We start from the raw sequence: 57,671 nt of genomic DNA, 5'->3' as shown, positions 1-57,671 counted from the left end.
GCACGACCGACGCGAAGATATATGGCCACGCGGCAGGCGCGGGCATCGGCAGGACGATCACGCCGACCGCGCTCACGGCGAGGTAGGGAATCGCCATCATGCCGAGCAGCCAGATGCGGTCTTCCGACAGATGCAGGAACGCATTCCACGTCGCGTGGAGCAGCGCCGACAGCAGGACCAGCAGGACGACGACGGTTTCCATGGAAGGCGAGAACGGGCCAAGGGTTAGCTGGCCCGACTCCGGCCGCAAGCCCGTGATTATTCCAGCAGAACGCGCGACGCGATGAGTGGGCGACTAAAGCAAAGGGGCTTTATGGGGCGAAAATCGCAAATTTGTGGCGCCGAAAAATGACGGGCAAATGACGGCCAAATGACGTGCGTGTGACGGCGTTTCACATCTGCTCAGCCGTCATGCTGGCTGACTTGCAGCCAGGCTATATTGCGTCATTCGCCGTGCCGTCCCTGACATCCCGCACTCCTCGCGACGCCCACATGCAGCCTTTGAGCTTCCTTCCCGACACCTTTGCGGAGTACGAAGATCTCAAGACGATCCTCGATCAGGGCAGCGCGAGCTTCGCGATTCGCACGGTCTGCGAGACGACGGTGCGCGGCCGGCGCTTCGGCGTGCATACCGCGAGCATCGGCTCTACCGATCCGCAGGCGCCGGCCATCGGCTTCTTCGGCGGCATTCATGGGCTCGAGCGAATCGGCTCGCAACTCGTGCTCGACTACATGCGCGCGCTGCTTGCGCGGCTCGAATGGGACGAACTGCTCGTCCGCCAACTGCAGTCCATCCGTCTCGTCTTCATGCCGATCGTCAATCCTGGCGGGATGTGGGCGGCCACGCGCGCTAATCCGAACGGCGTCGACCTGATGCGCAATGCGCCGCAAAACGCCGACGAACGCGTGCCGCTGCTCGCCGGCGGCCAGCGCGTCGGTGCATGGCTGCCGTGGTATCGCGGACGCCGCGGCGGTCCTATGGAAGCCGAGGCCGCGGCGCTGCTTCAGGTGGTCGAAACGGAACTGGCGGCACGGCCGTTGAGCATGGCGCTCGATTGCCATTCGGGCTACGGCTGGAGCGACAGCATCTGGTTTCCGTACGCACGCACTCGCAAGCTGATGCCGCATTTGCCGGAAATGTACGTGCTGAAAACGATGTTCGAGCGCTCGCATCCGCATCATGGGTACACGTTCGAGCCGCAAAGCCATCAATATCTGCTGCACGGCGATCTTTGGGACTTCGCGTACGACCGCGCGCCCGCACCCAACGTCTTTCTGCCGATGACGCTAGAACTCGGCTCATGGCTGTGGATCAAGAAGAACCCGCGCCAATTGTTTTCGCGCCAGGGCTTCTTCAATCCGGTGAAGGCGCATCGCACGGCGCGCGTGTTGCGGCGTCACGCGAACCTGCTGGATTTTCTGGCGCGCGCGGCTTTCTCGTCGCAGCGCTGGCTGCCGCAAGGCAATCGCCGCGAGCAATTGCTGCAAAGCGCGATCGATCACTGGTACGAGGCGCACACGGCATGAGCACGTGGATTTTGCTGCGCGGCCTGACACGCGAGACGCGTCATTGGGGACGCCTGCCCGACGTGTTGCGCGAAGCCACTGGCGGTGCGGCGCGCCTACTGCTGCTCGATCTGCCCGGCAACGGCGAGTTCGCGCACTTGCGTGCGCCGGCGACGGTCGCCGCGATGGTCGAATTCGTGCGCGCGGCTGCCCGGCAACGAGGCGCGGCCGGCCCCTTCAACATACTGGCGATGTCGCTCGGCGGCATGGTCGCGACCGCCTGGGCGCAGCGGCATTCCGATGACATCGAGCGGCTTGTGCTGATCAACACGAGCATGCGTCCGTTCAGCCGCGCGCATCAGCGGCTGCGTCCGTCGGCATGGCCGGGTCTTGTCACAGTCGCCATGCATTGGCACGACGCGACGCGTGCCGAGACTGTTATTCATCGGTTGACGTGCAATAACGCCGACACGCTCCAGGCCGATCTTGAATCATGGGCCACGATTCGCCGCAGCGCACCGGTGAGCCGCGGCAATGGATGGCGGCAACTGTGGGCGGCGGCGCGCTTTACCGCCGGCACGGCAAAACCGGCTTGCCCGCTGCTGCTTCTGTCGTCGCGCGACGACCGGCTCGTTGATCCCGCATGTTCGGCAAGGCTCGCGGCGGCGTGGGGCGCGCCGCATCGCGAGCATGCATGGGCCGGTCACGATCTGCCGCACGACGATCCCGCGTGGGTCGCCGAGCAAATTCGCGCATGGCTTGCCCACGAAACCGTCGAGAGCACGGCCACGCGTTAAGCCGCGATAGGCCAGCCGCGTTAAGCGCGCAATTGCGCGCTTGCAGCATAAGACGAGGCAGCGGGTATAACCTAAGTCGCGGCGCCGGTTGCCCTGCTGCATGCAGGTGCATAATCGTTCCTCAGACGATGCATCCGATCCGGGCAATTCCCACATTGCCGCCAACCGGGGGAGTTCATCATGCAAGCAAAGAACGAAGAAGCCGTCACGCACTTGCTGAACGATGTCGTCGAGTTTGCACGAGCGCGCTTGCCCGAGCCGGCGTTTGACATCGTCGAACCGTTTTTGCGGCACTACTACGATTTCGTCGACGCCGACGATCTGCAAAGCCGCTCCATCCCCGATCTGTACGGCGCCGCGCTCGCGCACTGGCAGACCGCGCAGCGCTTCGTGCCGGGCAAGGAAAGGCTGCGCGTCTATAACCCGATTCTCGAACAGCATGGCTGGCATTCCGATCACACGGTGATCGAGATCGTCAACGACGACATGCCGTTCCTGGTCGACTCCGTTTCGATGGCGGTCAATCGCCAGGGACTCGCGCTGCATTCGGTCGTGCATCCGGTGTTTCGCATCTGGCGCGGCGCCGATGGCGACATCGCGCGCGTGACGCAAGGCGCCGAAGAAGCCGCCGACACGCGCTCGCAACTGGCCTCGTTCATTCACTTCGAAGTGGACCGTTGCGGCGACGCGGCAAAGCTCGATGCGCTGCGCGACGACATCGCGAAAGTGCTGCGCGACGTGCGCGCCGCGGTGGAAGACTGGCCGAAGATAGTCGAACTCGCGCGCGTCACGATCAAAGGCATGAAGGTCGGCGAGAGCGGACCGGATGCGATGGAAGCGCGTGCGTTCCTCGAATGGATGGTCGCCGATCATTTCACGTTTCTCGGCCAGCGCGACTATGAACTGGTGCAACAGGGCACAGACTACGGCTTGCGCGCGGTGCCCGGCTCGGGCCTCGGCATCATGCGCGACGAATTGCGCGCAAGCGCTGACGGCGCGGCGGCCGCATCGGAAGTGACCGTATTGCCTCCGGCCGCTGCCGAAATCATTTCCAGCGCGTCGCCGATCTTTCTCACCAAGGCCAACTCGCGCGCGACCGTGCATCGGCCAGGCTACCTCGATTATGTCGGCATCAAGCTGACCGGCGCGGACGGCAAGGTGATCGGCGAGCGGCGTTTCATCGGACTCTATACATCCACCGCGTATTTTTTGTCGGCGGCGGAGATTCCTATCGTGCGGCGCAAATGCGCAAATATCGTGAGACGGGCCGGATTCTTGCCAAAAGGTCATCTCGCGAAATCGCTCGTGACGGTGCTCGAAACCTATCCGCGCGACGAACTCTTCCAGGCCGACGAAAACCAGCTCTACGATACCGCGCTCGGTGTACTGCGTTTGCAGGAACATCAGCGCACGCGTCTTTTCGTGCGGCGCGATCGCTTCGACCGCTTCGTGTCGTGCCTCGTGTTCGTGCCGCGCGACAAGTACAACACCGATTTGCGGCAACGTATCGCCAATCTGCTCGCCGACGCCTTCAACGGAGCCAGCGTCGAATTCACGCCGCTGCTTTCCGAATCGACACTCGCGCGCATTCACTTCGTGGTTCACGCAAAGCCGGGCGGCATGCCGCGTGTCGACACACGCGAACTCGAAGCGCGCCTCGTGCAGGTCGCGCGCCGCTGGCAGGACGATCTTGCCGATGCGCTGCTCGACGCATTCGGCGAAGAGCAGGGCAACCGTCTGTTGCAACACTACGCGGATTCATTTCCGCCGGGCTATCGCGACGACTATGCCGCGCGCACGGCAGTACGCGACATCGAGTTGATCGAACGCGTGCAGGGCAGCGAGCGGCTCGCGATGAACCTCTATCGTCCGATCGAAGCCGGGCCGCGCGCGTTCCGCTTCAAGGTGTATCGCGCGGGCATGCCGATCGCGCTGTCGCGCAGTTTGCCGATGCTCGAACATCTCGGCGTGCGCGTCGATGAAGAGCGGCCGTATCTGATCGAGGCGCTTGGCTCGACGCCAGCATGGATTCACGACTTCGGCCTTGAACTCGCCGACGACGCGGAGTTCGACATCGAGCGCGTGAAGGACCTTTTCGAAGACGCGTTCGAGCAGGTATGGACCGGCGCGATAGAAAGCGACGACTTCAACCGCCTCGTTCTGCGTGCGCAATTGAGCGCGCGCGAAGTGACGATACTGCGCGCGTATGCGAAGTATCTGCGCCAGGTCGGCTCCACGTTCAGCGACGCGTATATCGAGCGCGCGGTGACCGGCAATCCCGCGATCGCGCGAATGCTCGTCGAATTGTTTGTCGCGCGTTTCGATCCGGCGCATGGCGGCACACGCGAAGCGCGCATCGAGAACTTGATGAAAACGATCGACGGCGCGCTCGATCAGGTTCCCAATCTCGACGAAGACCGCATCTTGCGGCAGTTTCTCGGCGTCATCAAGGCGACGCAGCGCACCAACTATTACGTGTTCGATACGGATGGCAAGCCCAAGCCGTATCTGTCGTTCAAGTTCAATCCCGCGCAAGTGCCCGGCTTGCCCGAGCCCAAGCCGATGTTCGAAATATGGGTCTATTCGCCGCGAGTTGAAGGCGTGCATTTGCGTGGCGGACGTGTCGCGCGTGGCGGCTTGCGCTGGTCCGATCGTCGCGAGGATTTCCGCACGGAAGTGCTCGGCCTGATGAAGGCGCAGATGGTGAAGAACGTCGTGATCGTGCCGGTCGGCTCGAAGGGTGGCTTCGTCGTGAAGAACCCGCCGCCGCAAAGCGAGCGCGATGCCTGGATGCGCGAAGGCATTGCCTGCTATCAAACGTTTCTGCGCGGCCTGCTCGATCTGACCGACAACCTTGCGGGCACAACCGTCGTGCCGCCGCGTGACGTGGTGCGGCACGATCCCGACGACCCGTATCTGGTCGTTGCCGCCGACAAAGGCACGGCCACGTTCTCCGACTACGCGAACGCGATCTCGCAGGAATATGGCTTCTGGCTCGACGACGCATTCGCGTCCGGCGGCTCGGTCGGCTACGACCACAAGAAGATGGCGATTACCGCGCGTGGCGCGTGGGAGTCGGTGAAGCGGCACTTCCGCGAAATGGGCGTCGATACTCAAACGATGGACTTCACGGTGGTCGGCATCGGCGATATGTCGGGCGACGTGTTCGGCAACGGCATGCTGCTGTCGCCGCATATCAGGCTCGTGGCCGCGTTCGATCATCGGCATATTTTCCTCGACCCGAATCCCGATCCGGCGACGAGTCTTGCCGAGCGCGGGCGGCTCTTTCTTCTCGACCGTTCGAGTTGGGCCGACTACGATCCTTCGCTGATTTCAGCGGGCGGCGGCATATTTCCGCGCACCGCCAAGACGATTCCGTTGTCGCCCGCGGTGCAGTCGGTGCTCGGTATCAGTGCGCCGGCGTTGTCGCCCGCCGAACTGATGCGCGCGATTTTGCAGGCGCCCGTCGATCTGCTTTACAACGGCGGCATCGGCACCTACGTGAAGGCGACGCGCGAAACGCATCTGCAAGTGGGCGACCGCGCGAACGATGCGATCCGCGTGAACGGCGCCGAATTGCGCTGCAAAGTCGTGGCTGAAGGCGGCAATCTCGGACTCACGCAACTCGGCCGCATTGAATTCGCGCAGCGCGGCGGGCGCATCAATACGGATGCAATCGACAACTCCGCTGGTGTCGACTGCTCGGACCACGAGGTCAACATCAAGATCCTGCTCGGACTGGTCGTGGCCGACGGCGAGATGACCGACAAGCAGCGCAATGCGCTGCTCGCCGAAATGACCGACGAAGTCGGCCTGCTCGTGCTGAAGGACAACTATTACCAGACGCAGGCGCTGTCGATTGCAGGCCGTTTCGGCGTCGAACTGCTGGATGCCGAAGCGCGCCTCATGCGCTTTCTCGAGCGCGCGGGCCGCCTGAATCGCGGGATCGAGTTTCTTCCTAGCGACGAAGACGTGGCCGAGCGGCAAGCCGCGAAACAAGGACTCACCACGCCGGAGCGCGCAGTGCTGCTCGCGTACAGCAAGATGTGGCTGTACGACGCGCTGCTCGATTCGCCGGTGCCGGAAGATCCGCTCGTCAGCGACATGCTGATCGAATACTTTCCGAAGCCCTTGCGTCAGCGTTTCAGCGAGCCGATGCAGCGGCACCCGCTGCGCCGCGAGATTCTCGCGACGCATCTCACGAACGCACTGGTGAACCGCGTCGGCTGCGAGTTCGTGCACCGGCTGATGGAGGAGACCGACGCGCGGCCCGGCGACATCGTGCGGGCCTGCATCATGGCGCGCGATGTGTTCGACCTCGATCACGTCTGGCACAGCATCGACGCGCTCGATAACCGCGTCGCCGACGACGTGCAGGCACGCATGTTCGTCGAAGTCGCGCGGCTCGTCGAACGCTCGGCGTTGTGGTTCTTGCGGCATCTGTCGTCGCCGGCAGTGAATGGCGACGACGTGACGGATCTGCTCGCGCGTTGCCGCGACGCCGCGCAGCGTCTCGCGCCGCAATGGCCCGCGCTGTTGCCGGCCGCGGATCTCGAAGCGCTGTCCGAACGACAACGCGTGCTGGTGGATGCGGGCGTGGACAGCGACCTCGCGGTACGCATCGCCAGTGGCGAAATCTCGGCTGCGCTGCTCGACATTGCGGAAGTCGCATCGACGTGCGAGCGCAAACTCGAACTCGTGGCGGGCGTTTATTTCGCGCTCGGCACGCTGCTGAATTACCACTGGATCAGCGAACGCGCGGCCGCGCTGCCCGCGCCGTCGCACTGGGACATGCTCGCGCGCGCATCGGCATTGGCGGAACTCGCGCGCCTCAAACGCGCGCTCACCACGAGCGCGCTCGCCGGCGCAGACGACTCAGCCGCGCCCGACACGCTGGTTCATGCCTGGCGCGACAGGCGCGGCGCACAACTGGAACGCTATGCGCGTTTGCTTGCCGATCTGCGCGCCACGGGGGGCGCGAGTCTGTCGATGCTGCTGGTGATCGTGCGCGAGATGGCCGCGCTCGAGAGGGCATGAGGGTTGCGTGGAGAGTGCGTTGACGGCGCGGCGCAACACATGGCGCGCCGCTGTTGGACATGCTGTGCGGCATGGCCATAATACGCATTCCCGGAAGCCGAAAGCCTTTCGCAAATTGAACAACGCCCTCGATAACGATGAAAGAAGAATCGCCGAAAGCCATTATTTATGCGCTGGCCGCCAACTTTGGTATTGCCGTTTGCAAGTTCGCTGCCGCTTCATTCACCGGTTCCGGCTCGATGTTCGCCGAAGCCATTCACTCGACCGCCGACTGCGGTAATCAATTGCTGCTGCTGTTCGGCCTGCGTCAGGCACGCCGGCCGGCGAGTCCCTTGCATCCAATGGGCGGCGGCCGCGAGATCAACTTTTATTCGCTGCTCGTCGCGTTACTGCTGTTCTTCGTGGGCGGCGCGTTCTCGGTCTATGAAGGCGTGCATCGGCTGATGGCGCGCGAGCCATTGCAGTACGCGTATGTCGCGCTCGTGGTGCTGGGCGTGTCGGTGGTGCTCGAGGCGTTTTCACTGTGGGGCGCGCTGAGGGAAATCCGCCGCGTGCATCCTGAGAAAAACATCTGGCGATGGTTCAGGGAAACGCGCGAGTCGGAACTACTGGTAGTCGCTGGCGAAGATATTGCCGCGCTGGTGGGCCTCGCGATCGCGTTTGCCGCGGTGCTGCTCACGCTCGTGACCGGCAATCCTGTCTATGACGCGTTTGGCTCCATCGCCGTCGGCTTGCTGCTGATGGTGATCGCGGGACTGGTGGCGCGCGAGGTGAAGTCGATGATCGTCGGCGAATCGGCGAGCCCCGAAGTGCGCCGCGCCATCGAGGCGCATTTGCGCGCGCGCAGCGAAATTCGCGGCATCATCAATATGATCACGCTGCAATGGGGACGTCACGTGGTGGTCGCGGTGCAGGCCGAGATGATCGACTACGCGAGCGGCCGCGCGATGGTCGATGCGATCAACATCATCGAGGCCGATTTGCAGGCCGCTTTTCCGCAAGTACGCTGGGTGTTTTTCGAACCGGATGTACCGCGCGCGTGATTTTCCTTTTTCTGGTGCACGCGACTGGCGACTCGCCACTCGCGGAGAGCTTCGTGCGATTAACGTGATCGACGTGTCGTGTAGTGGACAATAATTTCGTCGCATCTATACTTCTTCCGGCTTGAAGCGGCACTCTCCCCAACTGCATCACAAGCAAAAAGGAAGATCACGATGCTGACTCGCACATTGGGCGCGCTATCCGTCATTGCACTCGCGGCATGCGCAGCCTTTACTTCCGGACCCGCAAGCGCGGACGACAGCGACGCTTTCTCGCATGGCGACGGCGGCTCGCGCGGGCGGCCGGTCAAGGTGATGATCATCTCGATGTTCGGTCCCGAGGGCCAGGTGTGGCTCGACAAGCTCGGACCGTGGCGCGATATTCCGGTGGACGGCTTGTCGCCGGATTATCCGGCAGTGCATTGCAACCGCCAGGACGTCTGCGTGATGACGACCGGCATGGGCCACACGAATGCCGCGGCGTCCATCATGGCGCTGACGTTCTCGCCGCGTTTCGATTTGCGGCATACGTATTTCATGGTCGCGGGGATTGCCGGCATCGATCCTCAGCAGGGCACGGTGGGCTCGGCGGCGTGGGCGAAATATCTCGTCGACTTCGGCATTCAATGGGAAATTGACGGGCGCGAAATTCCGGCCGGCTGGAACACCGGCTATCTTGGGATCAATACAAAGAGCCCCTCGGAAAAGCCGCCGCTCGATTACCGCACCGAAGTATTCCAGCTCAATATGCAGCTTGCCGATACGGCATTCGCTTTATCGCGCAACGTTGTGCTTTCGGACAATGCGCAGGCGCAGGCTGCGCGCGCCAAGTATTCGTACGCGCCGGCTAATCGTCCGCCGACGGTCATTCAATGCGATACGCTCGCCGGCGACACATGGTGGTCCGGCACATTGCTCGGGCAACGCGCTCGCGACTGGACCAAAATATTGACCGATGGAAAGGGCACGTATTGCACGACGCAGCAGGAAGACAATGCGACGTATGAAGCACTGAAACGCGCGGCTTCGGTGCATAAGGTCGATTTGAACCGCGTGGCTGTAGTGCGTGCGGGCTCGGATTTCGACCGCCCTTATGACGGACAGACGAGCGCCGATAACTTGCTCAACTACTCAGCGCAAGGCGGCTTTACGATTGCGCTGGAAAACCTGTATCGCTCGGGCAATCCGCTTGTGCAGGACATTGTCACGCACTGGGGCGAATGGCGCGAAGGCGTGCCGAAGCGCTAATCCAATGATTGCAACAAGGGCCGCCCGATGTGAACCGCGGCCCTTGTTGCAATGGCGCGGCGCATTAGCGTTGCGGCGCGCGATACGGCGTCCATACTGCGGAGTCGGTGTTCCAGTGGTCGAGTTCCGATGGTGTCATGGTGTGCTCCTTTATAAAGTGCTGAGATCTGTTCGGCTCGCCGTCATCGGCATTTAATCCGGATGGCTAACTATTGCGGCGAGGTTCTTGTTGCATTGCTGAGAATTTACTGACCGTTTGCCACGCGCGTGACATCGCCATTCGCGCCTTCCTGCAGCGCGATACGCGCGGCTTGCGTCTGGCCGATCAAGCCTTTGTTCGGATACGTCGTGCGATTGAGCGAAGGCAGCGAGCCGTCGCGATAGGCGGCGACCAGTTCGGCCTGCACTTCGGCGCGCGTCTTGCCGCCCGTCGCCGTCGTCGAGGCGGTGGGTTGAGTCTGATAGCTGCCTGCGTGGCCGATGCCGTTGCTCTGTGCGAATACCGGCGCGCTCACGAGCAGCGAGAGAGTAAGACCTGCGAGAAGATTGCGTTTCATGATTCACTCCTGTCGATTCATTTGCAGCACGACGGGTGCTGCGACAGGGTGAAATGTAGACTTCGAGCGAGCGCCGATAAATTGCGCTTTCGCGAAATGAATTGTCGCGATTCCAGAACAATCGAACGACAAGCCTTATAAACACAGGCCGAAACAACAACCGCGGCATTAGCGCCGCGGTTGGAATTCACTGTTTCACTATCTGCACTTCAATTGAGTTGAGTCACGCGACCCATTCGGATATAACCGGTGTGTCGAGTGCCGGAGCGGACTCGCGTTCTTCGAGCGTGCGCTTCGAGCAGGTTGCGTCGAGCGTGCCGCGGCCACTCAGTAGTGGGCAACGGTCGAACACTTCCGCAATCCAGTCTACGAAAACACGGACTTTAGGCGACAGATGCCGACTGTGCGGATAGACTGCCGAAATAGGCATCGGCAAAGGCTTCATCTCGGGCAGTACTTCTACGAGTTGGCCCGCACGCAAATGCGGCAGCACCATGAAGAGCGCCGGCTGAATCAGGCCAAAACCTTCCAGCCCGCAGGTCACGTAGGCATCGGCGTCGTTCACCGACACAATGCTCTTCATTTTTACTTCAACCTCTTTACCATCAACCAGGAATGCCCAATCGAGCGTGCGTCCCGTGCGGCTCGAGAAGTAATTGACTGCTTTGTGATTTTCCAGGTCCTCGAGCGAAGTCGGCATGCCGGCCCGTTCGATGTACTCCGGCGACGCACACGACACGCCCTCGAAGAGGCCGATCCGTCGCGCCACCAGCGAGGAATCCTGCAGCGCGCCGACGCGCACCACGCAATCCACGCCTTCCTGCAGCAAGTCGACCGGCCGGTCCGACAAGCCGAGTTGCAGATCGATGTCCGGGTAGCGCTTGTGGAATTCACATAGTTGCGGAATCACCAGCAGGCGGCCAATCGAACCCGGCATGTCGATGCGCAGCTTGCCGTGCGGCTTTTTATTGCCGCTCTGAAAACTGGCCTCGGTCTCTTCCACGTCCGCGAGGATGCGCACGCAGCGTTCGTAGTACGCCGCGCCGTCCGGCGTGAGCGACAGGCGCCGCGTCGTGCGGTGCATGAGCCGTGTGCCGAGGAACGCTTCGAGGTTCTGAATGATCGTGGTAACCGATGCGCGCGGCAGGTCGAGCGTTTCAGCCGCGCGAGTAAAGCTGTTTGTGTCGACGACACGCGTGAACACTTGCATGGCCTGAAGCCGGTCCATTGCAAACCTCCAGAAGGGGCAGGCGTACTGAGCAGGATTCGAATCCGCCGAGCAATCGGTTCGATTGTTCAGAGGGGCCGAATTGTGTTGCCGGATTATAGGCATTTATTTACGAGTCTGCCGAACCCACAATTCGCACCATTGAAGTTCTTTGCGCATTGCGCGGCTCGACATGGAAGCATTCAAACCGCCGTACTCATTTGTGCCCGCCGGCATTGCGCCGGCCGGGGCCGACAGCACGGCACTCGAAGTCACTGACGTACAGATAGAAGGACACGCGCAGGACATCACGTTGCGTTTGTACCGGCAGCCGAAGAAAACCGCACTGCCGGTACTGCTTTATTTTCACGGCGGCGGTTTTACGAAGGGGTCGATCGATCAGGCCGACTTTGCGTCGCGCTATTTCGCAGAACATTTACCTGCATTGGTGGTGTCGGTCGGTTATTCGCTCGCGCCGCAGTTTCCATTTCCCGCTGCGCCCGAAGACGCACATCGCGCGGCATTGTGGGTGCAGACGCGGGCGCGTGCATTTGGCGGCAATAGCAGGAAGGTTGGCGTGGCCGGCCATGACGCGGGCGGCCAATTGGCTAATTGCCTCGCGTTCATCGCGCGCGATCGCGGCGACGTGCAAATTTCCGCGCAGGCTTTGTTCGGGCCGATGCTGGACCCGAGTCTCACGCGCCTTGGCGATGAAAAGCGCCTCGGCTCGGACATCACGGCAAGAGAATGCGCGGCCTGTTATCGCGCGTACTTGCCGCAGGCGTCGCAACGCATGCATCCGTATGCGGCGCCGCTGGAATCGTCGCGGCTCGCCGGTTTGCCGGCCACGCTGATCGCGACGGCGCAAAACGACGTGCTGCATGTCGAGGCGGAGAAATACGCGAGCAGTCTGATCGACGCCGGTGTGCTGACCCAGGTGGTCCGCTATCCGGCCGTCTCGCATGCGGCGCTCGCCGATCATCCGCCCGCCTTGCAGGAGGCAGTGCGATTTTTTCAGTGGCGCTTCGATGCGCGCGCCCATCGCTGAAACAGAAACAAGCAGAACTTTAATCAACGATACCGGGAGCTACACATGACCATCCTTCCTCTTTCCCGCCGCCGCGTGGCGGTTGCCACACTAGCGGTACTCGTGCTGGCCGGACTCGGCACATTCGGCGCAATTCGCGTGGACGCGAGTTCGCCTGCCGCCCCGACCATCGTGCCGGAAGTCGATGTCGCCACCGTGGTGCAAAAAACGATCACCGACTGGCAGAGCTATTCGGGCCGTCTAGAAGCGGTAGAAAAAGTGGACGTGCGTTCGCAGGTGCCAGGCACCATCGTGTCCGTTAACTTCAAGGACGGCGCGCTCGTGAAGAAAGGCGACACGCTGTTCGTGATCGACCCGCGCCCGTACGCGGCTGAAGTCGCGCGCGCGGAAGCGCAGCTCGCGGCCGCGCAGGCGCGCACGGGCTACACGCAAAGCGATTGGGAACGCGCGCAACGCCTGATCACCGACAACGCGATCGCCAAGCGCGATTACGACGAGAAGCAGAACGCCGCGCGCGAAGCGAGTGCGAACCTGAAGGCCGCGCAAGCCGCGCTCGAAACCGCACGCATCAATCTCGGCTATACGAAGATCACGGCGCCGGTATCGGGCCGCGTATCGCGCGCGGAAATCACGGTGGGCAACGTGGTGTCGGCAGGTGCGGGCTCGGCGCCGCTCACCACGCTCGTGTCGGTGTCGCCGATCTACGCATCGTTCGACGCGGACGAACAAACGTATCTGCAATACCTGCGTCGCGCGAAAGACGGCGGCAAGGTGCCGGTGGAACTCGGTCTCGCGGATGAAAGCGGCTACTCGCGCAGCGGCACGATCGAGTCGGTGGACAACCGTCTGGATACGTCGTCGGGCACCATCCGCGTGCGCGCGCGTTTCGATAACCAGGACGGCACGCTGATTCCGGGCCTGTATGCGCGCGTGAAAGTGGGCGGCAGCGAACCGCATCCGGCGGTGCTGATCGACGACGCCGCCGTCGGCACCGACCAGGACAAGAAGTTCGTGCTGGTGGTCGACCAGAACAATCACGTCGTGTATCGCGAGATTTCGCTCGGCGATATGCAGGGCAATCTGCGTGTCGTGAAGGGCGGCCTGAAACCAGGCGACCGGATTGTGGTGAACGGCGTTCAGCGCGTGCGGCCCGGCGACGCGGTGCGCGCGCACATGGTGCCGATGACGACCGACCAGGACCCGAACAGCGCGCCGCTCGCGCAGCAGCGCGCCAAAGCGGACAAGAACTCGTGAGCGTTCGCGCCGCGGCATTGAACGCGCGGCGCGTGCTCCAACCGCTTGCTCCAAACATCAAGAGCTTCCAATGAACATATCCAAATTCTTCATCGATAGGCCGATTTTCGCGGGCGTGCTATCGGTATTGGTTCTGCTGGCGGGCGTGATTTCGCTCTTCAAGCTGCCGATTTCCGAGTACCCGGAAGTGGTGCCGCCGTCGGTCGTGGTCCACGCGCAGTATCCGGGCGCCAATCCGAAAGTGATCGCGGAAGCCGTCGCTTCGCCGCTCGAAGAGCAGATCAATGGCGTCGAGAACATGCTGTACATGCAGTCGCAAGCAAATAGCGACGGCAATCTCACGCTGACGGTCACCTTCAAGCTCGGCACGAACCCGGACCTCGCGACCCAGCTCGTGCAGAACCGCGTGAACCAGGCGTTGCCGCGTCTGCCGGAAGACGTGCAGCGGCTCGGCGTGACGACCATCAAGAGCTCGCCTACGCTCACCATGGTCGTGCACCTGATCTCGCCGAACGACCGCTACGACATGACGTATCTGCGCAATTACGCGGTTCTGAACGTGAAGGATCGTCTTGCGCGGATTCAGGGCGTGGGCCAGGTCCAGTTGTGGGGTTCGGGCGACTACGCAATGCGCGTGTGGCTCGATCCGCAGAAGGTCGCGCAGCGCGGTTTGACCGCGACCGAAGTGGCTAATGCGATTCGCGAGCAGAACATTCAGGTGGCGGCCGGTGTGATCGGCGCGTCGCCTTCGGTGCCGGGCACGCAATTGCAGTTGTCGGTGAATGCGCGCGGCCGTCTGAAGACCGAGGACGAATTCGGCAACATCATCGTGAAGACCACGCCCGATGGCGGCGTGACCTATCTGCGCGACATTGCGCGCGTCGAACTCGCGGCGTCGGAATACGGCCTGCGTTCGCTGCTCGACAATAAGCCGGCCGTTGCGCTCGCAATCAATCAGGCGCCGGGTGCGAATTCGCTCGCGATTTCCGATGAAGTGCGCGCCGCGATGAAGGATCTCGCGCAGGACATGCCCGCGGGCGTCGAATACAAGATCGTCTATGACCCGACGCAGTTCGTGCGTTCGAGTATCGAGGCGGTCGTGCATACGCTGCTCGAAGCCATCGCGCTGGTGGTGATCGTCGTGATCGTGTTCCTGCAGACGTGGCGTGCGTCGATCATTCCGTTGATCGCCGTGCCCGTGTCGATTGTCGGCACGTTCTCACTGCTGCTGGCATTCGGCTTCTCGATCAATGCGCTGTCGCTGTTCGGCATGGTGCTCGCAATCGGCATTGTGGTGGACGATGCGATCGTCGTGGTGGAGAACGTCGAGCGGAACATTGAAAACGGACTCAGTGCGCGCGATGCGACGTACAAGGCGATGCAGGAAGTGAGCGGGCCGATTATCGCCATTGCGCTGACGCTCGTCGCCGTGTTCGTGCCGCTCGCGTTCATGACGGGTCTCACGGGCCAGTTTTACAAGCAGTTCGCGATGACCATCGCGATCTCCACGGTGATCTCGGCGTTCAATTCACTGACGCTGTCGCCGGCGTTGTCCGCGATGCTGCTGCGCAGTCATGGCGCGAAGGAAGACTTCCTCACGCGCATCATGAACCGCCTGCTGGGCCGCTTCTTCAAGGGCTTCAACAAGGTGTTCCATCGCGGCTCCGAAGGTTATGGCCGCGGCGTGACGGGCGTGCTGCGCCGCAAGGGCGCGATGCTCGCGGTGTACGCGATCCTGGTCGGTGCAACGGTGCTGATCGCGCGTATCGTGCCGGGCGGTTTCGTGCCCGCGCAGGACAAGGAGTATCTGATCGCGTTCGCGCAACTGCCGAACGGCGCGTCGCTCGATCGCACGGAAAAAGTGATCCGCGATATGAGCGCGATCGCGCTCAAGCAAAAGGGCGTGGAAAGCGCGGTGGCGTTCCCCGGTTTGTCGGTGAACGGCTTCACGAACAGTTCGAGCGCGGGCATCGTGTTCGTCACGCTCAAGCCGTTCAAGGACCGTGGCGACAAGAAGCTCTCGGCAGGTGCGATTGCGGGCTCGTTGAATCAGCAGTACGGCGCGATCAAGGATTCGTTCGTTGCAGTGTTTCCGCCGCCACCTGTGCTCGGTCTCGGCACGCTCGGCGGTTTCAAGATGCAACTGGAGGATCACGGCGCGCTCGGCTACGCGGAGTTGAACAAGGCAGCGGAGGCATTCGTGAAGAAGGCGGCGCAAACGCCTGAGCTTGGCCCGACCTTCTCGAGCTATCAGATCAACGTGCCGCAACTGAACGTGGATCTGGATCGTGTGAAGGCGAAGCAGCTCGGCGTGCCGGTCACTGATGTGTTCAACACGATGCAGATCTATCTCGGCTCGCTGTATGTGAACGACTTCAACCGCTTTGGCCGCGTGTATCAGGTGCGGGTGCAGGCGGACGCACCGTTCCGTCAACGCGCCGACGACATCCTGCAACTGAAGACGCGCAACAGCGCGGGCGACATGGTGCCGTTGTCGTCGCTCGTCACGGTCACGCCGACGTATGGTCCGGAAATGGTGGTGCGTTACAACGGCTATACGGCTGCGGACATCAACGGTGGACCGGCGCCGGGCTTCTCGTCGGGTCAGGCACAGGCCGCGGCTGAGCGCGTGGCGGCGGAAGTTCTGCCGCATGGCGTGAAGCTCGAATGGACCGATCTGACGTATCAGCAGATTCTCGCCGGCAATGCGGGCTTGTGGGTGTTCCCGATCAGCGTGCTGCTCGTGTTCCTCGTGCTGGCCGCGCTGTACGAGAGCCTGACGCTGCCGCTCGCGGTGATCCTGATCGTGCCGATGAGCGTGCTGTCCGCGTTGACCGGCGTATGGCTCACGGGCGGCGACAACAACATCTTCACGCAGATCGGCTTGATGGTGCTGGTGGGCTTGTCGGCGAAGAACGCGATTCTGATCGTGGAGTTCGCCCGCGAACTGGAACACGACGGACACACGCCGCTGTCGGCGGCAATTGAAGCGAGCCGCTTGCGTCTGCGGCCGATTCTGATGACGTCGATCGCGTTCATCATGGGTGTGGTGCCGCTGGTGCTGTCGACCGGAGCCGGTTCGGAAATGCGTCATGCAATGGGGATTGCGGTGTTCTTCGGCATGCTCGGCGTGACGCTGTTCGGGCTGATGCTGACGCCGGTGTTCTATGTGGTGCTGCGTACGTTGGCCGGCGGGACGATTCATGTCGCGCAGAAGGATTCGCCGCGCATCGGCGCGCCGGTCACGGACGCCTGAGGAGAGAACAACAATGAAACGCTTTGAGATTTTGAGTGGATGGGGCCGTGCGGCAGCGAGCGGTTTGCTGCTCGCGCTGCTCGCCGCCTGCTCGGTTGAGCCCACGTACAAGCGTCCCGAAGTGGACACGCCGACCGCGTTCAAGGAAGCGCCGGTCGCGGCTTCGGGCGCGTCGGCTGCATCGGCTGCGTCGGGTGCGTCGGGTGCGTCGGCTCAGGACACCGGTACGTGGAAAACCGCGCAACCCGCGGACGACGCGCATCGCGGCGAATGGTGGAAGATTTTCGGCGACCCGCAACTCGACGCGCTCGAAGAGCAGGCGGCTGCCGCGAATCAGGACCTGAAAGCGGCGGCGGCGCGTGTGCAGCAGGCGCGTGCGGTCACGCGTGCGGCGAAGTCCGACTGGTTCCCGAAGTTCGACGCGGGCTTCGGCCCGACGCGCGAACGGGCGTCGGCGGCCTCGCAATTCCAGCCGGATAGCGTGGGCGGCACGACCGGCACCATTTGGCGCGCGCAGGTCGGCGCGTCGTATGAGGCGGATCTGTTCGGGCGTGTCGGTTCGAATGTGAACGCCTCGCGTGCGGACGAGCAGCAAAGCGAAGCGCTGTTCCGTTCGGTGCAGTTGTCGCTGCAGGCCGACGTCGCGCAAAACTATTTCCAGTTGCGCGAGCTCGATACCGACCAGGACCTGTATCGCCGTACAGTGGCGTTGCGTGAAGATACGCTGAAGCTCGTCGAGCGCCGCTTCAAGGAAGGCGACATTAGCGAACTGGATGTGTCGCGTGCCCGCAATGAACTCGCGAGCGCACGCGCCGACGCAGTAGGCGTCGCACGTCAGCGCGCGGCGTCCGAGCATAGTCTCGCGATTCTGCTCGGCAAGCCGCCGGCAGACTTCTCGTTCGCCGAAGCGCCGCTCGTGCCGGTCGGAGTGCGCGTGCCGCCGGGGTTGCCTTCGGCGCTGCTCGAACGCAGGCCCGATGTGTCGGCGGCCGAGCGCGCGATGGCGGCGGCAAATGCGCGCGTCGGTCTCGCGAAGTCGGCGTTCTTCCCGAAGCTCGACATTACCGGCGCATTCGGCTATGAGTCGGCCACGCTGGGCGATCTCTTCATGTGGTCGAGCCGCGCGTTCATTCTCGGGCCGTTTGCCGGCACTGCATTGACGTTGCCGCTGTTCGACGGCGGCCGGCGTAAGGCGAATCTCGCGCAGGCTCGTGCGAAATACGACGAGGACGTCGCGCAGTATCGTCAGCAAGTTCTCGTCGCGTTCCGCGAAGTCGAGGACAACCTGGCCGATCTGCGTCTGCTCGACGATCAGATGCGCGAGCAAAACAATGCCGTGCAGGCGTCGCAACGCGCGGCGCGTCTGTCGCGTACGCAGTACACCGAGGGCGCGGTCAGCTATCTGGACGTGATCGACGGCGAGCGGCAGGTGTTGAGCACGCAACTGCAAGCGAGCCATTTGCAGGGCACGCAAGCGGTCGCGACCGTCAACCTGATTCGCGCGCTCGGCGGCGGTTGGGGCGATGTGCCGGCGTCGGATACGGCCGTGGGTTCGGCTACAACGCCGGCTGCACCTTCCGACCAACAGGTGGCAAAGCGCTAAACGCTTCGGTCTATTATTGACTGCTGTTGTAGAACCGGACCGCGCCGCAAGCGCGCTCCGGTTTTTTTTCGCAAATCTTTTTTCGCGCTTTCCTTTCGAAAATCCGTTCGTAGACCCGCAGGCATCGTGGCCTCTATGATGATTCGCACCTTGGCGCAGGCCGTCGATCTGACTCGCCGCGAATACATCACATCTTCATCAAGAGTCCACCATGCGCACTTTTCTTTCCAACGCGCGGCGCTTTTTCCGTGCGCCGACGCTCGCGCTTCTGAGCGCATTCGGCTTTGCACTTGCTTTGCCCGCGGCGCCCGCGTTCGCGGCGGATGCGCCGACGCTGAAGATCGGCACGGCGACGAGCCCGCAAATCGAAGCACTCAAAATCGCGGTGCGCGAGGCGAAAGAGCAGGGACTCGATGTAAAGGTGATCGAATTCACCGACTGGAATACGCCGAACGCCGCGCTCGCGAACAAGGACATCGACGTCAATTACTTCCAGCACATTCCGTTTCTCGAGAATGCAAAGAAGCAGGGCGGCTATAACTTTGTCGCGATTGCGCCGGGCACGATCATGAAGATCGGTCTGTACTCGAAAAAGATTAAACGCTTCGACGAACTGAAAGACGGCGCGACCGTGGCCATCGCAAACGATCCAGTGAACGGCGGGCGCGGCCTGTTGCTGCTGCAACGCGCGGGGCTCATCAAGCTGACGCCGGGCATCGACTATCGCGCGACGACGCTCGACATTATCGACAACCCGAAGCATCTGAAGATCGTTCAGCTCGAAGCCTCGCAACTCGCCCGTTCGCTCGACGACGTCGACCTCGCGCAAGGCTACCCGAGCTTCATCAAGCTCGCGGGAACGACGGACCCGAATAGCGCGCTGCTATTCGACGGCCTCGAGAACAAGAACTACGCGATTCAATGGGTCGTGCGTCCGGAAAGCGCGAACGATCCGCGTATTCGCAAGTTCATTTCGATCTATCAGCATTCGCCGGCCGTGCGCGCCGCGCTCGATAAAGCGTTCGGCAATCTGTACGCAGTCGCGTGGTAAGGGGCGCTCGCGCGCCGGATAGAACAACAGGAGCGACTACGCGATGCCGAAGAAAAAGATCCTGCTGAACGCGTTCAATATGAATGCGGTCGGCCACATCAATCATGGCTTATGGACGCATCCGCGGGATCGCTCTGCGCACTACACGGATCTCGACTACTGGACGAGTCTCGCGCAGACGCTCGAACGCGGCAAGTTCGACGGCATCTTTCTCGCGGATATTGTCGGCGTATACGACGTTTTATCAAAACGGTCCGGACACACCGTTGCGCGAGGCGGTGCAGATTCCGATCAACGACCCGGCGCTCATCGTGCCCGCGATGGCGCATGTGACGCGGCATATCGGCTTTGGCGTCACGTCGAATCTCACGTATGAGCCGCCGTATCTGTTCGCGCGCCGCATGTCGACGCTCGACCATCTGACCAAAGGCCGCGTGGGCTGGAATATCGTGACCGGCTATCTGGACAGCGCCGCGCGCGGCATGGGACTCGCGCAGCAGATCAGTCACGACGACCGCTACGACCGCGCCGACGATTACATGGACGTCGTCTACAAGCTCTGGGAGCAAAGCTGGGAAGACGACGCCGTGGTGCGCGACCGTGCCGCGCGCATTTTTTCGCAGCCGGGCAAGGTGCATCGCGTGAAGCATGACGGTCCGTACTATTCGATCGACGCGATTCATTTGAGTGAGCCTTCTCCGCAACGCACGCCGGTTTTGTATCAGGCGGGTTCTTCGAGCCGCGGCGTGGATTTCGCGGCGCGTCATGCGGAGTGCGTGTTTGTCGGCGGACAGAACAAGCAGTTGACCCGTTCCATTGTCGATGACATTCGCGCGCGAGCCGTGAGCTTTGGGCGCGCGCCCGACGACATCAAGATCTTCGCGGGCATTACGGTAGTGGTCGGCGAAACGGAGCGCGCGGCGCAGGAGAAGTTCGAAGAGTACCGGCGTTATGCAAGCGCTGAAGGAGGCATCGCGCACTTTTCCAGCTCGACAGGTATCGACTTTTCGCAATACGAGTTGGACGAGCCGATCTCGTATGTGAAGACGGAGTCGATGCAATCCGCAGTCGAAGCCATTTCCAAAAAGAGCGTGAGCGGCGTGTGGACCAAACGCAAAGTGCTCGAACAGATGACGCTCGGCGGTCGCGCGAAACCGGTGGTCGGCTCGCCGCAGCAGATTGCCGACGAACTCGTGTCGTGGATCGAAGAAGCGGGCGTGGATGGCTTTAATCTGACGCGCACGGTGATGCCGGAATCGTTCGAGGACTTCGTGGATCTCGTCGTGCCCGAACTGCAAAACCGCGGCGTCTACAAGGAAGACTACGATCCCGCGCCGACTTTGCGCGAGAAGCTGTTCGGCGGCGGCCGCGCGCGTTTGCCCGATGTGCATGCCGGCGCGCAGCATCGGCGCGCGCGTGCAAACGTCGAGCAAACCGCGTAAGTCTGACAGGAGCAAAGCATGGCTAATCTTTTCGATGTGCCGCAGTTCATTCAGGACGCGCCGTCGCGTGCAGCCGAACCGGTTTCGAACGCAGCGCCGACGCAGGCCGCTGTCGTATTCGACAACGTAGGCAAAGTCTTTGTGGGCACGCGCGGCGCGTCGACCGCGGCTCTCGCGGACGTCACGTTGAACGTTGCGCGCGGCGAAGTGTTCGGCATTATTGGGCGCAGCGGCGCGGGCAAATCGACGTTGCTGCGGCTCGTCAACGGACTCGAAAAGCCGAGCTCGGGCGCGGTGCGCGTGAATGGCGTAAGTGTCGGCGAACTCGACGAACGCGGACTCGTGACGCTGCGCCGACGCATCGGCATGGTGTTTCAGCACTTCAATCTGCTGTCCGCAAAGACGGTGCGCGAGAACATCGCGTTGCCGCTCAAAATTGCGGGCGTGCCGAAGGCGGCAATCGACGCGAAGGTCGATGCATTGCTCGAACTCGTCGGTCTGGCGGCGAAGCGCGATGCGTATCCGGCCAGTTTGTCAGGCGGGCAGAAGCAGCGCGTCGGCATTGCACGCGCGCTCGTTACGGACCCCGACATTCTTCTCTGCGACGAGGCCACGTCCGCACTCGATCCCGAAACGACGCAGGCGATTCTCGCACTGCTGCGCGACATCAATCGACGCCTGAAGCTGACTGTTGTTCTAATCACGCACGAAATGCAGGTGATTCGTGAAGTGTGCGATACGGTTGCCGTGATCGAGCGTGGCCGTGTGGTCGAAACGGGCCCGGTGTGGCGCGTATTCGGCGAGCCGCAGCACGATGCCACGCGAGCGTTGCTGCGCACGCTGGTGCATGATTTGCCCGCCGATCTCGCGGAGCGCGTGAAGCCGCTCGCCGATATCGCGCAAGCCGACGCACGCGTTCTGCTCGACGTGCGCTTCACCGGCGATGACGCGCGCGATCCCGATCTCGCCGGCCTCGCGTCCGCGCTCAGCGTCGACGGAAGCAGCGTGAGTTTCGTGCATGGCGGCATCGACCGGATTCAGGGGCATGCGCAAGGGCGCCTGATCGTGTCGGCGCAAGTGCGCGCGAACGAACGCGCGAGTGTGCACGCGCAGATTGCCGCATTGCTCGAACGCGCGCGCGGCCACGCGAATCATGTCGAGGTGCTGGGCTATGTCTGAGCTCTGGCTTTCCGAACTCGTCGGTGCGATACGCGATACGGTGCTGATGGTCGGCATCTCCGCGGTGATCGCGGCGCTCGTCGGCATTCCGTTGGCGCTGGTGCTGGTCACGACCACGCGCGGCGGCATCTTCGAAAAGCGCGCGGTGAACAGCACGCTGGGCGCGCTCGTCAATGCGTTCCGCTCGACGCCGTTCATCATTCTGCTGGTCGCATTGCTGCCGCTCACGCGCTTACTCATCGGCACGACGATCGGCGTGTGGGCAGCGGTCGTGCCGCTTAGCATCGCCGCGGTTCCGTTTCTCGCGCGCGTGGCCGAAGTGAGTCTGCGTGAAGTGGACCGTGGACTAATCGAGGCAGCGCAGGCAATGGGCGCGCAGCGCCGGCATATCATCTGGCATGTGCTGTTGCCGGAAGCGTTGCCGGGCATTGTCGGCGGCTTCACGATCACGGTGGTCGCGATGATCGGCTCTTCCGCGATGGCGGGCGCGGTCGGCGCGGGCGGCCTCGGCGATCTGGCGATCCGCTACGGCTATCAGCGTTTCGATACCACGGTGATGGTCACGGTCATCGCGTTGCTGATTGCAATCGTGACGGCGGTGCAACTGGTGGGCGACCGCTTCGTGCGGCGGCTCGCGCAACGCGCGTGACAAGCGGCGTTGTGCGTCGAACGAACGCAGGGTACTTGCGACGCTCTTGAGGCGACCGGCTGATACAGCGCTTTCGCATGACGAATAGCGCCGCTCCTATCGGTCGCCAGCATCACCGCCTATCATGAAACCTGCCGGATGACGGCCGTGAGCCTCTCGTGAGCGTCAGCACGGTCCCGCCTGCACCGCAGGTCACACCGCAAACATCATCACTGGAAACAGCATGAACGATTCAGGTCACGCCGCGGCGCTGCACGCGCGCGAGGCGTCCGCCGCGCCGGCGGTGCGAGATCTCACCGGCCTGCTCGACGCATTGCATGCGAGCGCCGCGCAACGCGATCTTGCCGGCGGCCATGCCGCACAGGAAAAACAGTGGATCGCCGACGCCGGCCTGCTCACGCTCGCCGTGCCGCGCGAATTCGGCGGCGAGGGCGCATCGTGGCCGCATATCTACCAGGTGATTCGCAAGATCGCGCAGGTCGACAGCGCGCTTGCTCATCTGCTCGGCTTCACGTTCCTGCAGGAAGTGAGCATTAATGTGTGGGGCAATGCCGAACAGCGCGCGCGCTATTTGAGCGGCACAGTCAAGGAACGATGGTGGTGGGGCAATGCGGTGAATCCGCTCGATACGCGCCTCGTTGCAAGTGCAACCATCGACGGCGGCTATCTTCTGAACGGCCAGAAGGGCTTTTGCTCAGGCACGCGCGGCTCGCAGATGATGACGGTCTCCGCACAAGATCCGCTCACCGGCAATTCCGTATTTGCAGTAGTGCCGACCACGCGCGAGGGCATCACCGTCAATGAAGACTGGAATCCGATCGGGCAGCGGCAGACCGACAGCGGCAGCGTTTCATTCGCGCAGGTCAGGGTCGAGCCGGACGAAGTGCTGCATCGCGCGGATACGCCGTACGCGAGTTTGCGCACGCTCGTCTCGCAGCAGGTCATGACCAATCTGTTCGTCGGCATTGCACAAGGCGCACTCGACGAAGCCCGAGCGTATGTCACGCAATACGGCAAACCGTGGCTGACTTCGGGCGTGGCGAAAGCGACCGACGATCCGTACCTGATCCAGCGTTTCGGCGAAATGCGCATCCAGGCGGTGAGCGCCGAGGCGCTGGCGGAGCGCGCCGCGCAGGCGCTCGACGCCGCGTGGCGCGAAGGCCCCTCGCTGTCCGCCGAAGCGCGCGCGCATGTGGCGCTCGCCACATCCGAAGCGAAAATCGTCGCGCATCGCGCGGCGCTCGACGTCAGCGAAAAACTGTTCGATGCATGCGGCGCGCGCGCCACGCACGGGCCGCTTGCACTCGACCGCTTCTGGCGCAACGCGCGCGTGCACACGCTGCACGATCCGCTCGACTATCGCGTGCGCGATGTCGGCCGTTATGCACTGAGCGGGACATTGCCGGAAGTTTCTTTGTACACTTGAGGCGGTCCGCGGCGCAGCCATTCTGCGCGGCGGTTTTATTCCTCCTCGAGAGATTCCCGGATTGCAGTTCAAACTACCGACCACGGCAACGGCGCCGTTTTGCCCATCCGAAGTGCAAGGCTCGGTCGCCGTCTCGCAAGGCGCGCCTTTCTGGAAGAAGATCCTGCAGTTTGCGGGCCCCGGCCTGCTGGTTTCGATCGGCTATATGGACCCGGGCAACTGGGCGACCGACATCGAGGCCGGCTCGCGTTACGGCTACAGCCTGTTGTTCGTCGTCATGCTCTCGAGTCTCGCGGCGATGGCGCTGCAATGCCTGAGCATGCGTCTTGGCATCGTCACCGGGCGCGATCTCGCTGAACTGTCGCGAGCGCGTTATTCGCCGGCCGTCGCGCGGTTCCAATGGTTGCTCGCGGAGTTGTCGATCATCGCGTGCGATCTCGCCGAAGTGCTCGGCGGCGCGCTTGCATTCCATCTGCTCTTCAAATGCTCGCTGACCACGGGCGTGCTGCTCACGGCATTCGACACGCTGATCGTGCTCGGCCTGAAGGGCAAAAATTTCCGCGATCTCGAAGCGATCATGCTCGGCCTGATCGCGACGATCGGCGTCGGCTATATCGTCGAACTTGCGCTCGTGAAGCCGCATTGGCCGTCGGTCGCGCAAGGGCTGATTCCGTCGTGGCAGGCGCTGAGTTCGCGCGAGCCGATGTATCTCGCGATCGGCATTCTCGGCGCGACGGTCATGCCGCATAACCTGTATCTGCATTCGTCGATCGTGCAGACGCGCGCGGTCAAGCGCGATCCCGCGAGCATCGGCTCCGCAATCGGCATGTCGCGCATCGACACCATCGCGTCGCTGCTGCTCGCGTTGATGATCAACATGGCGATCCTGATTCTCGCGGCCGCTGCGTTTCATGCAACCGGCCACAATCAGGTCACCGAAATCGAAGACGCGTACAAGCTGCTCGCGCCGATTGTCGGCACCGGCTTCGCGGCGGTGTTGTTCGCGGTCACGCTGCTGGCATCGGGACAAAGCTCGACGTTCACGGGGCACGGTCGCGGGACAGGTCATCATGGAAGGCTTTCTGAAGCTGAAGATTCCTTGCTGGCAGCGTCGCTTCATCACACGCGCGCTCGCGCTGATTCCCGCGCTGATCGGCGTGCAGATGATGGGCAACGGCGCGGTGGGCAAACTGCTCGTCGCAAGCCAGGTCGTGTTGAGCCTGCAATTGCCGTTCGCGCTTTATCCGCTGATCCGCATGACGGGCGACCGTTCGCTGATGGGCGAGTTCGCGAATACGCTGCTGACGAGAATCGTCGCGTGGTCGCTGTTTGCGGTGATTACTGCGGCGAATCTCTGGCTTGTCGTGCAGACGGTGGGACTGGCGGGGTAAGAGAACAGCGCAGCACCAAACAAAAAAGTCCGCGCAGAATTTATTCTGCGCGGACTTTTTCTTGAGGCTTCGGTACGAATCGGGCGGACCAGCCGTCATCGTGGGTCCAACGAGTTGCCTGGCTCAGGCGGCTTGAGCGACCTGCGCGACCTGCGCAGCTTCCATTGCTTCCTGGCGAGCCGCCGCGGCCTTCTTCGTTTTGCCGGCACGCGACGGCGGCTGGCACGCGCCGCACACCACGTTGTGCTGCAAGTCGTGCTTGTGCGCGACGAACTTGCCGGTGCAACGGCAGCACTTCGTCAGTTGCAGAATGTCGGCGTCGAAGAAACGCACCAGCGTCCACGCGCGCGTCAAGTCCAGCACCGGTTCGGTTTCGCTGTGCTTGCAGTGCTCGAGATACAGCCGATATCCCTTCGTCAGCGCGTCGAGATGCGAGCAGCGCGCTTCGTTCTTGAGGAACAGGTACGTGTTGTAGAACAGCGAAGCGTGAATGTTCGCGAGCCACGTCATGTACCAGTCCGCCGAGAACGGCAGCATGCCCTTGGGCGGCGATACGCCCTTCACCTCACGATACAGGCGGATCATGCGATCGCGCGAGAGCGTCAACTCGCTCTCGAGCACCTGCATGCGTGCGCCCAGTTCGATCAGCGCGATGGCGCGAAACACTTCTTGTGCGTCTTCCGTCAGGCTACGCTTAAGCATCGCAGTCACCCTATTAGGCAAATTGCTCGGCGGGCTGGCCTGCAAGCAGGATGGCCGCGTGAGTCGGTGCAACTGCGGTGTGCTTCGTCGTTTGCGTCAACGCCGACAACATCGAGTGGTCGTTGAAGCGGAAGAAGCACAAAAGCTGATCGGAAGAGGCCAGCTTGACGATCTGCGCGAGCGACAGCCCGGCAAGCAGATCGGCCAGTTCCGACGACAAGCCCAGACGGAACATGCCGACGGGTTTGTCCTCACGCAACATGCGTTGCGCAAGCATGATGTACGACAGGTTAATCTCGCGGATTGAGTCCAGCGTCTCGCTGCTACGGTCCATTTTCTGTGTTTCCGAAGCCCCGAATTACTAAGTCGGCTTTTTGCCGTTATCTCTTTTGTGCCTCGCCGAAAACGTTGTCCTTCGGCTACGGGTCGCTCGGTTGATACAGATGGCGACCTTTTGATACATCGCGTTACATTTCGTAACAGCTTGGGACGAATTGTATGAAGGGCAAAACAAGAAATCAATCCCTTCTCGAAAAAATATCTCAAAAAGATGCATCAAATTTCGGTAAGAATTTCACCGGCCTGTAATAGGCGATGCTACACGGCTTTTGCGGCCACGCCGGCAATGGTCTGATCCATGAAAACCCTTGTAGGGCGGGGATGACGGCGTATCGTCCGCGCAACAGCGGATCGTTGTGCGCACAACCGGTAAATAAGTCTGAATGAAAGGGAAAGAGAAAAGCCGAAGAAAAATGTGTAATAAATACCGTCGGCTTTTCGTGCTTTGGGGACAGAAGACAGTTGTAACGGACTGCTACCGCCCCGGTTACAAACCAGGGCGACTTTGTAACTTCCCCGGTGAGAATCAGCAGCCGGTGCGACGTACCCGTTCGACTTCGAGGCCAAACGCGGGCCGCAGGCGCGTGCCTAGCACGTTGCCGGCAAACGCCGCGACGAGCCACAGCCAGCCGTGCAGGCTGCCGGAGACGATGCCGCTGAAGTACGCGCCGATGTTACAGCCGTAGGCGAGGCGCGCGCCGTAGCCGAGCAGCAGGCCGCCGACCACGGCCGCGATCAGCGAACGCATCGGCACTTTCCAGACCGGCGCGTAACGCCCGGCCAGCGCGGCGGCGGCCATCGCGCCGAGAATGATGCCGACGTCCATCACGGTCGTGACGTCGTGTGTAACAGGCGCCGCCAGCGCGCCTGCGTTCGCGCGGGTCGCCCAGTACGGCCAGCTCGCGACGTCTATCCCGAGCGCGGCGAAGAGCTTTGCGCCCCACAGCGCGAACGCCGAGGTGACGCCCCACGGGCGGCCCGACAGCGCGAGCGTCGCGAAGTTGAGCAGCACGAGGGCGAGCGCGCCGACGAACAGCGGCCACGGCCCTTGCAGCCACGGCGACGCACGCGGCGGGCGTGCCGCCTCGTTGACGAGGCCTCCGTGCCGGCGCCGTTCGACGAGCACTGTCAGCGCGGCGATGGCCGCGAAAATCGCCAGGTTGATCGCGATGGCGCTGCCCGCGCCGAGCGTCGTCACCATCGAGAGCGGCTTGAGCGACGGCAGCGCGGTCCAGAACGGCATATGCGCGGTGGCCACGACCGAGCCGGTGACGAACGCGGCGAGCGTGACGATCATTCGCGTGCTGCCGCCGCCGACCGTGTACAGCGTGCCGGACGCGCAACCGCCGCCAAGCTGCATACCGACGCCGAACATGAACGCGCCGACCACCACGGACGTGCCCGCGGGCGCGACCAGACCGACAACCGGATGCCCAAACAGGCTGCCCGACGCGAGCGCCGGGAAGAACAGCACGACGCCGACGGCGAGCATCAGCATCTGCGCGCGAAGGCCGGCGCCGCGGCCATCGGCGATAAATACGCGCCACGCCGACGTAAAGCCGAATGCCGCGTGATAGAGCGACAGGCCGAGCAGCGCGCCGACTATGTAGAGCGCGGCCTGGCGGCCGCTGACCGTCTGCGCCAGATAGACGGCGCCGAGCGCGATCAGCAGCAGAGCCGCGGCAAGCGGTTTGGGGTTGAGGTCGTAGCGGCGCGGCGCACGGGAAAGCGGAGTGGAGAGATCGGACATGATGAGTACGGTAGGCGGACTTTGGCGCGGCGGCGGCTCGCGACGTGAACGTCGTCGGGAGGCTCAACGCGCTGGGTCGACACATGCAAAGTGGATCGAAAAAGATAGCACGTGGGGGAGATTCGCGCAGAGGGGCGCGGCGCGGGGTGTGTGTCTCGGTCGAGAGGGGCGCTAGCGTATGTGCGTTGGTTCGGCGGGGCGCTGGCGTGTGCCTGTCGGTTCGGCGTGGCGCTGGCTGCCGTCCGTTGAGCGTTACGCCGCCGTCTGCGGGCGGTTGAGCAGAGCGCTGCCACACGCGGTCCGTTGAGCGCAACGCCGCCGTCTGCGGTCGCTCAAGCGCTGTGCCGGCGTACGCGGTCCATTGAGCGTCGCGCCGCCGTGTGCGGTTGGTCAAGCGGAGCGCTGTCATATGCGTTCTGCTCCCGCCTGTTCGCGGTCGCGAGCTCAGCCCGCAGGCCTCAATCAACTCCACGATCCCGACCGCAACCTCGCGGCGCTACTTCAGGCGACGCGCGAGAAAGCGTCGCCGATCTTGCGCCCAGCCCGGCGTCGTGTCGCGCGTACAAGCGACTACGCGACTACGCGACTACGCGACTACGCGACTACGCGACTACGCGACCACGCACGACCACGCACGACCACGCGACCACGCACGGCTACGCACGCCCACGCGCCCACGCGCCCACGCGCCCACGCGCCCACGCGACCACGCGACCACGCGACCACGCGACCACGCAGCCACGCGACCACGCGACCACGCAGCCACGCAGCCACGCGACCACGCAGCCACGCGACCACGCGTTCACGCGCCGGCAGCCGCCTCCCCGTCCGCAGTTCCGTCCACCCGCTGCTTCTCCGCGAAGTCGCGCAGTGCGGCCGCGGTTTGCGGATCCGCCGGAAAGAACGCCTCAATGGCGAGTTCAGAAAGCGTCACGTCCACTGGCGTGCCGAACACCGTCGTCGTGCTGAAGAACGACAGCACGCCGAGCGGCGTGCGCAGCCGCAGCGGCACGGCGATCTGGTTGAGCGGGCTATCGGCGGCATCGGGCGCGGCGGCGCCTAGCGGGCTCGGGTAAGCAGCCAGCTCGTCGCGCAGCGCGCTGAGGGTGTCGTCGGCGCTTACGTCGATTTGCCGTTGCAGCCGCGCGAGCACGTGCTCGCGCCACGCGTGCCAGTTGACGATCGACGACGCAATGCCTTCCGGATGCAGGCTCAGGCGCAACGCGTTGACGGGTGGCTTCAACAATTCGGGACTTGCGCTCGCGAGCAGCGGTGCGAGCGCATTGTTGGTGGCGACGATCGTCCAGTGACGGTCGATGGCAAGCGCCGGATACGGCTCGTGGCCCTTCAGCACCAGTTCGACGGCCTCGCGCGCGGCGCTCAGTTGCGGGTCCGACAGCGGACGCTCGCGAAACAGCGGCGCGTATCCCGCGGCGACCAGCAGCGCGTTGCGCGCGCGCAGCGGCACGTCGAGGCGCTCGGCGAGGTGCATCACCATTTCGCGGCTCGGCGTCGCGCGGCCGGACTCGACGAAGCTCAGATGCCGCGTCGAGATGTCGGCTTCGGCGGCGAGCAGCAATTGACTCATTCGTCGACGCTGCCGCCATTCACGCAGCAGATCGCCGACGCTGCGGCTGGCCGTGGGCGGCGCCGACGCGGCGCCTTGCGCAAGAGAAAGTGTGTTCATGCCACCGATGATAGCCAAAGCGCCGCGGCAATCCATTACCTGGGAGGTAATGGGTGGGGCGTGTCGCACGTCGTTTGTGGCTTGACGCTCGCCGCGTGTAGCCGCACCTCGCTGCCCCTCTCGTCGCGCATGGCTGCGCCTCGCCGCTAGCCGTCCCGTCGCTCGTGTCGCCGCCCGCCGCGCGTGGCCGCACCTCGCTGCCGCTCTCGCCGCGCAGTGCTACGCCTCGCCGCTGGCCGCCTCGCCGCTGGCCGTCCCCGTCCCGTCGCTCCCGCTGCCGCTCGCCGCGCGTGGCCGCACCTCGCTGCTCCTCTCGCAGCGCATGGCTACGCCTCGCCACCCAGCCGCCACATTGCCCCGCCCACCGCAGCACCCCGATTACCTGCCACGTAATCGACCGACGTCGCGCAAACCGCGAATCTTCACTCCGAGCCCGCCGCATGCGACCCGCGTGCCGAGCGTAGCGCTCTATCACGCCATAGGAGTGGGAGATGAACGCGCATACCAACCTGATCGATCGTTATTTCGAAGCATGGAACGAGACCGACGGCGCGCGCCGCCGAGAACTTATCGCCGCGACCTGGGCACGCGACGCCGATTACCGCGACCCGCTGATGACCGGCGCGTGCCACGACGGCATCGACGCGATGATCCAGGCCGTGCAGGAGCGCTTTGCCGGTCACACGTTTCGCCGCTCGACCGACGTCGACGGCTTCGGCAATCGCCTGCGCTTTTCGTGGGAACTCGTGACGCCCGCCGGCGATGCGATCGTCAAGGGCTCCGACTTCGGCACGGTCGACGCGCACGGGCGCCTTCAGTCCGTGACCGGCTTCCTCGACCAGGTGCCAGCGGGCGCCTGAGCGGCCACCGCCAATCGCAATTAGCCATCGCCAATCACCACCGCCCATCTTTCATGGAGAGCATCATGCACGAGCCCGCCGGCGTCACGACTCGTTCGCCCGTCAGAACGTTCGCGCGATTCGCTGCCGCGATGGACGCGTTCTCCGGCGCGATCGCCGGCTTCGCGCTGCTCGCCGGCACGCGCGCGTTCATGTTCACCGCGTTGCTCGGCTGGCGCGAACCGGTGCTCGGCGGCGCGGGGCTGATGCTGCTCGCGATCATCGGATGGTTGCGGTGGCGTTGCCGCGGCAAGAGGCGTGGGGCGTCCGGCGCGCCCGGCGCGTCTTGCGCGGCGCACTGAATCTCTCCGAAGCGCGCGACGTTGCTTGCTACAATCGTTTGCCGTATTGCGATCAAGGCAATCGATTCAATCCATTCGAATAACCGCAAGCAACTTGCATGGAGACACAGTGCTAAAGAACCTCGATCCCCTGCTGAACGCCGACATCCTGCATGCACTACGCTCAATGGGCCACGGCGACGAACTCGTGATCTGCGACGCGAACTTTCCGGGCAACTCGGTCGCGCATTCCACGGTGCTCGGCAAGCTGCTTCATCTGGACGGCGTGAGCGCGCCGCGTGCGGTCCGCGCCGTGCTTTCCGTGCTGCCGCTCGATACCTTCATCGAGCAACCGGCGTCGCGGATGGAAGTCGTCGGCGAGCCGCATACCATTCCGGCCGTGCAGCGCGAGGCGCAGATCGAGGTCAATGCCGCCGAGGGGCGCGAGGTGCCGTTTGCATCCATCGAACGCTTCGCGTTTTACGAGCGCGCGCGCAAAAGCGTATTGCGTGATCGCGACGGGTGAAGACCGTGGCTACGGCTGCTTCGTCTTCACGAAAGGCGTGCTGCTCGCGCCCGACGCGCCGCGTTGATAGTGCACGACGCCGCCGGTTCGCGGCGTCAGCGTCGGTGAAGACGTTTGAAGCCAATCGTGCCGCCGGGCATCCCCGGCGTCGCAGACTACGCATCCAACGCTTGCCCGCCTTGGAAAGCGCGGGCAATCCACTTATGCTCAGAGGCAAAGCAGGGAACTGTGGCCCTTTAACCGGGTCTGCTGCTTATTCATCTACAGGAGCACCTCATGACGCGTCCCGTCGATTCCGGCGTTATTCTCATCGCGCGTATCGCGCTTGCCGTTCTGTTCCTGTGGGGCGGCGTGATGAAACTGCTGGGCTATGCGGGCTTTGTCGGCTACCTGCATTCGAAGGGCGTGCCGTTCGTGCAGATCGCCGCGCCGATCGCCACCGCCGTGGAGGCATTGGGCGGCCTGCTGCTGATCGTCGGCTTCAAGGTGCGTCCGCTCGCGCTCATCATGGCGGTCTATACGGTGGCAACCGCGGTCCTGGGCCACGACTTCTGGAATGTGACCGACGCCGCCTTGCAGCGCGACATGGTGATTCATTTCTGGAAAAACATCGGTATCGCCGGTGGTTTTCTGCTGCTGTTCGTGACCGGCGCGGGGCGTATCAGTATCGACGGTGCGCGCGCGCCGCGCAGCGGGTTGGGCCTTTGAGCGCCCGCGTTCACGATTTAGCCGGTTCGACCGGCTGCCGTATTCGGCCGCAATCAAGGGAGCACATATGATTCAAAGTTTCGAGCAATCCATTGGGGGCAAGGTGCTGCAGTTGTGCGCGAGTCTTGGCGAAGGGCCCACGCCGCATCGCGTGATCATCAGCCTTGCCGATTCCGCGAAAACGCTCGTCGTTCTCGATGCGTCCGGATTCCTGGGCGCGATCAAGGCCGAGATCGAAGAGCCGGAAAAACTGATCGCCGATGCAATCAGCAAGGCGCAAAACGAAGGGCTGATCGAAGCCGCGATCAACACCGGCACGATTCAGGAAGCGCCGCTGTAGCTCGCCGGCGCAGTGGTGCAGGGCGCGCTCGTGGCTGAGCGCCTGATACATGTCTAGTAGACGTCGGATAGACCGCTGACGACCCCTGTGGCCTCGAGCCGCCGGGGTCGTTTTTTATTGCGCGTGCGTTTAAAGGCGAGCCGAGACGAACGAACGAACGCGAACCGAGACGCGGCGCACGAAGCATCGACAGCCAGTCTGCAACATCAGCGCGAATTGCCCACGCGCACGGAGTCCGCGTCGCCCCGCGCCGTCGACGACGAATGCGGCTGCGGATGCACGAGGCAACTCATCACGCCGCCGAACACCAGCAGGCCGACCGAGATCGCCGTCGCCGTTTGCATGCCCGAAACGATTTGCGTCGCCGCGGAGCCGCTCGCGAGCGCGCCGAAGGCGGCCACGCCCACCGCGCCGCCCGCCTGGCGCGCCGTGTTCAATACCGCCGACGCCGTGCCCGCGCGCCGCGCTTCCACCGATGCCAGCACGGCGGTCGTCATCGCCGGCACGGCGAGCCCCATGCCGGACGGGATCAGCAGGAACGGCAGCAGCAAGCCAATGAGCGGCGTGCCGGCATCGACGAAGTGCAGCAGGCCGTAGCCGAGCCCGGCGGTGATGGCGCCGGCGATCATCGGCACACGCACGCCGAAGCGTCCGACCACCCAGCCGCTTGCCACGTTCGAAATCAGGAAGCCGCCGGTCAGCGGCAAAAACGCGAGCCCGGCCTGCAACGGCGTGTAGCCGCGCGCCCGCTGCAAATACAGGCTCAGCACGAAGACCATGCCGTAATAAGTCATGTTCACGCAGATGCCGAACAGCACGGCCGCGCTGAAGCTGCGCTTGCTGAAGAGCGACAGCGGCAGCATCGGCGCGCGCGCCCGCGCCTCAACGGCGACGAATGCGCCGCCCGCGAGCGCCGCGAGCACGAAGCCGCCCGCGACGAGCGGATGACTGAGCCCCAGCGGCCGCCATTCGATCACGGCGGCGACGAACGCGGTCAACGCGACAACGGCGAGCGACTGGCCGCCGAGGTCGATGCCGCGCGGGCTGGTATCCGCTTTCGCGGCGGCCTGCGGACGCGGCACCCACAGCAAGGTCGCGAGAAAGCCGGCGGCGCAGATCGGCAGATTGACGAGGAAAATGCTGCGCCAGCCGAAGGCCGCGATCAGCAGGCCGCCCAACACCGGGCCGGCGGCGATCGAAATGGCGCCTGACGCCGTCCACAGTCCGACCGCGCGGGCGCGAAGTTTCGGGTCGTGCCCGTACGACTGGTTGAGCAGCGCCAACGAATTCGGCAGCATCGCGGCGGCGCCGACGCCTTGCAGCGCGCGGGCCGCGACGAGCATCGGCGCGTCGAGCGCGAGGCCGCAGGCAAGCGACGCCAGCGCGAACAGCACGATGCCCGCCGCATACAGCCGGCGCGCGCCGAAGCGGTCGCCGAGCGCGCCGGCCGACAGCATCAGCACGGCGAAGGCGAGCGTGTAGGCGTCGACGACCCATTGCAGGCCCGCGACGTTCGCGTGCAGGTTCGCGCCGATCTGCGGCAACGCAATATTGACGATGGTCACGTCCAACTGCGTGACGACGAAGCCGACGCTGACGGTCGCGAGCACGCGGCCGAGGGCGGGCGAAACGGGTGTTTTTTGGGAGTTCATGCGACACATCGTAGGCCGATGGCGCGCCCGATGTTTCGTGCCGGCGTGAAGTGTCGATGTCGGTGAAAGACCGTGCAGGATATGCGCTCAGTCGCGTCGCCGCCTGAACGAACGCACTCGCTCGCACATGCGCGAACGGCGCGCCGTCAAAGGCGCGCCGTTCGCGTCATTCATGAGCGCACACGGAGGATCAGCGCTTGTGCGGCGCGTCCTTGATGAACAGCGCAGTCAGCGCGCCCAGCACGCAGATCGTGCCGACGTACAACGGCGCGGCCATCGGATTCGATTTCATCATCAGCGAGACGGCGATCGGCGTCAGCCCGCCGAAGATCGCGTACGCGACGTTGTACGAAAACGAGATGCCCGAGAAGCGCACGACCGGCGGAAAGGCTTTCACCATCACGAACGGAATCGCGCCGATCACGCCGACGAGCAGACCAGTCACGCCGTACAGCGGCACGAGCGTGGATGTATCGACGGCGAGTTGCTGGAACATCGCATAGTAGGTCGCCGCCAGCGCCAGGCCGCCGATGAAAATCGTGCGCCCCGCGCCGACGCGCCCGGCGATCGAGCCCGCCATCACGCAGCCGATCGTCAGGCACAGCGTCGCCACGCAGTTCGCGAGCAGCGCGGTGGCCGGCGCGATGTGAAACTGCTTTTGCAGCAGCGTCGGCGTCATCAGAATCACGACGACGATCGCGGCGGACAGCATCCACGTAAGCAGCATCGACACGATGACCGCGCGGCCGTGGTCGCGCAGCACGGCCTTGAGCGGCACTTCGGCGGCAATCGCCTTGCGTTGCTTGAGCTCGGCGAACACCGGCGTTTCGTGCAGCCAGCGGCGCAGATAAACCGAAAACATGCCGAACACGCCGCCGATCAGGAACGGAATGCGCCACGCGTAATCGGCGATTTCAGCGGGCGCAAAGTTGCGATTCACCGCCGACGCGATCAGCGAGCCGAGCAGGATGCCCGCCGTCAGCCCGGCCGTCAGCGTGCCGCACGCATAGCCGATGTGCCGCTCGGGCACGTGCTCGGAGACGAACACCCACGCGCCCGGCACCTCGCCGCCGACCGCCGCGCCCTGCATCACGCGAAACAGCAGCAGAAGAACCGGCGCCATCACGCCGATGCTCGCGTAGGTGGGCAGGAGACCCATCATCAGCGTCGGCACGGACATGAGCAGCACGCTCAGCGTGAACATGCGCTTGCGGCCGAACAGATCGCCGAAGTGCGCCATGATGATGCCGCCGAGCGGCCGCGCCAGATAACCCGCGGCGAAGATGCCGAAGGTCTGCACCTGGCGCAGCCAGTCCGGCATCGCGGCCGGAAAGAATAGCTGGCCGATTGCCGGCGCAAAAAACACGAAGATGATGAAGTCGTAGAACTCGAGTGCGCCGCCCAGGGCCGCGAGGCCGAGCGTTTTATAGTCGCTGCGCCCAAGCGGGCGTGGGGTGACAGCCTGCGCTCCACCCAGATTTGTCGCTTGCATTGCTATGTCGTTGTGTTGAATTGGAAACCACGTGTGGCGTGGAAAAACGGCGCTCGTCGGGCGAGAAGTGTGGCAACGGCTGGGTAGAGCGCGGGACACCGGCGCGCCGTCCCGGGTAGGGCGGCGCGATGACGAAGTAAGCCAACCGGCGATTTTACAGGATGAAAGCGATTCGCCTCGGGAAGTGCTTAATTAGATTGGGAAAGTTCTGCTTGAGTCCGCGTTTCGTGGCGGGCTTGGGGAAAGCCGGGCCTGGGTACAGGAAGTCGGCTGTAGTCCGTCGGCGATTCGTCGAGCGGATTCGTCTGAGCAAACGCTAAATTAGGATTGGTCCTATGGGATAGCGCGGGTGGGCCTTCGAGAATCGCGTCCACGCCATCAGTTATGAGTCATCCCATGCGCATTGCCATTCTCCAACGTGATCCCGTCATGCGTCAGTCGATTGAAAAGATTCTGACGAGCGCGGGCCATACCTGCGCGGGCTACGACGACGGTCTCACCATGTCGAAAACGCTTGCCCGATCCACCGTGGATCTGCTGGTGCTGGACTGGCACGGCACGCGCCTGTCGGGCACCGAGGTGTTGCGCACGGCGCGCGCGGTCGGCGGCGACCGGATGCCGGTGATTTTCGTGTCGCGCGACACGTCCGAGGAGAGCATGGTGCGCGCGTTCGTCAACGGCGCCGACGACTACGCGTCACTGCCGCTGCGCCCGGCCGAATTCCGCGAGCGCGTCACGGCGTTGCTGCGGCGGGCCTATCCGGAGCGCTTCGGCACCGCGAGCTTCGACGTGGGACCGTACCGCTTCGACACGCATCGCCAGGTCGTCATGCTGCGCGGCCAGCCGGTCGCGTTATCCGGCACGCAATACCGGCTCGCCTCGCTGTTCTTCTCGAACATTGGCCGCGTGATGTCGCGCGATCACATTTTCGCGATGGTGTGGGGCCGCGAATTCCGCGAGTTCACGCGCACCATCGACAGCCACGTGTCGCGGCTGCGTCTGTTGCTCGCAATCGAGCCGCAAAACGAGTTTCGCCTGCAGCCGGTTTATAAGAGCGGCTACAGGCTGCTGCATCTGCGTCACGAGGACGCCGTGCATGCGCAGCCGCAGGCGGCCTGAAGCCTTTATTCACGCTCAAACTCGCACACCGGCACTCGCTCAAAGGCGCGGCAATTGCGGCCGCGTTTCTAGCGACTTGCGGATCAACGCTTCCACCGCCGCGCGCTCGTCGCCCGCAAGCGGCAGGCGCGGCGGGCGGACCGGCTCCGTGCCGAGTCCCACCATCGCTTCGGCGAGCTTGATGTTCTGGACGAGTTTCGACGATACGTCGAGCGCGAGCAGCGGCGCGAACCAGCGGTAAATCGCCCGCGCTTCTTCCAGGCGTCCCGCTTTCAACAGCTTGTAGATCGCCACCGTCTCATGCGGAAATGCGCACACGAGACCGGCCACCCAGCCATGCGCGCCCATCAGGATGGCTTCCATCGCGAGATTGTCGACGCCGCACAGAATCGCGAAGCGGTCGCCGACCGCGTTGATCAGATCGGTCACGCGCCGCACGTCGCCGCATGATTCCTTGATCGCGACGATCTTTTTCTCGTCGGCGATTTCGGCGAACATCTCGGGCGTCATATCGACGCCGTACGCGAGCGGATTGTTGTAGATCATCAGCGGCAGCGCGCTTGCGTCGGCGACGCTGCGAAAGTGATGCAGCGTCTCGCGCCGATCGGACAGATAGCGCAGGCCCGGCAGCACCATGAAACCGGCGGCGCCGCGCCGGCTGCCGTGTTCGGCCTGGCGGCAGGCGTCGAGCGTGCTGTTTTCCGCGATCGTCAGCAGCACCGGCACGCGGCCGCGCGAGGCGTCCACGGCGATGTCGAGCACTTCCAGCTTTTCGTCGAGCGAGAGCGTCGACGCTTCGCCAAGCGATCCGCACACGATGATGCCGTCCACGCCCGCGTCGATCTGCGCTTCGATATTCTTTGCGGTCCACGCACGGTCTATGCTGAAATCCGCGTTGAACTTGGTGGTGACCGCCGGCAATACGCCTTCCCAGATATGCGCCACGACTGCTCTCCTGAATGTGATGAGTCGAAGCGCAGTGTAAGCAGCGAAAACGCCGCCGTCTTGCGTCAATCGCGCGTGGCGGATGACGATTTCGGCATAGTGGGGTTCGAGGTCGCAAATAAGCCACAGGGCGGTGCTGCGTTTTTGCGATATGTTAAGACGCGGCTGAGAGGCGCTTGTGCGGCAATCCGCGCTGGGCAAACGGCCGTGCCTTCGCCGCTGCGGCCGAGGCGCGGCCGCAAGTTCATTCAGCGTTGCGTGGCCTGCGGAACCACGCAGCGGTAAAACCACAACCTATGCCGAAATCGTCACAATCCACGCGCAGTCGCACCAAGACTCGCGCGTGCGCCGTTCCTACCATGTGCGTCATGAAAACGCTCAATATCATCGACTCCCACACCGGCGGTGAACCGACCCGCCTCGTCGTGTCCGGCGGCCCCGATCTCGGCGGCGGAACGCTCGCAGAGCGGCTCGACGTATTCCGCACGCGCTTCGACGACTGGCGCGCCGGCATCGTCACCGAACCGCGCGGCTCGGACGTGGTAGTCGGCGCGCTGCTGTGCGAACCCGACGACCCGTCGTGCGCGGCCGGCGTGATCTTCTTCAACAACGTCGGCTATCTCGGCATGTGCGGACACGGCACGATCGGCCTCGTAGTGTCGCTCGCGCATATGGGGCGGATCGCGCCAGGGCGTCATCGGATCGAGACGCCCGTCGGCGTGGTGGAAGCGACGCTCAACGACGACGGCAGCGTCGCCGTGCGCAATGTGCCGGCGTATCGCTATCGCGAGGCCGTTCAGGTGGACGTGCCGGGATATGGCGTGTTGACGGGCGACATCGGCTGGGGCGGCAACTGGTTTTTCCTCGTCGCCGAACATGGCCGTTCGTTGGAGCCGGCGCACATTCCTGAGTTGACGGCGTTCAGCGCCGCGATCCGCGACGCGCTGATCGCGCAGCGGATCACCGGCGCGGATGGCGCGTTGATCGCGCAGCGGATCACCGGCGCGGATGGCGCGTTGATCGACCATATCGAACTCTTCGAGCCGGGTTCGCGCGACGGCATCGACAGCCGCAGTTTCGTGCTCTGTCCGGGCAACGCGTACGACCGCTCGCCGTGCGGCACGGGCACCAGCGCGAAAGTGGCGTGCCTCGCGGCGGACGGCAAGCTCGCCGAAGGCGCGGTGTGGCGGCAGGAGAGCATTATCGGCAGCGTGTTCGAGGCGAGCTATCGTCACGCGGACGACGGCGTCTGCGTGATTCCGACCATCACCGGACACGCGCATATCACGGCGGAAGGGCGGCTTTGCTTCGACGAACGCGATCCGTTCGCGTGGGGCATCCGCACGGCATGACGGCGGATGCATTGATCGTCGGCGCGGGCATCGTCGGCGCGGCCTGCGCGGCCGGACTCGCCGCGCTCGGCATGCGCGTCGAGGTGCTGGACGCGCAAGGCATCGGCGGCGGCGCGACGGCGGCCGGGATGGGCCATATCGTCGTGATGAACGACTCGCCCGCTGAACTGGCGCTCTCGCTCTATTCGCGCGACCTCTGGCTGCAACTCGCGCCTCGGCTGCGCACGCGCGACGCGTTCGCGCGCTGCGGCACGCTCTGGCTCGCCGCCGACGAAGAAGAATGGCAAGCCGCCCGCGCCATGCACGCCGCTTACGAAGCGCATGGCGTTACAGCGCAACTGCTCGACGCGTCCGCGCTGCGCCAATGCGAGCCGGCGGTGGCGGCGTCGCTTGTCGGCGGTTTGCGCATCGAGCACGACAGCATCGTGTACGCGCCGACGGCCGCCGAGTGGCTGCTGACGCAATCGCCGGCGTCGGCGAACATCGGCGTGCGGCTCGGCGCGTCCGTTGTTTCCGTGGATGCAACGGGCGTCACGCTCGCGAACGGCGAGCGGCGCGGCGCGCGGCATGTGATCGTCGCAAACGGCCTCGGCGCGCGCGAACTCGTGCCGACGCTGCCGCTGCAACCGAAGAAAGGCCATCTGCTGATCACCGACCGTTACCCCGAACTGATCCATCATCAATTGCTCGAGCTCGGCTATATCAAGAGCGCGCACCACGCGACGGGCACGTCGGTCGCATTCAATGCGCAGCCGCGGCCGACGGGGCAGTTGCTGATCGGCTCATCGCGCCAGTTCGACACGACCGACCCCGCAGTCGAGATGCCCGTGCTCGCGCAGATGCTGCAGCGCGCCGCGCACTATCTGCCGATGCTGCCGCAGCTCAACGGCATTCGCGCATGGACCGGCTTTCGCGCGGCATCGCCGGATGGCTTGCCGCTGATCGGTCCGGCCGGCGACGCCGTGCCCGGCGTGTGGCTTGCGGTCGGTCATGAGGGGCTGGGTGTGACGACGTCGCTTGCGACGGCGAAGCTGCTTGCCGCGCAGATCGTCGGAGAGACGGCGGCGATTCCGGTCGAGCCTTATTTGCCTGCGCGGTTCGTGCGAGAGGTGGCGCATGAGTAAGAGTGGCGAGGCGCGGGTTCGGGTGATGATCGACGGAGTGAGTGTCGAGGTCGATGCTGGGACGACTGTGGCGGCGGCTCTGGTGGTTGGCGGTTGCGCGAGCGGCACGCGACTGTCCGTGCGCGGCGAGCCGCGCGCTGTTCTCTGCGGGATGGGTGTCTGTCAGGAATGCCGCGTAACGGTAGATGGACGCGCGCATGTGCTTGCGTGCCAGACGTTGTGCCGCGATGGGCAAGTCGTGCATACGCAGAAGGTGAACGCACCGTGACTCAGCACTTCGACGTGATCGTAGTAGGCGCCGGCCCGGCCGGTCTCCACGCCGCGCTTGCATCGGCACGCGAAGGCGCGGCCGTCGCGTTGCTCGACGACAATCCGCGCGTCGGCGGCCAGATCTGGCGGCAGGGACCCGGCATCGCGCCGCAGTCGCCGCTGCGCGCTCTGCTCGCCGATTTAAGCCGCCACGGGAACGTGACTCATTTTCCGTCGACGCGCGTCATCGCGCCGCTCGCGCCGCGTGGTCTGCTGGTCGAATCGGCGGAACGAGGCGGCGCGTGCATGACATACGAGCGCCTGATTTTGGCGACCGGCGCACGTGAGCGCTTGCTGCCGTTCGCCGGCTGGACGCTGCCCGGCGTGACCGGCGCGGGCGCGCTGCAGGCGCTGATAAAAGGCGGCATGCCGGTACGCGGCGAGCGCGTCGTGATTGCGGGCGGCGGTCCGTTGCTGATCGCCGCATTGGCCACGGCACGCGCCGCGGGCGCGCGAGTGCTCGCGGTGGTCGAGCAGGCTTCGGCCATAAAGGTCGCGCGTTTTGGCGCTTCGCTTCTACGCGAACCCGCGAAGCTGCGGCAGGCCGTGAGAATGACGCGCGGTTTCGGCGGCACGCGCTACTGGACGAGCAGCATGGTCGAAGCGGCGCACGGCGAAGACCGCGTGCAACAGGTCACGATCCGGCGCGGCGAGCGCAGGGTGACGCTCGATTGCGAGCGTGTCGCGTGCGGCTTTGGGCTGGTGCCGAATGTCACGCTCGCGCAGGCGCTCGGCTGTGCCATCGACGAAGCAGGCGGCATCGTCGTCGATGCTTCGCAGCGCACCTCGGTCGAGGGCGTGTTTGCGGCGGGCGAGTGCACGGGAGTGGGCGGCGCGGAGTTGGCGTCGATCGAAGGGGAAATCGCGGGGTTGGGCGTGGGTGAACGCAGCAGCGTCGACGGATCGAGCCCCGAACTAACCGCAAGCTCCCGCCTCCGCACACTTCACGCACAACGCCAACGCTGGCGCCGCTTCGCGGCGCGCGTCGAAACCGCCTTCGCTCTGCAGCCCGCCGCGCGCATCCCGCCCGCCGACGACACCCTGCTATGCCGCTGCGAAGACGTCAGCGTCGGCGAAGTGCGCGCGTTCCAGAACTGGCGCGACGCCAAGCTGCACACCCGTTGCGGGATGGGCGCCTGCCAGGGAAAGATCTGCGGGACCGCGGCCGACGTGTACTTTGGTTGGCCATCGGCGGCGCCGCGTCCGCCATTCAGTCCCGCGCAAGTCGGCACGCTGATCGCAGCGGCTGGGCATCCGCCGCAGGCCGAATGACGTGCGCCGATCATCGCCGGCACGCGCATATTGTCGGCGAATCGGCGGCTTTATAATCGACGGCGCATGCATGGTGAATCGACCAGAACCGAACCGCATCGGCTGCAAACAACGTAGCGCCACAAGCCTCACAAACCGCTCACGCATCCGCTCTCACAACCGGCTCGGACCCACGGGACCCGCACGATGAACACGCTGGCTCATCAGTTTCCCTCCGACGAAGCACCGTTGTCCGCCATGCTGTCGCACTTCCGGCAGCTCGAGCCCGTATTCGACGCGCTGCCCGACGTCGTTTTCTTCGTGAAGGACGCCGACGCGCGTTACGCGCTCGTGAACCGCACGCTCGCTTCGCGCTGCGGCTTCAAGGAGAAAACGGCGCTGCTCGGCAAGACCGCCGAGGACGTGTTTCCGCGCCGCTTCGGCCGCATCTACACGGCGCAGGACGAGGGCGTGATCCACGTCGGCAATCAGATGTTCGATCAGCTCGAATTGCATCTTTATCCGGGACGTCAGCCGGGCTGGTGCCTGACGAGCAAGCAGCCGTTGCGCGACGCGGCCGGCAAGATCATCGGACTGGCCGGCATCTCACGCGATCTGAGAGCGGACGAGAGCAGCCATCCCGCGTATAGCAGGCTCGCGACGGTCGTGCAGTTCATCCAGGAAAACTACGTGCAGCCGCTGAACCTGAAGCAACTGGCCGCAATGGCGGATATGTCGGTCGCGCAGCTCGAGCGCTACTTTCACAAGGTGTTTCATTTGACGCCGCGTCAGGTTCTGCTGAAGACGCGGCTCGATGCCGCGACCGCGCTGCTGGTCTCGAACGACAAGGTCACCGACGTCGCCGCGCTATGCGGCTACACCGATCACAGCGCGTTCACGCGGCAATTCAAGGCGACTGTCGGCGTCACGCCGACCGAATACCGGATGCTGCTGCACGGCACGTCGAGGAACTGAACCCCGGCTTATGGTTCGCCGCAAGCATCACTATTACGTGTACGTCGTCTTGCTCGACGACACCGTCTGGAACGAGCCGCGCTTTCGCCGCGCGAATCCGGACTACCGGTTCGACAAGCCTTGCGTGTATGTGGGGATGACCGGGCTCGATCCCGATCTGCGCTTCGACCGGCACAAGGCCGGCATTCAGGCGAATCGCTACGTGCGCGACTACGGCTTGCGCCTCGTGCCCGAGTTATACGAAGTGTTCAATCCGATGCCCTATCGCGGCGCACAGGACATGGAAGTCGAATTGGCGATTGGACTGCGTGAAGCGGGGTACGGCGTGTGGCAAGCGTAACCGTGGCAAGCGCAGGTGTGCAGGCGTAGCGTTACTTAACACCGAGTCCGCGCAGCACGGCATTGCCCTCGGACGTCAAACGGATGCGCGAGCCGCCGGCATCGTTCGAAATAGTTTCGATCAGACCGGCTTCGTGCAGTTGCGGAATCTCGGGTTTCGCGGACGCGTCGATCGGCGCGTGCAGCAGGAGCAGCAGCGTCGCCAGTTCGTGATGGCTCAGCAGGCGGCGCAGGATGGTGGGGCGCTTCGCCGGCGGCGGGTTGTCGTTGGTATTTTGTTCGGGCTGGTTCATGGTGCGCACCTCGTGCGGTAGTGTCCGAGGCATGATGGGGACGAAGTCTTAAACGGTTCTTAAGAACCATTGTCCTGTAACACCGTGACACGAAGATGGCAGCGGCGCAGCTTATCAACCCTTAACGGCCGGGCTTTCGATTGCTTCCTGCTGTGCTTGCGTGACTTACGGCGCGCAGGTTTTCCCCGCGGTTTCGATCCACAGATTATTGACGTGGCGCTTGCCCGCGTAGAAGCGGTACGTTGTCGCACCATTGTCGCTGCGCACCTTGACGATGTTCGAATCGCCGAAGTCGAGCATCTGGCCTTGCGGGATCGACGTCGATTTGAAAGCGGCGTTGTGATTCGTCGCGAGTTGCGTGAGGCAAGCGACGACGTCGTTGACCGAGCGCTGCGTGGTCGTGTCCGTGACCGGCTCGCCGGCGTCCGGATTCTTCTGGAAATAGGCGCAAGCGCTGAAAAGGAGGGGAACTGACAGGACTACGGCAAACTTCTTCATATCTCTCCTGGCGTTTCGTTCGGCGGGCGGTGAGTGCAGGTGCAAGCCCGAGACGAGCGGGCTGGGCTCGCGCTGCGGACAGCGCCGCTGACATGACCGGCGATGCAGCCGCGCGGCGCGGACCGCGAATCAGGCTGCATTATATCGGGCGAGAGCCCGCTTCTAGCCGATCCGCACGGCGCGTGCCTGCCGCGTTGCTTTGCGCGGTTGCGAACCCGTAGCGGCGGCGAAAAGCAAAGACGCCAACAAGCCGACACGCCAACGCTGAGCGCCGCCTATCTCCGCCGCTGCGCCTGCGCTGCGAGCCGCACCGCCGCGTTGCCGGCGCCGTAGCCGTCATAACCGCCGCGCCGCTCGACGATCTCCATGAAGAAGCGCTGATCGAGCTGTTCCGTATAGGCGTGGAAAAATTCGCCGCCGCGCTCATCGCGGTCATACAGGATGTTGTGCTCGCGCAGCGCATCGAGCATCTCGTCCGGCAATGCGTAGCGAGCGGCCAGATCGTCGTAGTAATTACGCGGAATGCGCAGCACCGGCAAGCCATCGGCGACGAATTCGGGAATCGCGCTGAAGATGTCGCCCGTGCTGAACGCGACATGATTCAGACCCGAGCCGTGATAGGTATGCAGCGCTTCGGCGACCGCAGTATGGTGATCCACCGACGCATTCAGCACCACGCGAACCGAGCCGTCGCGGCTGCGCAGCGCGCGGCTGCGCACGAGGCCATACGGATCGGGCACGAGCACGCCGGGCTCCGCCTGAAAGCCAAACGCGGTGCGCAGAAACAGCACCCACGTATCGAGCGAATTCGCCGGCACGGCAAGGCACACGTGATCGATACGGCTGAGCGGCCCCACTTCCGCCGGGCCGTTGATGTCCGTCAGAACGAAATCGGCTTCGAACAGCGTCGGCTGGTCAGGCGTTTCGTCGACGAAGTAATTGAGGCTACCGTCCGGCGCCTGCACCGCGGGCAGCACGCGTTCGTTCGGGCCGATCTGGCCGGAAAACGGCGCATAGCCGAAGCCGGCGGCCCGCTCGAATGCCTGATGCGCATCGTCGACGCGAAACGCCGACGCGCACAGCGACAAACCATGCTGCTGGAAGAACGCATTAGCGAACGAATCGGGCTCCGCGTTCAGCACGATCGAAGCGGCGCCATGCTGATAAAGCGTCACGTCTTTCGAACGATGCTGGCCCGCCTGGCGAAAGCGCAGTTTGCCGAGCCAGTCGGCGAGATGCGCGCGCGTGGTGTGATCCACGGCGAATTCGAGGAACTGATAGCCGACGTGCGCGGGCGCGGCCGGCGACTCATAGAGCTCACCGGCCGGTTGCCGCTCGCTGTCCAGCAACGCACGCGTCTGCTCCTCGAGAAACAGCAGCGAACGATGCCCGTCCGCGGCGGTGATGGTGGTCGGCGCGGCACGAAAGCCATCGTTGAAAATTTCCAGCGAAAGCGGGCCCTTGTAGCCCGCTTTCACGACTTGAGCCGTAAAGTTCGCGACGTCGAAATCGCCCTGACCCGGAAAGCAGCGGTAGTGGCGGCTCCATTCGAGCACGTCCATTGCGAACTTGGGCGCGTCGGCGATCTGCACGAAGGCAATGCGCTCGCCTGGAATATCCGCGATGCCGTCGACGGTGTCGCCAAGCGACAGCGTATGAAAACTGTCGAGCACAAGTCCGAGATTGGGATGGTTCACCGCGTTCACGAGCTTCCACGCATGCCGGTACGTCTTGACGTGCCGGCCCCACGCGAGCGCTTCGTAACCGGCGATCACGCCGGCCGCCTCGGCCGCCTGCGCGAGCGCGCCGAGCTGGTCGGTCATCAGCGCATCGTCGCAGAGGGTGTCGGGCTGCACGTTGCTGCACACCAGAATGCGATCCGTGCCCAGTTCGTGCATCACATCGAACTTGCGTTTTGCCCGATCCAGATTGCGCGCGAGACGCTCCGCGCTCACGCCGTCGAAATCGCGGAACGGCTGAAACAGCATGATTTTCAGGCCCAGATCTTCGGCGATGCGCCGTACGTCGGCGGGCGAACCGTCGAAATACAGCAGATCGTTTTCGAAAATCTCGACGCCCTCGAAGCCGGCCGCGTGGATCGCAGTCAGCTTCTCGACGAGGGTGCCGCTGATCGACACGGTGGCAATCGAACGTTGCATGAACAGCTCCTGCAAAAACGGTCAGACGGCTTATCGCGATCGCGCGCTGTGGCTACGGCGCAGGCTCTTCGCAGCGATGTTGCGATGCGTCAAATGGCCTGGTTCGTTACTTTGTGAGCAAGACGCAGGCCAGAATTTCCCAGAATAAGCGCATTTTCCCACAGTCTATACAAACTAACTAGATGGTACAAATTCGTATAAACCCCGAATGACGGACACGGCTGAATGCGCGCACACTTCGCCATACGTTGAGAAGCGTTGCGAGCCCGCGGCTCTGCGCTTCCTGTTCTACCCGCTGGAGACGACTATGAGTTTTGCGTCAGTACTGGTCCTCAATGGACCGAATCTCAACCTGCTCGGCACACGCGAGCCGGCTATCTACGGTTCCGAGACGCTCGACGACGTCGCCCGGCTTTGCCGCGATGCGGGAGAGCGCCTCGATCTGTCCATCGATTTCTGCCAGTCGAACGCCGAGCATCAACTGATCGACTGGCTGCATGCTGCGCGCACGAAGGTCGACGGCATTGTCATCAATCCGGCTGCGTACACGCACACGTCCGTCGCGATTGCCGACGCGCTCACCGCCATTGAAAAGCCCGTCATCGAAGTACACATATCGAACGTGCATCGGCGCGAAGCGTTCCGTCACCACTCGTATGTGTCGGCTGTGGCGGACGCGATCATCGTCGGTTGCGGCACGCAAGGCTATGTGCTCGCGCTCGAGCGCATGGTCACCATCCTTAAGAATAGGGCGGCGAAATGACTACGCCAATGAATGCACAAACGAACGCGCAGGCCAGCGCCAATTCATATCTGGTCGGATTAATCGGCGCGGGGATCAGCGGCTCGCTGAGCCCCGCCATGCACGAGGAGGAAGGCAGCAAGCTCGGCTTGCATTACGTGTATCGCCGCATCGACCTCGAAGCGTTGAAGCTGGACATTTCGGCGCTGCCCGATCTGCTGATTGCCGCCGAACGCATGGGCTACAACGGCCTGAACATCACGTATCCATGCAAGCAGGCTGTGATTCCGCTGCTCGACGAATTGTCCGACGATGCGCGCGCGCTCGGCGCCGTGAACACCGTGCTTTTCAAGGACGGCAAACGCATCGGCCACAACACGGACTGGTCCGGTTTTGCGCGCGCTTTTCAACGCGGCTTGCCTGACGTGTCGCTCGAACGCGTCGTGCAACTCGGTGCAGGCGGCGCAGGCGCGGCCGTCGCGCATGCGGCGCTCGCAATGGGCGCGCAAACGCTCACGCTGTTCGACGTCGATCCCGCGCGCGCCGAATCGCTTGCCGCCGAATTGCAGAAGCGCTTCGCCGATCGCACGGTCACTGCGGGCGCGTCGCTCGACGAAACGCTTGCGGCGGCCAACGGCCTGATTCACGCGACGCCCACCGGCATGGCGAAGCTGCCGGGCCTGCCGTTGCCCGCCGAATTGCTGCATCGCGACTTGTGGGTCGCCGACATCGTCTACTTCCCGATTCGCACGGCGCTGCTGCAGGCCGCGGAAGCGCTCGGCTGCCGCACGTTGTCGGGCGGCGGCATGGCGGTGTACCAGGCAGTCGACGCGATGCGTATTTTCACCGGGCTCGAACCGGATGCCGAGCGCGTCTATACGCATTTCCAGTCACTGCTGGAACGCTAACCGGTCGCACACGCCGGTCAATGACGGATACCTAAATAGTTTGAGGAGACGACCACCTATGCCACAACCGATTCAATCCAGTCCATCCGACGCCAATCAACAGTCTGGCGCAAATACGAAAATGAGCACGAGCACGGCGCGCCGCTCGAATGCGCGTTATCAGATACTCGGACTGCTCGCCGTCGGCACGATGATCAACTATCTCGACCGCACAGTGCTCGGCATCGCCGCGCCGCAGTTGACGAAAGAGTTGGGCATCAACGCCGCGATGATGGGCCTGCTGTTCTCGGTGTTCTCGTGGAGCTATGTCGCTTCGCAGATTCCAGGCGGGCTTTTTCTCGACCGTTTCGGCAGCAAGCTGACTTACTTTCTGTCGATGACCTTCTGGTCTCTGTGCACGCTCGCGCAAGGACTCGTGCATGGCATCGCGGGCCTGTTCGTATTCCGCCTCGGTCTCGGCGTCTCCGAAGCGCCGTGCTTTCCGACCAATAGCCGCGTCGTCGCGACGTGGTTCCCGCAAAGCGAACGCGCGATGGCGACGGGCACCTACACCGTCGGCGAATATATCGGGCTCGCGTTTTTCAGCCCGTTCCTGTTCATGCTGATGGGCGCGTTCGGCTGGCGTTCGCTCTTTTATGTGGTCGGCGGCGTGGGCATCGTATTCGGCGGCATCTGGTGGCTGCTGTATCGCGAACCGCGCGATCATCCGTCGGCGAATCAGGCCGAACTCGACTATATCGAAGCAGGCGGCGGTCTCACGCAGCGGCATAGCAGCGCCGCCTCTGCCGCGGCGCCCGCGAAAAGCGGCTTCGAATGGCGCACCATTGGCCGCTTGCTGAAGCATCGTCAATTGACGGGCATCTGTCTGGGCCAGTTCGCCGGCAACTCGACGCTCGTGTTCTTTCTCACCTGGTTCCCGACTTACCTCGCGACCGAACGTCATATGGGCTGGCTGAAAATCGGCTTCTTCGCGATCATGCCGTTCATTGCGGCGTCGATCGGCGTGATGTTCGGCGGGCTCTTTTCCGACTGGCTGCTGCGTCGCGGCAAGTCGGCGAACGTCGCGCGCAAACTGCCGATCATCGCCGGCTTGTTGCTCGCGTCCACGATCATTCTCGCCAACTACGTGGAGAGCAACGTCGCGGTGATCGCGATTCTGTCGGTGGCGTTCTTTGCGCAAGGCATGGCGGCGCTCGGCTGGACGCTGGTGTCCGATATCGCGCCCGAAGGACTGCTCGGCGTGACGGGCGGCATCTTCAACTTCGCCGCGAATCTGGCCGGCATCGTGACGCCGCTCGTGGTCGGCTTTATCGTCGCGGCGACGGGATCGTTTGTCGGCGCGCTCGTGTTTATCGGCATCGTGGCGCTGATTGGCGCGCTGTCGTACATCTTTATTGTCGGCGACATCAAGCGGATCGTGCTGGTGGACTGAGCGGTTGTTTGAGTGCGAACGCAGTTGCAAACGCAAACTCAAGCGCGATAAAAAACGGGACGTGGCGCAAGCCACGTCCCGTTTTGCATTTGCGAGCGACGCGCTTCAACCTTCGCTTCAATCTTCCTTACGCACGAAACGCAACACAGCGTCGACGATCATCGCGCGATGACGCGCGCGCAACCTCGGATGCGACGGATCGCGGCCAAACGCCGTGCCGAACGTATGACGATTGCCGACGCGATGAAAGCACAGCGAACTGATCAGCAGATGCAGATCGATTGCATCGACGTCATTGCGGAATTTGCCCGCCGCGATACCGCGCGCAAGCAGATCTTCTATCGTGTGAATGACCGTGACGTTGCGGCCTTTAAAGCTCTTCACCTGCTCGACATACTTCGCGCCGTTGATGTTTTCGATCGTCACGAGGCGCACGAAGTCGCGCTGGCGGTCGTGATAGTCGAACGTGAATTCGACCAGCGCGCGCATGCCTTCCACGGGGTCGAGTTCACTGACATGCAGATCCTGTTCGAGCGCGCGAATGTCGCCATACACCTTTTCGAGCACCGCCTGATACAACCCTTCCTTGCTGCCGAAGTAGTAGTACAGCATGCGCTTGGTGGTGTTGGTGCGCTCCGCGATCGCATCGACGCGCGCACCCGTCAGTCCCATCGCGGAGAACTCCTGCGTCGCGACGTCGAGGATATTGCGTTTGGTTTGTTCGGGATCGTACTTGCGGCGGACATCGCCACGCCGCGCGTCCTTCTGCGTCGCGTCGGACGGGATGCCGTTGGTATCGGGCCCGGCGGCCTTGCTTCCCTTTTTCATTGTCTATTCGAGCGGCGGTGACGGCGCATTCTAGCATGGCGAAAACCCGCGCCGACGCGAGGTTCAAGCGCGTCGAGCGTTGCATCGAGCCCGCTCGAGACGGCTTGAATGCAGTCCACGCGCGAGCCGCCTTTAGTGTGGGCGGCGCGATAGCCGGCGGCGCGCGGCGAGCGCGTCGCGCGTTTGCATCGCGGTGTAGGTCAACTGCGCGGCGGCGAGCCCGAGCGCGCCATATGCGGGCGTCAGACCGAACGCGGCGAACGCTTCGGGCACCGGACGCTCGCCGGCAATGGCCGCGGCCAGCAATTCGCCGGAGACGGTGGTCGGCGCCATGCCGTGTCCGCCGAAGCCGACCGCGTGCCAGACGCCGTCCGCGCCGCGGCCGATTTGCGGCATCTTGTGACGCGCGTAGCTCATCAGTCCGCCCCACGCGTAGTCGATGCGCACGTCGTGTAGTTGCGGATACACCTTTAGCAGATCGCGCCGCAATAATCGCGCGATGACTTCAGGCGCGCGATCTCGTACTGAGATGCGTCCGCCCCACAGAATGCGCGTATCGGGCAACGGCCGGTAGTAGTCGAATGCGAAGCGCGTGTCGTAGACGGCCGCGCGCGTATCGATTGCATCTTGCAGACGCGCGCCGAGCGGCTCGGTCGCCATCACGTAGGTGGCAATGGGCAGCACCGCGCGCTCGACTTTCGCATGGACGTTGCGCGCGTAACCGCCGCCCGCCATCACGACGTGCCGCGCGTCGATTGCGCCTTGCGGTGTCTGCACGATAAAGCCCGCGCCCTCGCGCTGCAAACGCACGACAGGCGACTGCTCGTATATTTGCACGCCCGCATTGGCCGCGGCATTCGCTACGCCGAGCACGTATTTCAGCGGATGAAAGTGAAACGCGTTGCGCTCGAACAGGCCGCCGTGATAACGGCGGGTCTTCAATTGCGAGGCAAGCTGGTCTGCCGTCAGCGGTTCCCAATCGACGCCGAACGAATCGCGCATCAGGCGCCGTTGCGCGTCGAGACGCGCCGGTTCGTCGAACCAGTTGGCGAGAATCACGCCGGCGTCGGTTGCGTCGCAATCGATGCGATAGCGCGCGATGCGGGCGCGCATCAGATCCACAGCGTCGGTCGTAAGCGCGTAAAGCTCGCGCGCGCGAACCGCGCCTAACGTTTTCAGCAGATCGGCACAGTCGAGGCTATAGCCGCCGAACACGAAGCCGCCGTTGCGCCCCGATGCGCCGAAGCCGACTTGCCGCGCTTCGAGCAGGGCGACATTCGCGACGCCGCGTTCAGCCAGCCCCAATGCCGTCGAGAGTCCCGCAAGCCCGCCGCCGACGATGCAAACGTCGACGCTGTGGCGCCCGGCGATCGGCGCATAAGCAGAGGGGCGAGCGACAGTCGCTTCGTAAAAGTTGTCCATGGCGGCTAGCGTAGCGGCATTCGCGTGTCCGCGTCCAGCCGCTTAGCCGCTCACTTGCCGCAAGACACGGCCGCGCTTTATCTGCCCCAGCGCAACACGAGCGGATCGAGCCGCCGCGCGATCTTGAGAAGTCCTTCGCGCGTCGCGGGATGCATCGCCGGCAACGGATGACGCACCGCGTCCGAGCGAATCACGCCGCCTTCCTTCATCAACGCCTTGCACGATGCGAGGCCACCCTGGCGGTTTTCGTAGTTGATGAGCGGCAGCCACCGCTGATAATGCGCGGCGGCGGCTTCCGTATCGCCGGCAGCGTACGCGTCGACGATCAGACGAATGCCGTCCGCATAGCCGCCGCCTGTCATCGAACCCGTTGCGCCCGCATCGAGATCGGCCATCAGCGTAATGGCTTCCTCGCCGTCCCACGGACCCACGATCGCATCGCCGCCCAACTGGATGAGTTCACGCAGCTTGTTGGCGGCTTGCGGCACTTCGATCTTGAAGTAAGAGACGTGCTCGATTTCGCGGGCGATGCGCGCGAGAAACGGCGCGGACAGCGGCGTGCCGCTAACGGGCGCGTCCTGGATCATGATCGGAATGTCGATCGCATCGGACACCGTGCGGTAAAACTCTTCGATGCCGCGCTCGCCGATGCGGATCGTCGCGCCGTGATAAGGCGGCATGACCATCACCATCGCGGCGCCGGCTTCTTGCGCGCGGCGGCTGCGCTCCGCGCATTGATGCGAGCTGAAATGCGTGGTCGTGACGATCACCGGCACGCGGCCCGCGACGTGATCGAGCACGACGTGCATCAACGTGTTGCGTTCGTCGTCCGAAAGCGCGAACTGTTCGGAGAAGTTCGCCAGAATGCACAGGCCGTTCGAACCCGCGTCGATCATGAAGTCGATGCAGCGCTTCTGGCCTTCCAGATCGAGCCGGCCGGCGTCGTCGAAAATGGTGGGAGCAACGGGAAAGACGCCGCGCATCGCGGCGGCATGGGTGGTTTGGCTCATGATTCGGGCGCCTTTTAGAAGTGGTAGGGCACGGCAGTGTCGATGTCTCCACCGCCGACTATACGGCGCTGCGGCGGCCGGGTATATTGAATTGTTTCCATCCTGTGATCGCTTTTACGACTCACCGCGGCTTTCATGAAAAACACGTTGAACGTTCTGCTCGGCAAATTGCGCATGAAGCAGTTGCAATTGCTGATCGCGCTGGACGACCAGAAATCGCTGCATAAAGCGGCCGGCCTCATGTCGATGACGCAATCTGCCGCGAGCAAAGCGTTGCAGGAACTCGAGTCGATGTTCGAAGCACCGCTTTTCGAGCGCTCGAAAAGCGGCATGATTCCGAATCAGCTCGGGCATTGCGTGATCCGCCATGCGCGCCTCGTCGCGACGGACCTCACCGCGTTATGTCAGGACGTCGCTGAAATACGCTCGGGGCGCGGCGGGCGCCTCGCGATCGGCGCGATCATGGGCGCTATTCCGCAGTGCGTGATTCCCGCCGTGAATCGGCTGCACGCGGGACATCCGAACCTGTCGATAGAAGTGGTGGAGGACACGAGCGCGCGCATGCTCGCGCAACTCGACGACGGCCGCCTCGATCTCATGATCGGCCGCGCCGCCGTGGCAGCCGATCCATCGAAATACCAGTATCGTCCGCTTGCGGATGAGCCGTTATCGGTGGTGGTGGGCTATGGTCATCCGCCGTTGGCGAGAAAGGAAGTGAAGCTCGGCGATCTGGCCGATCATCGTTGGGTGATGTATCCGTCGCATATGCCGTTGCACGCGCTGCTCGAACGCGAGATGGATCTAGCGGGGCTCACAATGCCGGATAACCCGATCTCGACGGCATCGACTTTTGTGACCGTCGCGCTATTGCAAAGCCGCGCGGATCTCGTGTCGTTGTTGCCGACTGCCATCGCCGAGATGTTCATTCGGCAAAAAATGCTGCGCGCGGTGCCGGTCAAACTGAAATCGCCTTCGCAGACGTTCGGTGTCGTGACGCGCAAAGGCGGCGTGCTGTCGCCGCCAGCGGAACGCTTTGTCGAATTGCTGCGGCAGCACATGAAGATGCGCGACGAGCCGGACATGCAGAAGCCAAAGCCAAAGCGCGCACTCACCACGAAACGAAAAGCCGCCTGAACAAGCGGTTTTTTCGACTGACACTCACACTCGCGGCCGACATCGCGCAGACCTTAAATATCGCACGGTAATTCGCACTTTGCTATGTCGCCGCAGCGGGTGTTGTAGCCGCGACACTGGGGGTTTATCCGAACCAATTGCGTGCGGGCGTCCGAGCTAAACTCCTTAAAGGGTGCCGGATTTACGAGCCTGGCGCCCGTTCGGGGAGAGCAGTCATGAATCGGCCATCGGTTCGGTTTCCGCTTCGCGCCACCGGCACCAGCCCGGTGCGCAAGTGGATCAAATGGGCGCTGGCGGCGGCGTTGTTGCTGGGCTTGGCGTGGCTTGCACGCTTATGCCAGCTCGAAATAGAAACGTCCCGGCTGCAAGCGCACTATCTGTCCGAACTGACCCGCGACGTCGGTTTCACGGTCGACGACGGCCCCAGTCATTCCATTCGCTTCCCCGAAACCGATAAAGGCCCTTACGACACGCGCCTCGGTTACGCGCTGCTGCCGTCCATCCAGCAGCGCCTGCTGCAACGCGGCTTCGAAATAACCGCGCAGGCGCGCGATTCGGAACGCATGCTTTCGCTCGCGGACAGAAGTCTTTTTCTGCCGTATGCCGAGAAAGACCAGGCCGGTTTGCAACTCTTCGACGGCACTGGCGCAGCGCTTTTCAGCGCGAATTTTCCAGGCCGCGCCTATGCGAGCTTCGAGGCGATTCCGCCCGTCATAGTCAATTCGCTGCTCTTTATCGAAGACCGCTATCTGCTCGATCCGAATCAGCCAAACCGTAACCCGGCGATCGACTGGGGACGCTTTAGCCGCGCGCTGGCCGACCAGGGCGCGCGCGTATTCAATCATCATCAGCCGACGCCTGGCGGCAGCACGCTCGCCACGCAGATCGAAAAATTCCGCCACTCGGCTGGCGGCCGCACTGCAACGCCGCCGGAAAAGCTGCGGCAGATTGCATCCGCTTCTGTGCGTGCCTATCTGAACGGCCCGCAAACGATGCCCGCACGTCAGCAGATCGTCGTGCATTACCTGAATTCGGTGCCGTTGGCCGCGCAACCCGGCATCGGCGAAATCAACGGCATGGGCGACGGGCTCGCCGCGTGGTACGGCCGCGATTTCGCGGACGTGAACCGCATACTCGCCGCGCCTTCAAGTGAAGAGAATTTGGCGGCGCAAGGAGAAGCCTTCCGCGAAGTACTGTCGTTGATGATCGCGCAGCGCGCGCCGTCGTATTTCCTGCATCGCGGCTATCCGGAACTCGAGCGGCTGACGGACAGCTATTTGCGCTTGCTCGCGAGTGGCGGCGTGATTTCCGCCGCGCTGCGCGATGCGGCGCTGTCGACGAACGTGCAGTTGCACCGCGCGCCAAAACCCGCTCAAAACACGGGCTCGTTCGTGTCGCGCAAAGCCGTCACGTCGATGCGCTCGAATCTGCTCGCGGCGCTCGGCATTCCGAGCTTCTACGAACTTGACCGGCTCGACCTGCAAGCCACGGGCACGCTCAACAATGCCGTGCAACAGGCCGTGAGCGAGAGGCTTGCCGCCGCCGCCACACGCGAGGGCGCGAAGGCCGCGGGTCTGGTCGGTTTCGAAATGCTGCGCGCGTCCGACGATCCGTCGAAAATCGCCTACAGCTTCACACTATTCGAGCGGCGCGACGGCGCGAACCTCGTGCGAGTGCAAACGGACAGCGTGAACCAGCCGTTCGACATCAATTCCGGCGCGCGGCTCAATCTCGGTTCCACCGCGAAACTGCGCACCATGGTGACGTATTTGCAGATCGTCTCTCAACTGCATGGCCGTTACGCCGCTCTGAGCGCGACGGAGCTGAAAGCCATCAAGCCCGATCCAAACGATCAATTGACGCGCTGGGCGCTCGACTACTTGGCGCATACACGTGACCGCTCATTGCAACCCATGCTCGATGCAGCCGTCGAACGCAAATACTCGGCGAGTCCCGGCGAAACGTTCTATACAGGCGGCGGCGCGCAGAGCTTCAACAATTTCGATTCCGACGACAACAGCCGCATTCTCACGGTTCGTCGCGCGTTCCAGCATTCGGTGAATCTGGTGTTCGTGCGGATGATGCGCGACATCGTTCACTATGAGATGGTGCAGACGACCGGGCCTTCGTCGCAGTGGCTAAACGATCCCGCGATTCGCAATATGTATCTGACGCGTTTCGCCGATCAGGAAAGCCGCGTATACATGCACCGGTTCTATACGAAGTATCACGGCAAGACGCGCGACCAGGCGCTCGCTTTGTTGCTGCTCGGCGTGCGCAAATCGCCGCCGAAAGTCGCGACCGTATTACGCAGCGTCGCGCCCGACGAGTCCAACGCGTGGTTCAACGAGAAGATGCGCGCCGCGCTGAAAAATACGCCAGCCGCCTCGATACTCGACGATGAAGACCTCGCAAAGCTCTACGCCAAATACGGAATCGACCGCTTCAATCTGAACGACCGCGGCTATATCGCGAGCGTGCATCCGCTGGAGTTGTGGACGCTCAATTATCTGCGCGAGCATCCGAACGCCACGCTCAACCAAATTCAGAACGCAAGCGGCGACGTGCGTTTGCAGACCTATTCGTGGCTCTTCAAAACGCGTTACCACGCGACGCAAGATCGCCGCATCAAACGCATGGTCGAATTGCGCGCGTACGAGGCCATCGGCAAATCGTGGCAGGCGCTCGGCTATCCGTTCGAGACGCTGACGCCTTCGTATGCAGCGGCAATCGGCGCGTCGGGTGACAGGCCCGCCGCGCTCGCGCAACTGATCGGCCTGATTGCGAACGACGGCAACAAGGTGCCGACCGAAAGCATCACGCAACTGGACTTCGCGAAAGACACGCCATACGAAACGCATTTCCGCCGCGCGGCAACCGCGCCGCAACAGCAGCTTTCGCCGGAAATAGCGGGAACGGTAAAAGGCATGTTGCGCGATGTAGTGACGGGCGGCACGGCGCGGCGTCTCGCGCAAGGCATCACGTTCCCTGACGGCCGGACTATGGAGGTGTACGGCAAGACGGGCACGGGCGATCAGCGCTTCAACGTATTCGCCAAAGGCGCGCGCCTCATCGAATCGCGCAAGGTGAATCGCAGCGCGACGTTCGTCTTCGCTATCGGCGATCGCTTTTACGGCACGTTGACCGCGTGGGTGCACGAACCATATGCCGCACGCTACGAGTTCACGAGTGCGCTTTCCGTGCAATTGCTGAAGTCGATGGCGCCCGCGCTGCAACCGCTGCTCGAGTCCGCGCCCGCAAAGACCGCTTCGGTCTCGGTGAAGAGAGTCGCGGCGCAATGAACTGAACGCGTCGCTGCAAATCAATAAGCGGGCTCGGTCGCCGGCTTGAGAAAGAGTTCATGCACCGGCGCGAAGTGCGCATAGAGCGGCAGTATTGCGCCGCCCATCGCGCGTGCGTCGGCGCCGATTGCGCCTTCCAATAGTTGCGGACGCACCATCCCTTCCCACTCGAATCGATCGAGCACGCGCTCGGTGCGGCGAATGATTTCGCGCACCATTTGCCGGTCGAGTTCACCGTCGATCACCACTGCTTCGAGATCGAGCAGCGCTGCCGCATTCGTGAGCGCGTTGGCAATCGCGGGGCACGCGCTATCGAGCCATTCCTCGGTGTGCCGCCACATGTCCGGCGATAACGCGCGATGATCGTGCGCGGCGGCAGCCGGCTTGCCCGCTTCACTCAACAGGCGTTCGAGCACGAAGCCCGATGCCGCGTGCAGCAGTTGCCTGGCCGGCTTGCGCGCG

Annotated in this window: 46 protein-coding genes and 3 pseudogenes (2 of these 49 running past the window's edge); 32 read left to right on the top strand and 17 right to left on the bottom strand. The window is 63.5% G+C overall.

Annotation, left to right across the window (positions count from 1 at the left end; translation table 11 throughout):
• Nucleotides 1–202 carry the start of an EamA family transporter gene (locus ABIE53_RS20045; protein WP_029970103.1) on the bottom strand. The gene continues 635 nt to the left of window position 1, outside the view, so the window shows 202 of its 837 coding nt (coding positions 1–202); it begins with the start codon at nt 200–202; its stop codon lies beyond the left edge, outside the window.
• A gap of 290 nt (nt 203–492) precedes the next feature.
• Between ABIE53_RS20045 and ABIE53_RS20040 the strand changes: the two genes are divergently transcribed.
• The 5 genes from ABIE53_RS20040 to ABIE53_RS20020 all read left to right on the top strand — a co-directional run bounded on the left by ABIE53_RS20040 (nt 493) and on the right by ABIE53_RS20020 (nt 9,628).
• A complete protein-coding gene (locus ABIE53_RS20040) occupies nt 493–1,527 on the top strand; it encodes a M14 family zinc carboxypeptidase (protein ID WP_192699768.1) in 1,035 nt (344 codons plus the stop codon).
• Nucleotides 1,524–2,303, top strand: coding sequence for an alpha/beta fold hydrolase (locus tag ABIE53_RS20035; protein WP_192699769.1), 780 nt, complete (start codon nt 1,524–1,526; stop codon nt 2,301–2,303). Before ABIE53_RS20040 ends, ABIE53_RS20035 begins: the two co-directional genes overlap by 4 nt.
• 180 nt (nt 2,304–2,483) lie before the next feature.
• On the top strand, nt 2,484–7,340 hold the full coding sequence (locus ABIE53_RS20030; RefSeq protein ID WP_192699770.1) for an NAD-glutamate dehydrogenase: 4,857 nt from the start codon (nt 2,484–2,486) through the stop codon (nt 7,338–7,340).
• Nucleotides 7,341–7,477: 137 nt separating this feature from the next.
• Complete coding sequence (locus tag ABIE53_RS20025; RefSeq protein WP_006049441.1) at nt 7,478–8,383, top strand: cation diffusion facilitator family transporter; 906 nt, start codon at nt 7,478–7,480, stop codon at nt 8,381–8,383.
• A gap of 171 nt (nt 8,384–8,554) precedes the next feature.
• On the top strand, nt 8,555–9,628 hold the full coding sequence (locus ABIE53_RS20020) for a purine-nucleoside phosphorylase (RefSeq protein WP_006049440.1): 1,074 nt from the start codon (nt 8,555–8,557) through the stop codon (nt 9,626–9,628).
• A gap of 245 nt (nt 9,629–9,873) precedes the next feature.
• Here ABIE53_RS20020 and ABIE53_RS20015 read toward each other — a convergent pair whose 3' ends face one another.
• Together ABIE53_RS20015 and ABIE53_RS20010 are read right to left on the bottom strand one after the other, a co-directional pair.
• Nucleotides 9,874–10,185 (bottom strand): DUF4148 domain-containing protein, encoded by a 312-nt coding sequence (locus ABIE53_RS20015; protein ID WP_006049439.1) that lies wholly within the window; start codon nt 10,183–10,185, stop codon nt 9,874–9,876.
• A 223-nt stretch (nt 10,186–10,408) separates the two neighbouring features.
• Nucleotides 10,409–11,413, bottom strand: a complete 1,005-nt coding sequence (locus ABIE53_RS20010) for a LysR family transcriptional regulator (protein ID WP_006049438.1) — start codon at nt 11,411–11,413, stop codon at nt 10,409–10,411.
• A gap of 172 nt (nt 11,414–11,585) precedes the next feature.
• On the opposite strand from ABIE53_RS20010, the gene ABIE53_RS20005 reads away from it, so the two are divergent.
• The 10 genes and pseudogenes from ABIE53_RS20005 (at nt 11,586) to ABIE53_RS19960 (ending at nt 25,691) form a co-directional block, all read left to right on the top strand.
• Nucleotides 11,586–12,440 carry an alpha/beta hydrolase gene (locus tag ABIE53_RS20005; RefSeq protein WP_029970114.1) on the top strand — a complete coding sequence of 285 codons (855 nt, stop codon included), beginning with the start codon at nt 11,586–11,588 and terminating at the stop codon, nt 12,438–12,440.
• 45 nt (nt 12,441–12,485) lie between these two features.
• Nucleotides 12,486–13,694 (top strand): efflux RND transporter periplasmic adaptor subunit, encoded by a 1,209-nt coding sequence (locus ABIE53_RS20000; protein WP_006052752.1) that lies wholly within the window; start codon nt 12,486–12,488, stop codon nt 13,692–13,694.
• 70 nt (nt 13,695–13,764) lie between these two features.
• On the top strand, nt 13,765–16,950 hold the full coding sequence (locus ABIE53_RS19995; RefSeq protein ID WP_006052751.1) for an efflux RND transporter permease subunit: 3,186 nt from the start codon (nt 13,765–13,767) through the stop codon (nt 16,948–16,950).
• A 13-nt stretch (nt 16,951–16,963) separates the two neighbouring features.
• Nucleotides 16,964–18,553 (top strand): efflux transporter outer membrane subunit, encoded by a 1,590-nt coding sequence (locus ABIE53_RS19990; protein WP_192699771.1) that lies wholly within the window; start codon nt 16,964–16,966, stop codon nt 18,551–18,553.
• 211 nt (nt 18,554–18,764) lie between these two features.
• A complete protein-coding gene (locus ABIE53_RS19985) occupies nt 18,765–19,604 on the top strand; it encodes a MetQ/NlpA family ABC transporter substrate-binding protein (protein WP_006052749.1) in 840 nt (279 codons plus the stop codon).
• A 43-nt stretch (nt 19,605–19,647) separates the two neighbouring features.
• Nucleotides 19,648–21,046 (top strand): annotated as a pseudogene (locus ABIE53_RS19980) (LLM class flavin-dependent oxidoreductase).
• An 18-nt stretch (nt 21,047–21,064) separates the two neighbouring features.
• Nucleotides 21,065–22,225: a methionine ABC transporter ATP-binding protein gene (locus ABIE53_RS19975; RefSeq protein ID WP_192699772.1), complete on the top strand. Its 1,161-nt coding sequence runs from the start codon at nt 21,065–21,067 to the stop codon at nt 22,223–22,225.
• Nucleotides 22,218–22,874, top strand: a complete 657-nt coding sequence (locus ABIE53_RS19970; protein WP_006052746.1) for a methionine ABC transporter permease — start codon at nt 22,218–22,220, stop codon at nt 22,872–22,874. The genes ABIE53_RS19975 and ABIE53_RS19970 overlap by 8 nt, the downstream gene beginning before the upstream one ends.
• Nucleotides 22,875–23,097: 223 nt before the next feature.
• Nucleotides 23,098–24,300, top strand: a complete 1,203-nt coding sequence (locus tag ABIE53_RS19965; protein WP_006052745.1) for an acyl-CoA dehydrogenase family protein — start codon at nt 23,098–23,100, stop codon at nt 24,298–24,300.
• Nucleotides 24,301–24,361: 61 nt separating this feature from the next.
• Nucleotides 24,362–25,691 (top strand): annotated as a pseudogene (locus tag ABIE53_RS19960) (Nramp family divalent metal transporter).
• A 123-nt stretch (nt 25,692–25,814) separates the two neighbouring features.
• Here the strand turns inward: ABIE53_RS19960 and flhC are convergent.
• The 4 genes from flhC to ABIE53_RS19940 all read right to left on the bottom strand — a co-directional run bounded on the left by flhC (nt 25,815) and on the right by ABIE53_RS19940 (nt 30,169).
• Nucleotides 25,815–26,393, bottom strand: coding sequence for a flagellar transcriptional regulator FlhC (gene flhC, locus ABIE53_RS19955; protein WP_006052743.1), 579 nt, complete (start codon nt 26,391–26,393; stop codon nt 25,815–25,817).
• 13 nt (nt 26,394–26,406) lie between these two features.
• Nucleotides 26,407–26,727 carry a flagellar transcriptional regulator FlhD gene (gene flhD / locus ABIE53_RS19950; protein ID WP_006052742.1) on the bottom strand — a complete coding sequence of 107 codons (321 nt, stop codon included), beginning with the start codon at nt 26,725–26,727 and terminating at the stop codon, nt 26,407–26,409.
• A gap of 531 nt (nt 26,728–27,258) precedes the next feature.
• Nucleotides 27,259–28,482 (bottom strand): YeeE/YedE family protein, encoded by a 1,224-nt coding sequence (locus tag ABIE53_RS19945; protein WP_192699773.1) that lies wholly within the window; start codon nt 28,480–28,482, stop codon nt 27,259–27,261.
• Nucleotides 28,483–29,284: 802 nt separating this feature from the next.
• Nucleotides 29,285–30,169 (bottom strand): helix-turn-helix domain-containing protein, encoded by an 885-nt coding sequence (locus ABIE53_RS19940; protein WP_310076217.1) that lies wholly within the window; start codon nt 30,167–30,169, stop codon nt 29,285–29,287.
• A gap of 491 nt (nt 30,170–30,660) precedes the next feature.
• On the opposite strand from ABIE53_RS19940, the gene ABIE53_RS19935 reads away from it, so the two are divergent.
• The 5 genes and pseudogenes from ABIE53_RS19935 to ABIE53_RS19915 all read left to right on the top strand — a co-directional run bounded on the left by ABIE53_RS19935 (nt 30,661) and on the right by ABIE53_RS19915 (nt 32,923).
• Entirely contained in the window at nt 30,661–31,029 is a 369-nt protein-coding gene (locus ABIE53_RS19935; RefSeq protein ID WP_107709410.1) for a nuclear transport factor 2 family protein, read from the top strand.
• A 65-nt stretch (nt 31,030–31,094) separates the two neighbouring features.
• Complete coding sequence (locus ABIE53_RS19930; RefSeq protein ID WP_006052738.1) at nt 31,095–31,370, top strand: hypothetical protein; 276 nt, start codon at nt 31,095–31,097, stop codon at nt 31,368–31,370.
• A 109-nt stretch (nt 31,371–31,479) separates the two neighbouring features.
• Nucleotides 31,480–31,942, top strand: a pseudogene (locus ABIE53_RS19925) (RbsD/FucU family protein).
• 209 nt (nt 31,943–32,151) lie between these two features.
• Nucleotides 32,152–32,583: a DoxX family protein gene (locus ABIE53_RS19920; RefSeq protein WP_006052736.1), complete on the top strand. Its 432-nt coding sequence runs from the start codon at nt 32,152–32,154 to the stop codon at nt 32,581–32,583.
• 67 nt (nt 32,584–32,650) lie between these two features.
• A complete protein-coding gene (locus ABIE53_RS19915; RefSeq protein ID WP_006052735.1) occupies nt 32,651–32,923 on the top strand; it encodes a hypothetical protein in 273 nt (90 codons plus the stop codon).
• 206 nt (nt 32,924–33,129) lie between these two features.
• Here the strand turns inward: ABIE53_RS19915 and ABIE53_RS19910 are convergent, their stop codons facing one another.
• Nucleotides 33,130–34,584: an MFS transporter gene (locus ABIE53_RS19910; protein ID WP_192699774.1), complete on the bottom strand. Its 1,455-nt coding sequence runs from the start codon at nt 34,582–34,584 to the stop codon at nt 33,130–33,132.
• Between the two features lie 181 nt (nt 34,585–34,765).
• Nucleotides 34,766–36,067, bottom strand: coding sequence for an MFS transporter (locus ABIE53_RS19905; protein ID WP_029970130.1), 1,302 nt, complete (start codon nt 36,065–36,067; stop codon nt 34,766–34,768).
• Nucleotides 36,068–36,463: 396 nt separating this feature from the next.
• Here ABIE53_RS19905 and ABIE53_RS19900 point away from each other — a divergent pair, with 396 nt between their 5' ends.
• Nucleotides 36,464–37,186, top strand: coding sequence for a response regulator transcription factor (locus ABIE53_RS19900; RefSeq protein ID WP_006052731.1), 723 nt, complete (start codon nt 36,464–36,466; stop codon nt 37,184–37,186).
• Nucleotides 37,187–37,225: 39 nt separating this feature from the next.
• On the opposite strand, the gene ABIE53_RS19895 is transcribed toward ABIE53_RS19900, so the two are convergent.
• On the bottom strand, nt 37,226–38,131 hold the full coding sequence (locus tag ABIE53_RS19895) for a dihydrodipicolinate synthase family protein (protein ID WP_114157615.1): 906 nt from the start codon (nt 38,129–38,131) through the stop codon (nt 37,226–37,228).
• Between the two features lie 359 nt (nt 38,132–38,490).
• On the opposite strand from ABIE53_RS19895, the gene ABIE53_RS19890 reads away from it, so the two are divergent.
• The 6 genes from ABIE53_RS19890 (at nt 38,491) to ABIE53_RS19865 (ending at nt 43,482) form a co-directional block, all read left to right on the top strand.
• Nucleotides 38,491–39,483: a 4-hydroxyproline epimerase gene (locus ABIE53_RS19890; protein WP_192699775.1), complete on the top strand. Its 993-nt coding sequence runs from the start codon at nt 38,491–38,493 to the stop codon at nt 39,481–39,483.
• A complete protein-coding gene (locus ABIE53_RS19885) occupies nt 39,480–40,607 on the top strand; it encodes an NAD(P)/FAD-dependent oxidoreductase (protein WP_192699911.1) in 1,128 nt (375 codons plus the stop codon). Before ABIE53_RS19890 ends, ABIE53_RS19885 begins: the two co-directional genes overlap by 4 nt.
• Nucleotides 40,600–40,875, top strand: coding sequence for a (2Fe-2S)-binding protein (locus tag ABIE53_RS19880; protein WP_192699776.1), 276 nt, complete (start codon nt 40,600–40,602; stop codon nt 40,873–40,875). The genes ABIE53_RS19885 and ABIE53_RS19880 overlap by 8 nt, the downstream gene beginning before the upstream one ends.
• Nucleotides 40,872–42,188 (top strand): FAD-dependent oxidoreductase, encoded by a 1,317-nt coding sequence (locus tag ABIE53_RS19875; protein WP_192699777.1) that lies wholly within the window; start codon nt 40,872–40,874, stop codon nt 42,186–42,188. Before ABIE53_RS19880 ends, ABIE53_RS19875 begins: the two co-directional genes overlap by 4 nt.
• Before the next feature lie 186 nt (nt 42,189–42,374).
• Nucleotides 42,375–43,142, top strand: coding sequence for an AraC family transcriptional regulator (locus ABIE53_RS19870; protein WP_192699778.1), 768 nt, complete (start codon nt 42,375–42,377; stop codon nt 43,140–43,142).
• Between the two features lie 10 nt (nt 43,143–43,152).
• Nucleotides 43,153–43,482, top strand: coding sequence for a hypothetical protein (locus tag ABIE53_RS19865; RefSeq protein WP_006052724.1), 330 nt, complete (start codon nt 43,153–43,155; stop codon nt 43,480–43,482).
• A gap of 31 nt (nt 43,483–43,513) precedes the next feature.
• On the opposite strand, the gene ABIE53_RS19860 is transcribed toward ABIE53_RS19865, so the two are convergent.
• From ABIE53_RS19860 to ABIE53_RS19850, 3 genes are all read right to left on the bottom strand, one after another.
• Nucleotides 43,514–43,774: a hypothetical protein gene (locus ABIE53_RS19860; RefSeq protein WP_006052723.1), complete on the bottom strand. Its 261-nt coding sequence runs from the start codon at nt 43,772–43,774 to the stop codon at nt 43,514–43,516.
• 165 nt (nt 43,775–43,939) lie between these two features.
• Complete coding sequence (locus ABIE53_RS19855; RefSeq protein WP_114157611.1) at nt 43,940–44,272, bottom strand: hypothetical protein; 333 nt, start codon at nt 44,270–44,272, stop codon at nt 43,940–43,942.
• 275 nt (nt 44,273–44,547) lie between these two features.
• Nucleotides 44,548–46,431: a bifunctional sugar phosphate isomerase/epimerase/4-hydroxyphenylpyruvate dioxygenase family protein gene (locus tag ABIE53_RS19850; RefSeq protein ID WP_192699779.1), complete on the bottom strand. Its 1,884-nt coding sequence runs from the start codon at nt 46,429–46,431 to the stop codon at nt 44,548–44,550.
• A gap of 307 nt (nt 46,432–46,738) precedes the next feature.
• Between ABIE53_RS19850 and aroQ the strand changes: the two genes are divergently transcribed.
• Genes aroQ through ABIE53_RS19835 form a run of 3 tightly spaced genes read left to right on the top strand, consistent with a single transcriptional unit; the run spans nt 46,739 to nt 49,513 of the window.
• Nucleotides 46,739–47,194 carry a type II 3-dehydroquinate dehydratase gene (gene aroQ / locus ABIE53_RS19845; protein ID WP_006052720.1) on the top strand — a complete coding sequence of 152 codons (456 nt, stop codon included), beginning with the start codon at nt 46,739–46,741 and terminating at the stop codon, nt 47,192–47,194.
• Between the two features lie 8 nt (nt 47,195–47,202).
• On the top strand, nt 47,203–48,081 hold the full coding sequence (locus ABIE53_RS19840; RefSeq protein WP_192699780.1) for a shikimate dehydrogenase: 879 nt from the start codon (nt 47,203–47,205) through the stop codon (nt 48,079–48,081).
• 58 nt (nt 48,082–48,139) lie between these two features.
• The gene (locus ABIE53_RS19835) at nt 48,140–49,513 is read left to right on the top strand and encodes an MFS transporter (protein ID WP_006052718.1); all 1,374 of its coding nucleotides are present in this window, start codon (nt 48,140–48,142) and stop codon (nt 49,511–49,513) included.
• Between the two features lie 117 nt (nt 49,514–49,630).
• On the opposite strand, the gene ABIE53_RS19830 is transcribed toward ABIE53_RS19835, so the two are convergent.
• The 3 genes from ABIE53_RS19830 to ABIE53_RS19820 all read right to left on the bottom strand — a co-directional run bounded on the left by ABIE53_RS19830 (nt 49,631) and on the right by ABIE53_RS19820 (nt 52,773).
• Entirely contained in the window at nt 49,631–50,341 is a 711-nt protein-coding gene (locus ABIE53_RS19830) for a TetR/AcrR family transcriptional regulator (protein WP_192699781.1), read from the bottom strand.
• Nucleotides 50,342–50,473: 132 nt separating this feature from the next.
• Nucleotides 50,474–51,763, bottom strand: coding sequence for an NAD(P)/FAD-dependent oxidoreductase (locus ABIE53_RS19825; protein WP_192699782.1), 1,290 nt, complete (start codon nt 51,761–51,763; stop codon nt 50,474–50,476).
• A 77-nt stretch (nt 51,764–51,840) separates the two neighbouring features.
• Nucleotides 51,841–52,773: a dihydrodipicolinate synthase family protein gene (locus ABIE53_RS19820; protein ID WP_192699783.1), complete on the bottom strand. Its 933-nt coding sequence runs from the start codon at nt 52,771–52,773 to the stop codon at nt 51,841–51,843.
• Nucleotides 52,774–52,908: 135 nt separating this feature from the next.
• Here ABIE53_RS19820 and ABIE53_RS19815 point away from each other — a divergent pair, with 135 nt between their 5' ends.
• Both ABIE53_RS19815 and ABIE53_RS19810 read left to right on the top strand, forming a co-directional pair.
• On the top strand, nt 52,909–53,907 hold the full coding sequence (locus ABIE53_RS19815; protein WP_192699784.1) for a LysR family transcriptional regulator: 999 nt from the start codon (nt 52,909–52,911) through the stop codon (nt 53,905–53,907).
• 215 nt (nt 53,908–54,122) lie between these two features.
• The gene (locus tag ABIE53_RS19810) at nt 54,123–57,209 is read left to right on the top strand and encodes a transglycosylase domain-containing protein (RefSeq protein ID WP_192699785.1); all 3,087 of its coding nucleotides are present in this window, start codon (nt 54,123–54,125) and stop codon (nt 57,207–57,209) included.
• Nucleotides 57,210–57,229: 20 nt separating this feature from the next.
• Here ABIE53_RS19810 and ABIE53_RS19805 read toward each other — a convergent pair whose 3' ends face one another.
• Nucleotides 57,230–57,671, bottom strand: the final stretch of a protein-coding gene (locus ABIE53_RS19805; RefSeq protein WP_192699786.1) for an ROK family transcriptional regulator. It continues 794 nt past the right edge of the window; 442 of the gene's 1,236 nt are visible here — the last part of the coding sequence; its start codon lies off the right edge, out of view — the gene reads right to left on this strand; the stop codon is at nt 57,230–57,232.

This window comes from Paraburkholderia sp. OAS925, from assembly GCF_040543975.1.
GTDB lineage: Bacteria > Pseudomonadota > Gammaproteobacteria > Burkholderiales > Burkholderiaceae > Paraburkholderia > Paraburkholderia graminis.
Note: the sequence above shows the minus strand (reverse complement) of the source record. Positions and strands in the feature narration are given on the sequence as shown.

What these genes read in the sequence shown, in the direction of transcription:
- ABIE53_RS20040 (WP_192699768.1), top strand. Translation starts at nt 493, where the DNA reads ATGCAGCCTTTGAGCTTCCTTCCCGACACCTTTGCGGAGTACGAAGAT.
- ABIE53_RS20035 (WP_192699769.1), top strand. Translation starts at nt 1,524, where the DNA reads ATGAGCACGTGGATTTTGCTGCGCGGCCTGACACGCGAGACGCGTCAT.
- ABIE53_RS20030 (WP_192699770.1), top strand. Translation starts at nt 2,484, where the DNA reads ATGCAAGCAAAGAACGAAGAAGCCGTCACGCACTTGCTGAACGATGTC.
- ABIE53_RS20025 (WP_006049441.1), top strand. Translation starts at nt 7,478, where the DNA reads ATGAAAGAAGAATCGCCGAAAGCCATTATTTATGCGCTGGCCGCCAAC.
- ABIE53_RS20020 (WP_006049440.1), top strand. Translation starts at nt 8,555, where the DNA reads ATGCTGACTCGCACATTGGGCGCGCTATCCGTCATTGCACTCGCGGCA.
- ABIE53_RS20015 (WP_006049439.1), bottom strand. Translation starts at nt 10,185, where the DNA reads ATGAAACGCAATCTTCTCGCAGGTCTTACTCTCTCGCTGCTCGTGAGC.
- ABIE53_RS20010 (WP_006049438.1), bottom strand. Translation starts at nt 11,413, where the DNA reads ATGGACCGGCTTCAGGCCATGCAAGTGTTCACGCGTGTCGTCGACACA.
- ABIE53_RS20005 (WP_029970114.1), top strand. Translation starts at nt 11,586, where the DNA reads ATGGAAGCATTCAAACCGCCGTACTCATTTGTGCCCGCCGGCATTGCG.
- ABIE53_RS20000 (WP_006052752.1), top strand. Translation starts at nt 12,486, where the DNA reads ATGACCATCCTTCCTCTTTCCCGCCGCCGCGTGGCGGTTGCCACACTA.
- ABIE53_RS19995 (WP_006052751.1), top strand. Translation starts at nt 13,765, where the DNA reads ATGAACATATCCAAATTCTTCATCGATAGGCCGATTTTCGCGGGCGTG.
- ABIE53_RS19990 (WP_192699771.1), top strand. Translation starts at nt 16,964, where the DNA reads ATGAAACGCTTTGAGATTTTGAGTGGATGGGGCCGTGCGGCAGCGAGC.
- ABIE53_RS19985 (WP_006052749.1), top strand. Translation starts at nt 18,765, where the DNA reads ATGCGCACTTTTCTTTCCAACGCGCGGCGCTTTTTCCGTGCGCCGACG.
- ABIE53_RS19975 (WP_192699772.1), top strand. Translation starts at nt 21,065, where the DNA reads ATGGCTAATCTTTTCGATGTGCCGCAGTTCATTCAGGACGCGCCGTCG.
- ABIE53_RS19970 (WP_006052746.1), top strand. Translation starts at nt 22,218, where the DNA reads ATGTCTGAGCTCTGGCTTTCCGAACTCGTCGGTGCGATACGCGATACG.
- ABIE53_RS19965 (WP_006052745.1), top strand. Translation starts at nt 23,098, where the DNA reads ATGAACGATTCAGGTCACGCCGCGGCGCTGCACGCGCGCGAGGCGTCC.
- flhC (WP_006052743.1), bottom strand. Translation starts at nt 26,393, where the DNA reads ATGCTTAAGCGTAGCCTGACGGAAGACGCACAAGAAGTGTTTCGCGCC.
- flhD (WP_006052742.1), bottom strand. Translation starts at nt 26,727, where the DNA reads ATGGACCGTAGCAGCGAGACGCTGGACTCAATCCGCGAGATTAACCTG.
- ABIE53_RS19945 (WP_192699773.1), bottom strand. Translation starts at nt 28,482, where the DNA reads ATGTCCGATCTCTCCACTCCGCTTTCCCGTGCGCCGCGCCGCTACGAC.
- ABIE53_RS19940 (WP_310076217.1), bottom strand. Translation starts at nt 30,169, where the DNA reads ATGAACACACTTTCTCTTGCGCAAGGCGCCGCGTCGGCGCCGCCCACG.
- ABIE53_RS19935 (WP_107709410.1), top strand. Translation starts at nt 30,661, where the DNA reads ATGAACGCGCATACCAACCTGATCGATCGTTATTTCGAAGCATGGAAC.
- ABIE53_RS19930 (WP_006052738.1), top strand. Translation starts at nt 31,095, where the DNA reads ATGCACGAGCCCGCCGGCGTCACGACTCGTTCGCCCGTCAGAACGTTC.
- ABIE53_RS19920 (WP_006052736.1), top strand. Translation starts at nt 32,152, where the DNA reads ATGACGCGTCCCGTCGATTCCGGCGTTATTCTCATCGCGCGTATCGCG.
- ABIE53_RS19915 (WP_006052735.1), top strand. Translation starts at nt 32,651, where the DNA reads ATGATTCAAAGTTTCGAGCAATCCATTGGGGGCAAGGTGCTGCAGTTG.
- ABIE53_RS19910 (WP_192699774.1), bottom strand. Translation starts at nt 34,584, where the DNA reads ATGTGTCGCATGAACTCCCAAAAAACACCCGTTTCGCCCGCCCTCGGC.
- ABIE53_RS19905 (WP_029970130.1), bottom strand. Translation starts at nt 36,067, where the DNA reads ATGCAAGCGACAAATCTGGGTGGAGCGCAGGCTGTCACCCCACGCCCG.
- ABIE53_RS19900 (WP_006052731.1), top strand. Translation starts at nt 36,464, where the DNA reads ATGCGCATTGCCATTCTCCAACGTGATCCCGTCATGCGTCAGTCGATT.
- ABIE53_RS19890 (WP_192699775.1), top strand. Translation starts at nt 38,491, where the DNA reads ATGTGCGTCATGAAAACGCTCAATATCATCGACTCCCACACCGGCGGT.
- ABIE53_RS19885 (WP_192699911.1), top strand. Translation starts at nt 39,480, where the DNA reads ATGACGGCGGATGCATTGATCGTCGGCGCGGGCATCGTCGGCGCGGCC.
- ABIE53_RS19880 (WP_192699776.1), top strand. Translation starts at nt 40,600, where the DNA reads ATGAGTAAGAGTGGCGAGGCGCGGGTTCGGGTGATGATCGACGGAGTG.
- ABIE53_RS19870 (WP_192699778.1), top strand. Translation starts at nt 42,375, where the DNA reads ATGAACACGCTGGCTCATCAGTTTCCCTCCGACGAAGCACCGTTGTCC.
- ABIE53_RS19865 (WP_006052724.1), top strand. Translation starts at nt 43,153, where the DNA reads ATGGTTCGCCGCAAGCATCACTATTACGTGTACGTCGTCTTGCTCGAC.
- ABIE53_RS19860 (WP_006052723.1), bottom strand. Translation starts at nt 43,774, where the DNA reads ATGAACCAGCCCGAACAAAATACCAACGACAACCCGCCGCCGGCGAAG.
- ABIE53_RS19855 (WP_114157611.1), bottom strand. Translation starts at nt 44,272, where the DNA reads ATGAAGAAGTTTGCCGTAGTCCTGTCAGTTCCCCTCCTTTTCAGCGCT.
- ABIE53_RS19850 (WP_192699779.1), bottom strand. Translation starts at nt 46,431, where the DNA reads ATGCAACGTTCGATTGCCACCGTGTCGATCAGCGGCACCCTCGTCGAG.
- aroQ (WP_006052720.1), top strand. Translation starts at nt 46,739, where the DNA reads ATGAGTTTTGCGTCAGTACTGGTCCTCAATGGACCGAATCTCAACCTG.
- ABIE53_RS19840 (WP_192699780.1), top strand. Translation starts at nt 47,203, where the DNA reads ATGAATGCACAAACGAACGCGCAGGCCAGCGCCAATTCATATCTGGTC.
- ABIE53_RS19835 (WP_006052718.1), top strand. Translation starts at nt 48,140, where the DNA reads ATGCCACAACCGATTCAATCCAGTCCATCCGACGCCAATCAACAGTCT.
- ABIE53_RS19830 (WP_192699781.1), bottom strand. Translation starts at nt 50,341, where the DNA reads ATGAAAAAGGGAAGCAAGGCCGCCGGGCCCGATACCAACGGCATCCCG.
- ABIE53_RS19825 (WP_192699782.1), bottom strand. Translation starts at nt 51,763, where the DNA reads ATGGACAACTTTTACGAAGCGACTGTCGCTCGCCCCTCTGCTTATGCG.
- ABIE53_RS19820 (WP_192699783.1), bottom strand. Translation starts at nt 52,773, where the DNA reads ATGAGCCAAACCACCCATGCCGCCGCGATGCGCGGCGTCTTTCCCGTT.
- ABIE53_RS19815 (WP_192699784.1), top strand. Translation starts at nt 52,909, where the DNA reads ATGAAAAACACGTTGAACGTTCTGCTCGGCAAATTGCGCATGAAGCAG.
- ABIE53_RS19810 (WP_192699785.1), top strand. Translation starts at nt 54,123, where the DNA reads ATGAATCGGCCATCGGTTCGGTTTCCGCTTCGCGCCACCGGCACCAGC.